The organism is Photobacterium ganghwense (assembly GCF_017329545.1).
In the GTDB taxonomy this organism is placed as follows: domain Bacteria; phylum Pseudomonadota; class Gammaproteobacteria; order Enterobacterales; family Vibrionaceae; genus Photobacterium; species Photobacterium ganghwense.
Window position 1 is genome coordinate 57672 of record NZ_CP071325.1, and the last position, 57671, is coordinate 115342.

The window sequence follows — 57671 nt, forward strand, 5'->3', positions numbered from 1 at the left end:
CGCAAAGCTTGCGCAGCAAGCGCCCGTACATCATTGTGGCGGCGTTTGTGGTGGGCATGTTGCTGACTCCGCCAGACATCATTTCGCAGACGCTGCTGGCCATCCCGATGTGCTTGCTGTTTGAAGTGGGTCTGTTCTTCTCGCGGTTTTACGTGAGAAGTGAAGATGAAGTGTCGTCTGAGGACTAACCGCGCAATTCGGGCTGAGCCTTTTCTGTGAGCATAAAAAAAACCGGCCTTAATGGCCGGTTTTTTTATTGATGGTCAGTGCGAAACGTCAGTGAAAAATAGCATACAGAGAATAGGCTAAAAACACCGCGCCGAACTGACCAAGCTGCATCAGACTTATTGCTTCTGCATGGCAACCATCGAGATGATGTCGCCTTTGCTATTTAAGGTGCTGCGGTACAGGACGCCCTGATCCCAGTTTTTACCAGCCGGTGCATATTCCCATCGGTTGATCTTCGTGTTCTGGCAGGTGTCGTTTTGTAACTCGTCATCGTCACACCAGCGGATCGTCGTGTTCAGCTGAGACAGGGTCGCCTTGCTGTCATTGTTGGCCCCGTTAGTCTTAAACCACCAGTAGTCCATTGCAGCCAGCTCGTCATAGGTGGCGAATTCGTCAAGCGTTTCTGTTTCGCATTTCCCAACGAACTCTTCACCTTTCACGGTGACACCTTTATCGTCGAAGGTAAACGTTGAGATCACTTTATCGACACAACCCGGGCGGCTGGCAACGGCTTTCCAGGTGCCGCGGAAGTCGACGTAACGCTCGGCATCCGCATTGTCTACCAGGTAGGCAAAGCTGACGGCGGTTTCTTTACGGCCTTTGTGCTCGCCGCTTAGTACTTCTTCGTTGCTGACAACGGTGTAGACACCTGTCACCGCATTGTAGCTGGTGTACATGGTCTCTTTCTGAATATCCGAGCCGTCCTGCTCATCGCTGTCATCGAACTGGGTGATTTCGAAACCTGTCATGGCTGACTCAGTACAGTTCTTGTCGGCCAGGCAAGTGAACAGTCGACCGTGTTTTTTCAGCTCATCCCAGCTGAAGGTTTCATCGGCCAGTGTGGTTTCAGACGGATCCTGCAGCGAATAGCTGAATGCTGAGCCTAGCTGGAACTGGCTGTTCATTTCAACTGGCTTACCGTTACAGGTTGCGTAACCTGCTTCGCTGTCATCTTCGCTGACAAAAACACTGTTGATGCCTTCGGCATCCAGGCAGCTCAGGTAGGCCTGGGCATAGCTATCGCTCAGCGTTGAATCATTGGCGCCTTTCAATACCGTTAGGTGTTGTTCGTCAAGACGCAGCGTCATGGCGCTCAGCCCTTGAGTGGCTTTGAACAGTTCGTCGCCCAGCAGTTGGTCAGCGTGGACGTACAGACGCTCTTGAACGTTGGCATTTTTAGCTGCCAGGGTAACGTCAATCGTGCGTAGGTACTTACCAGAGCCTTTCTGCCAGTCAGCCAGAGTAGTGGTGCTGCCCAGTTCAATATCTTTCAGAGAAGCCTGCAGGTGAGCCAGTGCAGCTGATTCATCGACCCACTGGGTGATTTCCAGTGATTCCTTCAGCGGTTGTGCGGAATCCATGTCGCCCAGGTCAACTTGCTTCAGAGCGGTGAGGGTGGCCTCTGAAGGCGCTTTAATGCTCTCTGGCAGGGTGATGGCACCGTCCTCGGCGTTATCCATGCTTTGCAGCATACGCGCCAGGTTCAGGGCTTTCTGGTAGTTACCGCCAGTTACTTCAAACGGAGAAACGACAGCACGGGCTGAAACGCTGCCCAGACGCAGGCCGTTTTCGCCGCCAAGGTAGAATGTGACGGTATCGCCTTCAGTCAGGGAGAAGGTACCGTCAGCATCGGTCAAACCCCGTTTGCCGCTTGGTTGCGCGACGTAGTACAGGCCTTCAACCGGCGCATCAATGAATTTCCCTTGCGTTAAAGGTTGTTCAGTCTGGCCGGAATTACCATTATTGCCGCCATTGTCAGTGCTTGAGTTACTCGATGAACCACCGCCACAGCCTGAAAGTGTGAGGGCTGCAACCAGAGAGGCGGTCAGCATGGAGTACTTGAATTGCATACTTTGTTCCTTGTAATGCTATGAGTTAAAAGACTTATTAGTTATTTTTTATGTGCCGGCGTGCCACCGACGGGGGGAAGTTATAAGGTTTGTTGAGAGTATTATCAATCTTTAAATGCGTAAAGTGGCTTATCACTATGATGCATTTAACACTTTGCACCTAAAAGCAGAATGGTGTTGGTGGATGAGGGGCGGATATCAAACACAAAAAAAGCCAGCACCGGGGTGCTGGCTTGAGAATGCTGCGGGGAACCGCGGTTAGAAAATCAGGTGTGCTACCAGTGCGATCACTGGCAGAGTCACCAGGGTGCGCAGGATGAAGATCATGAACAGTTCCCACGGCTTCACCGGGATTTTACTGCCGATCAGCAAGGCACCGATTTCTGACATGTAAATCAGCTGAGTAACCGACATGGCGGCAATCACAAAGCGGGTCAGGTCGCTCTCAATGCCTGACGCCAGGATGGACGGCAGGAACATATCAGCAAAACCCACCACGATGGTTTCAGAGGCTGCTGCCGCTTCCGGGATTTGCAGCAGTTCTAGGAACGGAATGAACGGCTTGCCCAGAATGCTGAATACCGGCGTGTTTTCTGCAATGATCAGCGCGGTTGTCCCGATCGCCATGACTACCGGCAGAACCCCAAAAATCATGTCTACGGCGTTTTTCGCCCCTTCGGCCAACACGCTGCGCATGCTGGTGACCTGGCTGGCTTTCTCCAGTGCCTGCTCCAGACCATAACCAATGATGGTTTTCCCTTCCGGCACGGCTTCAATGTCTTCTTTCAGTGTTTCACCGTCGATGTAACGGTCTTTCTTCCAGGACAGCGGCGGCAGGCGTGGGACGATCACTGCAGCAACAAAACCTGCCAGACAAACGGTCAGGTAGAAAGGTACGAACATGTGCTCAAGGTTAACCTGAGCAATGACCACCAGACTGAAAGTGATGGAAACCGCGGTAAAGGTGGTGCCGATCACGGCTGCTTCACGCTCGGTATAAATTTTGCTTTCGTACTGCTTGCTGGTCATCAGGACACCGACACTGCCGTCGCCCAGCCAGGAAGCAAAACAGTTCACCGCAGAACGGCCCGGCAGGTTAAACAGCGGACGCATGATGCGGGTCAGCAGCGTGCCGGCAAATTCCAGCAGACCAAAGTTCAGCAGCAGCGGCAGCAGCAGCCCGGCAAACAGAAATACTGAGAACAGGACCGGCAGCAGATCGTTCAGTACCAGACCGCCGGTATTGGCGTGATGGATCATTTCCGGACCCACACCGAAGTAGGTCATCAGGACGAAGATCGCCCCCAGTTGCTGCACGGCGAACCATGGCAGGCTCGGATTGAACAGGGCGCTGAGGAAGCTGTTTTCCACTACGGCTTTAGGTTTCAGCAGCTTGGTGGCTACTGTCGCCACAGCAGTAAGAGTGATAACAAAAGTGACGATAGTGGTCAGCATTCCCTCGAACAGGGCCTGTACCGATTTGGCCAGTACGGCGATCGGGATCGTCAGGGTGTCCTGGTAGTTAATCGGTGCCATGAAGAGAAAGACACCCAGTAGAGACGGCAGAAGGAACATCGTCCAGGTAGCCTTCTTGACCGGTTGTGTTATGACTTGATCCTGCATCTTTGACCTTTAAGTAATTGTTTTCTGTAAAAAGCAATTAAGTGCTTCAGTGTCATTGGAATAAGTATTCACTGATTATCCATAATCAGAAGTTCGAAGATTACAGTTTTTTGCTAAAAAATGAAATACTTTACGGTATTTTTTGTGTTTTTATTCATATTATATCGAGGGGTAGGGAATATTTAGTGAAGTGTGTTGTTGCGAGGTGATCAGCTAAGTGCCCGAAAACACTGGCTCTAACGGCCATAGAGCCAGTGGTGTTAAAGAATAAATACTCAATGTTAAGAGATAGTTAACGCATTTTTGGTCGTTGCGTGGTGGGTCGTCACGCTGTAGGTTTTTGCCTTAATATCCGAAAGGAAATGCCAGGTGGTGTTAATTGCGTCGTGACGGATGTCCAGGCGCATGAAGCCGCGCTGCTTCAGGTTGGTCCATTGCAGAGCCGTCACCAGGTTCGGCAACATGAGCTCCATCTGGTTAATGACGGCATCGTCCAGCCCGAGGTAGGTTTCCATCCCCGGCGAGCTGACCGAGTGCGTGGCAAACTCTACCCCGACCGTGTCACCGCTGTGGTTTTTCAGCTCGCTGCACCAGGCGTTATGGGTGTCACCCGCCAGGCAGACAAGCTGCTTGCCCAGCTGCTGCGCCACACTGTAGAGCCATTCCCGTTCCATATAGAAGCCGTCCCATGCATCGAGGTTGTAAGGCAGCAACAGGGGATCGGACGCCGGATCCGTCAGGTAAGCCTGAATGGCCTGATTGAGCGCCTGCATCGCCGCCGGTTTGCTATCTGCCGGAGCCTGATACATGGCCAGCAGGGCCGTCATCACGGTGCTCGGCAGCTCCATTTTCGCCATCAGGATCTGCTGACCAAGCAGGCTCCATTTGCCACTGTGACTGGCCATCTGGTTTAGCAGCCACTGTTTCTGGTCAGTGCCCAGCAACTGACGATCGGCCGCTCTGGCCTGCATCAGCAACCCGGTGATGGCGTCCGGGGTGAACGATTCAAGGGCAAAGTAATCCAACGGCTGATCGCGGGCAACCACGCGGGTATCGAGCATGTAGAGATCCAGCAGGTCACCGAAGCGGAAGTCACGGTAGATAATCACGCTGGAGGCCGGGTTTTCGCGCACCGGCATCCATTCGAGCCAGGCAGCGGCAGCGGCTGCGCGGCGTTCAGCAAACACGCCTTCGTCCAGCTGGTGGTTTTCGGCACCGTCGCGCCAGGTATCGTTGGCAATCTCATGATCGTCCCAGACCGCAATCATCGGCAGCGCAGCATGCATGGCCTGCAGATCCGGATCGCTGCGGTATTGGGCGTAGCGAGCGCGGTAGTCATTCATGGTCAGGCATTCCGTGCCGCCGCTCGGCAGCCGTCCCAGGGCTTCGGCATCTTCGGTTGCATAGCCACCGGTACCGTATTCGTAGATGTAATCGCCGAGGTGGAGCACGGCATCCAGAGGGGCTTGCTGGTGCTGGTTCAGGATTTCGCGGTAGGCGTGGAAGTACCCGGCCGGGTAGTTGGCGCAGGAGACGACCGCCAGTGCTGCTTGCTCCAGGTGTCCGGTGGCCAGGGTTTTGGTCTCACCGACCGGGCTGACGGTATCCTGGCTGCGGAACCGGTAGAAGTAGTGGGTCGCCGGGGCGAGCTGGTCAGCATCGATCTTGACCGTGAAGTCGCGTGACATGTCGGTGAGGGTTTCTCCGGCGCGGATAATCTGGCTGAACCCACGGTCGGTGGCCACTTCCCACTGTACGGTCAGTTGGCGGGCATCGGTGGTTAAGCGGGTCCAGAGAATCACCGCTTCTGCGGTCGGGTCGCCACTGGCAACGCCGTGGTTGAAGGCGATGGAGGCGGTGCTGCCATCGGGAGTGTCATCGCTGCCACAACCGATCAGGGTTGTGGCCACCGCTCCGGACGACAGAGTTTTGATAAAGCCTCGGCGCGACAAAGACATAGCATTTCCTTTTACTGAATGTTCGGGCTGATAAAAATGGAGTAATTATTCTGGTCAAACCAGTGCGGGGAGACTCACACGCCGAGATGACACTTTCGTGTCAGGCGGGTGATCATTCGTTGACGCGGGAGAAGATGGTAGGGAAACGGGCAAGTGGCACAATGCCGTCGGCCACCCCCTGACCCAACACAGAAAGGCCTGGTAAAAAAAGGCCAGCCTGAGTGGCTGGCCTGAAAGCTTAGCGGTGATTGTGTGCAATCACGCGGTTAGCGCATAGTAACAAACTCTTCGGAGCCGGTCGGGTGGATAGCCACGACGCTGTCGAAGTCGGCTTTGGTTGCGCCCATTTTCATTGCCACGCCGAAGCCCTGAATCATCTCGTCTACGGTGTAGCCGATACCGTGCAGGCCAACGACTTTCTCGTCAGCGCCCGCGCACACCAGTTTCATTTTGCATGGCTGGCGGTTGGTGGTCACTGCGGTGTACATCGCTGTGAAGGTCGAGGTGTACACCTTCACGTTGTCTTCGCCGTATTGCGCGATGGCTTCTGGCTCGGTCAGGCCGATAGTGCCGATTGGCGGGTGGCTGAAGACGACGGTCGGCACCAGCTTGTAATCCATCTTCGCGTCAGGCTTGTTGTTGAACAGGCGCTCAGACAGCTGGCGGCCCGCTTTCACGGCGACCGGCGTCAGTTCGATGCCGCCTTCCATGATGTCGCCGACACAGTAGATGCCGTCAACGTTGGTGCGCTGGTACTCATCAACCTTGATGTAGCCGCGTTCGTTGGTGGCGACACCGGTCGCTGCCAGGTTAATCGCATCGGTCGCCGGGTGACGGCCAATCGCCCAGATCAGCAGATCGGTGTTATGGGACTCGCCGTTTTCAAAATGCAGGGTCAGGCTGCCGTCGGCTTCCTTTACCACTTCTTTCGGTACGGAATGGGTGTGCAGCGTCGGGCCTTCTTTGTCCATCACTTCCACCAGGGTGTCGATGATCATCGGGTCAAAGCTGCGCAGCGGCGATTCTTTACGGACGAACAGGTGGGTGTCGGTGCCCAGTGCGTGCAGTACGCCGGCAATTTCAACCGCGATGTAACCGGCGCCGATCACGGCGGTACGTTTTGGCTGGGCGTCCAGCTCGAAGAAACCGTTGGAGTCGATACCGTACTCGGCACCTGGAATGTTCGGAATGGTCGGACGGCCGCCCACGGCGATCAGGATGTGATCTGCGGTGTAGTGTTCGCCGTTCACTTCGATGGTTTTGCTGTCGACGAACGTGGCGAAGCCGTTGATCACTTCAATCTGGTTTTTGCCCAGCACGTTGTCGTAGGCGGTGTGGATACGGCCGATGTAAGCTTCGCGGCTTTCTACCAGTTTGCTCCAGTCGAAGTTTTTCACGTCGACGTCAAAGCCGTAGTCTTTTGCGTACAGGTGCATGGCTTCGGCAATTTGGGCACCGTGCCACATTACTTTTTTCGGCACACAGCCGACGTTAACACAGGTACCACCGAGGGCTTTGGCTTCAACCAGTGCGACTTTGGCACCATACATTGCTGCACGGTTTGCTGAGGCAATACCGCCGCTGCCGCCGCCGATACAAATGTAATCAAAATGCTTTGCCATGACTTTCTCCGCTAGGACTTTACGATTTATTAGCTCGACAGTGTAATAAAGAAAGCAGGGAGATACGAGAGGCGGGAAGGGAGAATGTCGGGACGGAACTGGCAAGACACATGGCCGCCCGGTGACAGGCAGCCATGGAGGAAGGTATTACTCTGGGACAATCCAGTCCACTTTGTAGAAGCCGTGCGTCGGGGCAATGGCCTCCTGCAGCCACGGCAGGATCGCTTGCATCTGTGATTCCAGCTTCCACGGCGGGTTAATCACGATCATTCCGGAGGCAGTCATGCCGCGCTCGTCGGTATCCGGCTCTACTCCCAGCTCGATTTGCAGGATTTTGCGGATGCCGAGATTTTCCAGCCCTTGGAGCATCTTGTCGATGTTCTCGCGGTACACCACCGGATACCAGATCGCGTACGTACCGGTTGCCCAGCGCTTGTAGCTCTCCTGAATCGCTTTCACCACGTCCATGTACTCGTGCTTGAGCTCATAGGGTGGATCGATCAGCACCACGCCACGACGCTCTTTCGGCGGCAGGCTAGCCTTCAGGCGGGCAAACGCATCTTCTTTGTAGATACGGACCTGGCGATCGCCGCGGAATTCCTGCAGTAGCAGCGGGAAGTCGCTCGGGTGCAGCTCGGTCAGCACCATGCGGTCCTGCTCACGCAGCTGAGCGCGGGCCACTTTCGGCGAGCCCGGGTAGTAGCGCAAGGTGTCGCCGTCGTTCAGGGCTTTGATCGCGTCGATGTAGCTGGCGATGTCGGCCGGGATGTCGTCACGCTGCCAGATGCGGGCAATGCCTTGCTTGTATTCGCCGGTTTTCTCGCTGCGCTCGTCCTGCAGATCGTAACGGCCCACGCCAGAGTGGGTATCGTGGTAAACGAACGGCTTATCCTTTTGCTTCAGGGCATCCAGGATCAGGCTTTGAACAATGTGTTTCACCACATCAGCGTGGTTGCCGGCGTGGAAACTGTGGCGGTAGCTCAGCATGGCTGGGATCTCGACAGAAAAAAGTGATGAATAAGGCCCGTATTATGGCGATTTGCCAGCGAATAGCCAGTATCCGCCGCAGACTTTCACGGCTGTGATGTTAAATTCAGGTTAAAATGATAGAATTGGTCGGATGACTGACGTGACCAAGGGATTGAATTTACACGTCGGAAGACGCATCTATTACAGGACAATCGATTGAAGGAAATGCGTATGTCTAACCCATTACTTACGATGACGGATTTGCCTCCGTTTTCACTCATTAAACCTGAACATGTTAAACCGGCCGTTGAGCAGGCGATTGCCGACTGCCGGGCGGCAGTGGAAACCGTGCTGGCAAACGACGCAGCCCCGAGCTGGGACATCATTTGTGCGCCGCTGGCGGAGTCTGATGACCGTCTGAGCCGTATCTGGTCGCCAATCGGCCACCTCAATGGGGTACAGAACAGTAATGAACTGCGTGAGGCATATGAAAGCTGTCTGCCGCTGCTGTCTGACTACAGCACTTGGCTGGGCCAACACAAAGGGTTGTATGAAGCCTATAAGGCCATCAAAGCAGACGAGAGCTTTGACAGCCTGAGCCCGGCGCAGCAGAAATCAATCACCGACGCGCTGCGTGAGTTTGAACTGTCCGGTATCGGCCTGCCGGCCAAAGAGCAGCACCGTTTCGGCGAGATCAGCAAACGTCTGTCTGAGCTGGCTTCGACCTTCAGCAACAATGTGCTGGATGCCACCATGGGCTGGAGCAAGCTGATCACCGATGAGGCCGAGCTGGCCGGATTGCCGGAATCGGCACTGCAGGCTGCCCAGGCGGCTGCCCAAGCCAAAGAGCAAGACGGCTACCTGTTCACCCTCGACATTCCGTCTTACCTGCCGGTGATGACCTACTGCGAAAACCGTGCCCTGCGTCAGGAAATGTACGAGGTGTTTGTGACCCGTGCGTCTGATCGCGGCCCGAATGCCGGTAAGTGGGACAACAGCGAAATCATTGCGGAGAAGCTGAAGCTGAGCCATGAAATCGCGCGTCTGCTGGGCTTTAACACGTACAGCGAAAAATCGCTGGCGACCAAAATGGCGGAAACCACTGAGCAGGTGCTGGGCTTCCTGAACGATCTGGCGAGCCGTGCCAAGCCGCAGGGCGAGCGCGAAGTGGCAGAGCTGCGCGAGTTTGCCAAGACCGAGTTCGGGGCTGACGAGCTTGAGCCGTGGGACTTTGGTTTCTACGCAGAAAAACTGAAGCAGCACCGCTACAGCATTTCTGATGAGCAACTGCGCCCGTACTTCCCGGAGCACAAAGTGGTGTCAGGTCTGTTTGAAGTCCTTAAGCGTGTGTTCGGGATGGACGTCAAAGAGCGTGAAGGTGTGGATACCTGGCACGAGTCGGTCAAGTTTTACGACATCTTTGACAGTAAGGGTGATCTGCGCGGCAGCTTCTACCTGGATCTGTATGCCCGTGAAAACAAACGCGGCGGCGCCTGGATGGATGAATGTATTGTCCGTCGTACCCGCGCTGACGGCAGCCTGCAGCATCCGGTCGCTTACCTGACCTGTAACTTCAACAAACCGGTCGGCGGCAAGCCGGCGCTGTTTACCCACGATGAAGTGGTGACTCTGTTCCACGAAACCGGTCACGGCATCCACCACATGCTGACACAGGTTGATGTCCCGGCAGTCTCCGGCATCAACGGGGTGCCATGGGATGCGGTAGAGCTGCCAAGCCAGTTCCTGGAAAACTGGTGCTGGGAAGAAGAGGCACTGGCCTTCATTTCCGGTCACTACGAAACCGGCGAGCCGCTGCCAAAAGAAATGCTGGAAAAAATGCTGGCAGCCAAGAACTTCCAGTCGGCGATGGGCCTGCTACGTCAGTTGGAATTCGGCCTGTTCGATTTCACGCTGTACACGGAGTACGACCCGGAAATCGGCGCCAAAGTGCAGGACACCCTACACAGCATCAAATCGCGTGTGTCGGTGGTGCCGAGTCCGGAATGGGGCCGTTTCCCGCACAGCTTCAGCCATATCTTCGCCGGGGGCTACAGTGCCGGTTACTACAGCTACCTGTGGGCCGAAGTGCTGTCTGCCGATGCGTACTCGCGCTTTGAGGAGGAAGGTATTTTCAACGCCGACACCGGTGCCAGCTTCCTGGATTGCATTCTGGAGCGTGGCGGCAGTGAAGAGCCGATGGCGTTGTTCAAGCGTTTCCGTGGCCGCGAGCCGCAGATTGATGCGCTGCTGCGTCATTCCGGCATCACCGGGTAAGTACGGGTTGGCCTGGCCATGATCACTTGGCCGGGTTTACCGGGTTCTGCGGTGAAATCGCCGGGCCATAACCGCCACACCGGCAACAGCTAATAAAAAAGCACCCAAAGAGGGTGCTTTTTTTGTGTCTCTTTTTTGCCCGGAAGCAGGGGTTAGTCGCTGGCAATAATGGTCAGCGGCCAGCCCATGTCGCTCTGACGGTTGGCTTCCTGCTGCAGCTCCGTATCGGTCAGCGGGTTGGCTGCCAGCCAGTGGGCCGGCAGGGTCAGCGTCAGCTTGTTGTCCTCGGCGCTGAGTGCAAAAGGCGGCTGGTGGTCAGTATCCCGGCGATGGCACAGAATCACCGCCAGACGCAGCAGACGCAACAGACGGGTTGCCGTCGGGGCAGACACGGCATGTTGCTCCGGCAGGCTGGTCAGTTGCTCGCGGAAGCGGCGCAGCAGCTCGGCGATCAGGTGCTTCTGGGCACGGGTAAAGCCCGGTAAATCACTGTGGTGGATCAGGTACGCCGCGTGTTCGCCACTCTGCTTGAATTCAATCATGGTGCCGATTTCATGCAGCGCGGCACCGGCGTTGAGTAGGTAGTAAGCCTGCGGCTCAACCTGCCAGATCGGGTCACAGGCTGTCAGCAGCGACAGCGCGGTTTGCGCCACGTTGTCGGCATGCTCGGTATCCAGTTGGAACCGAACCTGCAGGCTGCACAGGGTCCGTTCCCGCACATCATGGTGATGACGCATCTGGCTCATCATGTCGTACACCATGCCTTCACGCAGTGCGCCGCCGGCCAGGGTCATCGACTCGATACCCAGGGACTCGAAAATGGCGATCAGGATCGACAGCCCGCTCGGGAACACCAGAGCGCGCTCCAGGGTCAGGCCCTCAATATCCAGATCTTCCAGTCGCTCGTACTGCATCGCCTGGCGCTGCAAGCGCTTGAGCTTTTGCAGGGTGATGATTTCGTCCATCCCCTGCGCCAGCATGATTTCCTGCAGAGCCTGCACGGTGCCGCTGGCCCCGACACAGGTTTCCCAGCCCAGTTCCTGGTACGGCTCGATGATCGGCGCAATGGCACCTTTCGCTGCCGCAATGGCAGCATCGAAGTTGGCGGCCGTCAGAGCACGGTCTTTGAAGTAGCGCTCCAGCCAAGTCACACAGCCGATTTTCAGGCTGGTCAGGGCGTTGTTGTCAAAGCCCTCGCCGATGATGACTTCTGTGCTGGCGCCGCCGATATCGACAACCAGGCGTTTGCCGCTGCCACCGGAGGTGTGGGCGACTCCCTGATAGATGATGCGGGCTTCTTCTTCACCGGGAATGATGTTCACCGGGTAACCTAGAATGTGTTCTGCCCTGGAAAGAAACGTGTCGGAGTTTACGGCAGTACGCAAGGCGGCAGTGCCGACAATGCGGATATTGCCGGCAGGAATATCCTGCAGGCGTTCAGCAAACAGGCTGAGGCAGTCCCACCCCCGTTGCATGGCGTCTTCACTGAGCTCGTTATTGCTGTTCAGACCCGCGGCCAGGCGGACTTTGCGCTTAATTTTTGCCAGAGTCTGCACGGTGCCGGCCACTTCCCGGACAATCCACATATGGAAGCTGTTGGATCCGAGGTCGATAGCGGCATATAGGGGAGATACTGTTCTTTCCATGGGCATATCAATCAATTACTGCTGTTTGGCAGCCGGTGCACGGCGTCGGTTACGTTGGCGCGGTTGTCCCTGACGGGATGAACTGCCGCGACGGCCGCTGTTCTGGCGAGGCTGACGCTGAATAGCCAGTGGGGCCGGCAGGTCGTCCAGCAGGGCATCTGCATTGTACTTCGACAGCGGGATCGCATGTTCGATGTACGTTTCAATCGCCGGCAGGTTAATCGCGTACTCTTCACAGGCGAAGCTGATCGAATGACCGCTGGCACCGGCACGACCGGTACGGCCGATACGGTGTACGTAATCTTCGGCATCGTCAGGCAAGTCGTAGTTAAAGACGTGCGTTACCTGTGGGATGTGCAGGCCACGTGCCGCCACATCGGTAGCAACCAGGATATCCACTTCACCTTGGGTGAATTGCTCCAGAATACGGACGCGTTTTTTCTGCGGTACATCACCGGTCAGCAGGCCGACGCGATGGTTATCCGCCGCCAGGTGTGCCCAGATATCTTCACAGCGGTGCTTAGTGTTCGCAAACACGATAGCGCGATCCGGCCATTCTTCCTCGATCAGCGTCTGCAGCAGGCGCATCTTGTCTTTATTTGACGGGTAGAACAGTTCTTCCTGGATGCGGTGACCGGTTTTCTGCTCCGGCTCAACAATCACACTTTCCGGGTTGTTCATGTGCTCGAACGCCAACTCTTTCACTCGGTATGAAAGGGTCGCGGAGAACAGCATGTTCAGACGCTCCTGCGGCACCGGCATGCGGCGGAACAGGAAACGGATATCTTTGATAAAGCCCAGATCGAACATACGGTCCGCTTCATCCAGCACCACAGCCTGGATAGAACGCAGATCGATCACGCGCTGCTTGTAAAAGTCGATGATACGACCACAAGTACCGATCAGGATATCGACACCTTCTTCCAGGATTTTCTGCTGCTTCTCGTAAGCTTCACCCCCGTAGGCCAGACCAGCGGTCAGCCCGGTGCTTTCGATTAACGGCTTGGCATCATTGTAAATTTGGATGGCCAGCTCGCGTGTAGGTGCCATAATGATGGCACGGGGGTGGTTCTGTTTGCGGTCCTCTTTTGCTGGTGTCAGCAATAGGTGGTTAAAAGTCGCAGTCAGGAAAGCCAGGGTTTTCCCTGTGCCTGTTTGAGCCTGACCAGCAATGTCACGGCCGGAGAGCACTACCGGCAATGCCAGCGCCTGGATAGGCGTACAATGATGAAAGCCTTTGGCCTCCAATCCTTGTAATACCCGAGGTTCTAACCCCAGGTCGGCAAATTTTTGCTCTGTGATGTGAGTCGTCTTCATTCGTATAGAATATCAGCTTAGGGTTGCAATACGAAACGGATTCCATTCAAATAGAGCACCGATTTGCTGGTTAAAATCAAATCAGCTAAGAAAATCAACCATTGGAGTGGAAGATGAGCGACAAGATTGTGCAGCTGACAGACGCGAGTTTCGAAAGCGATGTGATTAAGGCTGCTGGCCCGGTACTAGTCGATTTTTGGGCTGAATGGTGTGGTCCTTGTAAAATGATTGCCCCAATCCTTGATGAAATCGCCGACGAGTACGAAGGTAAGCTGACGATTGGTAAACTAAACATCGACCAGAATGCAGCCACCCCGCCAAAGTTTGGTATCCGTGGTATCCCGACACTGCTGCTGTTCAAAGACGGTAGCGTTGCGGCCACTAAAGTGGGTGCACTTTCTAAGAGCCAGCTGAAAGAGTTCCTGGACGCGAACCTGTAAGCCGCTCTTATCTCGAACCATGCACAACAATTTCTCAGTTGTGCATGGTTTGGCAACCGTCTATGCTAGACGGATGAGGTCTTTAGTGCTAACTTATTGCACGTTAATTTTAATATCGTTCATTCCTTGACCAGCCTCATTGGTCGACTTTATCTCATTAACATAGAACCCCAATTTTGACTGACAAGAAACCCACCACTATGAATCTTACTGAATTGAAGAACCAACCTATTTCCCAGTTGGTTGCGCTTGGCGAAAGCTTAGGACTGGAAAATCTGGCGCGTTTGAGAAAACAGGACATCATCTTCGCGATTCTCAAACAGCACGCAAAAAGTGGTGAGGACATTTTTGGCGATGGTGTTCTAGAAATTCTTCAAGATGGCTTCGGCTTCCTCCGCTCTGCAGACAGTTCTTACCTCGCCGGCCCAGACGACATTTACGTTTCTCCAAGTCAAATCCGCCGTTTCAACCTTCGCACTGGTGACACCATTTCAGGCAAAATCCGTCCGCCGAAAGACGGTGAGCGTTACTTTGCCCTGCTGAAGGTAAACGAAGTTAACTACGACAAGCCGGACAACGCCCGTAACAAGATCCTGTTTGAAAACCTGACGCCGCTGCACGCGAACGAGCGCATGCGTATGGAGCGTGGTAACGGTTCTACTGAAGATATCACGGCCCGTGTACTGGATCTGGCTTCGCCAATCGGTAAAGGTCAGCGTGGCCTGATCGTGGCACCGCCGAAAGCCGGTAAAACCATGCTGCTGCAGAACATTGCTCAGAGCATTGCGTACAACCACCCAGAGTGTGAGTTGATGGTGCTGCTGATCGACGAACGTCCGGAAGAAGTGACCGAGATGCAGCGTCTGGTGAAAGGCGAAGTAGTTGCCTCGACGTTTGATGAGCCAGCGTCTCGTCACGTTCAGGTTGCTGAGATGGTGATCGAGAAGGCCAAGCGTCTGGTTGAGCACAAAAAAGACGTGGTGATCCTGCTGGATTCCATTACTCGTCTGGCGCGTGCTTACAACACCGTGATCCCATCATCCGGTAAAGTACTGACTGGTGGTGTGGATGCTAACGCCCTGCACCGTCCGAAGCGTTTCTTCGGTGCGGCCCGTAACGTGGAAGAGGGCGGCAGCCTGACTATCATCGCGACGGCACTGGTTGATACCGGTTCGAAGATGGACGAAGTGATTTACGAAGAATTCAAAGGTACAGGTAACATGGAACTGCACCTGTCTCGTAAGATTGCAGAGAAGCGTGTCTTCCCGGCGATTGACTTCAACCGTTCAGGTACCCGTCGTGAAGAGCTGCTGGCGAAGCCGGACGAGCTACAGAAGATGTGGATCCTGCGTAAGATTGTTCACCCGATGAGTGAAACCGACAGCATGGAATTCCTGATTGATAAGCTGTCGATGACCAAGACGAACGACGAGTTCTTTGACGCTATGCGTCGCCAGTAATTCGCGGCTCGAGTCACAGTTTGAGAAACGCCACCCTGTGTGGCGTTTTTTATTACCTTGAGTTTACGGCATAATGTTTTTGAGCATTGTTCAATTGTAGGCTTCAGGCTGGTTTCCAGCTTGGAAACTCCATATACTGTGCGTGTTATCAATATCTAGCTCGTTCGCCAGGAAGGCGGAGGGTTTTTACAATGTTTCCTGAACACCAAGGAGGTGGCATGCGACTAGGACGGTGCATGTTGATAGGATTACTGGCCGCAGTGATGGCAACCACTGCTGCCGCGCAGGAAGTGACGGAGCAGGAAGTTCGTCAGGTTCTTGATTCCCCGCAGGTTCAGCATCAGGTCTCGGTGCTGGCCAAGCTTTATGACGCCAGTGATTTTACAACGCTGGAGTCTCAACTACAGGCATTCTCCGGGCTGGAGCAGGAAGCGGTGCGTACCGGGCTGGTGACGTATGCCGTCGAATCCGGTGCTCTCGATCAGGCCAAGGCCGACTGGCTTCAGCGCCAGGCGGAGCGGACGCCTGCCTACCAGGTGGTGGAGCAGGGTGACGGCTATCTGGTGACCCAGAGTGCGTTCCATTATGGCGCCAAGGCGAAAAGTCTGGTGCGCAAGTGGCAGCACATTCAGCTGGCCGCGGCCATGGTGAAGCAGGCTGAAGCCGGTGAACTGGTCCTGTCTGAATGGATGGCCGGCGAGTTGGCGTCGCAGACCGTACGCCGCGATATTTTCCTGGAACAACTTCCCAATCTGTCAGCGCAGGCTGTCGCCAAACTGGCCGCGCAGTTTACCAGTGACAGTAAGCTGTTGTGGCTGCCGGATAATGCGGTGATCGCCGCGCTGGCGGCGGCTTCCCGTGATAACAGTGTCTACCACCTGCTGTGGCGCCGCCGCAGCGATCAGTTTAGCCTGGCGGAGCTGAATCGCCTGGCGGAGCTGGCTCCGGCCACACACGCAATAGAGCAGCTTAAGGCTGCCACCATCAATCCGTCACTCAAGCGTCAGGCTTACCGAGCGCTGATTACACAGCACCCCATTCCGGTGTCCGCCCGCGACTTTCTGGCTGCCAAGCTGGATGAAGTGGAAGACGGCGAGCTGGTGGCGATCGAACTCGCCCGCATGGGGTATCTGGACTGGCTGCGCCAGCTGGCCGAAGTCAGCCGCAGCAAAGTGATGCAGAATAACTTCCGGGCGGCGATGGCGCAGCAGCCCTGATTGCGTCAATGACTTGAATTATCGCTGATTTGGCGTTAACAACTCGTTATAATGAGTGAAAATGATTTGCGGTACCCGGCGGCTGGCGACAGTGCCGGGTACCTTTCTATTTTCAATCTTGGGTAACAGTTAACTGATGAAATTCAAGGATCTGCGCGAGTTTATTGCTTACCTGGAGCAAGTAGGCCAGTTAAAGCGTATCAAGCAGCCCGTCGACCCGGATCAGGAAATCACAGAAATCTGTGATCGCACCCTGCGTGCCGGAGGCCCGGCTCTCTTGTTTGAAAACCCGATCGGCTATGACATTCCGGTGCTGGCTAACCTGTTTGGTACACCGGAGCGGGTCGCAATGGGTATGGGGCGTCAGGATGTGCACGAGCTGCGAGAAGTCGGCAAGCTGCTGGCATACCTGAAAGAGCCTGAGCCGCCGCGTGGTTTCCGCGATGCGATCGACAAGCTGCCGGTGTTCAGACAGGTACTGAACATGCCAGCCAAGCGGCTGCGTAAAGCGCCGTGTCAGGATATCGTGTGGCAGGGAGAGCAGGTTGACCTGGATAAAATTCCGGTCATGAGCTGCTGGCCGGGCGATGTCGCGCCGCTGCTCACTTGGGGCCTGACCATTACCCGCGGCCCGAACAAAAAACGCCAGAATCTCGGCATCTACCGTCAGCAAAAGCTGGGCAAGAACAAGGTCATTATGCGCTGGCTGGCGCACCGAGGCGGTGCGTTGGATCTGCGTGACTGGATGGAAACCCATCCGGGGCAGCCATTCCCGGTGTCGGTTGCGTTCGGGGCAGACCCGGCAACCATTCTGGGCGCGGTCACGCCAGTTCCCGACACGCTGTCTGAGTATGCGTTTGCCGGCTTGCTGCGTGGCAGCAAGACCGAAGTCGTGAAAAGTATCAGTAACGATCTGGAAGTGCCAGCCAGTGCGGAAATCGTGCTGGAAGGCTACATTGATCCGAACGAGTTCGCGGACGAAGGCCCGTACGGTGACCACACCGGTTACTACAATGAGGTTGAACGCCACCATGTGTTCACCGTCACGCACGTGACCATGCGACAGGACCCTATCTATCACAGCACCTACACCGGCCGCCCGCCGGATGAACCGGCTGTGCTGGGGGTCGCGCTCAATGAAGTCTTTGTTCCTATCCTTAAGAAGCAGTTCCCGGAAATTGAAGATTTCTACCTGCCGCCGGAAGGGTGTTCTTACCGGATGGCCGTGGTAACCATGAAGAAACAGTATCCTGGTCATGCCAAACGCGTCATGATGGGGGTCTGGTCGTTCCTGCGCCAGTTTATGTACACCAAGTTCGTGATTGTCTGTGACGATGACGTCAATGCCCGCGACTGGAACAGCGTGATCCGGGCCATGACGACCCGAATGGAACCGCTGCGTGATACGGTGATGATTGATAATACGCCGATTGACTCGCTGGACTTTGCTTCGCCAGTGGTCGGGCTGGGGTCGAAAATGGGGCTGGATGCCACGGTGAAGTGGGATGCAGAAGTGGCCACGCAACCGACTGCGGCCTGCACCCTGACACCACAGTTTGATGGTGATACGCTGGTCCGGGCGGTGCGGGAGCAGTTCCCGGAAATCGTAGACTGCTATCTGCCGCCGGAAGCCGACGCAGGCGGAATGGCGATTGTGACCATGCAGAAAACCGAGCCCGGCCAGGCGCGCCGCGTGATGGCGGGGATCTGGTCACTGCTGGACGCGCAGGCCAATACCAAGTTCATTATTGTCTGCGATGACGATGTGAATGCGCGCGACTGGAATGATGTGATTTGGGCGGTGACCACCCGAATGGATCCGAGCCGGGATACCTGGCTGGTTGAGAAGTCGCCAGCAGCAGAGGGAGCAGGCTCTCGCATGGGATTGGACGCCACCAACAAGCTGGAGGGGGAAACCGACCGCGAGTGGGGCACCCCGATTACCAAGAATACGGCGGTAGTTGCCCGGGTTGATGCCATCTGGGATGCGCTCGGTATTCTGAACTAACGTTATACGACGACCCGGCCAGAGAGGCCGGGAATGAGAGAAATCATGTACCAAGTACGCCTGTTGCCTCATGAGATGACCTTTACGGCCGAACACGGCCAGACCGTTCTCGAGGCAGCGCTCAACGCAGGTATTGCTTTCCCCAATCGCTGCCAGGTCGGCGCATGTGCCATGTGTATGTGCCGTAAACTGGCCGGTGAGATTCGTTACCAGCTCGAACCGATGCTCACAGAGAAAGAGCAGGCAGAGGGCTGGATTTTTGCCTGTCAGGCGATGGCGGAAAGCGACTTGGTGCTCGATCTGGATTAGAGGAAGAAAATGTCCATCAAATGTGAAGTAAAGTCAGTGGAATCACTGGCCTGTTATACCTACCGTATCTTGTTGCGCCCGGCGCAGCCTGTGGCTTTCAAGGCGGGTCAGTACCTGCTTGCAGTGATGGGCGAGAAGGACAAGCGTCCGTTTTCTATCGCTAACAGTCCATGCCGTGAAAACGAATTGGAACTGCACATCGGTGCGGCCGAGCACAACCCTTACGCGTTGGAAGTCGTGGAGCACATGAAAGCGGCATTGGCCTCTGGTGACAGCATTGAGATCGAAGCGCCACACGGCGAAGCTTGGTTGCGTGAAGACAGCGAGAAGCCACTGTTGCTGATCGCCGGGGGAACCGGTTTCTCATACGTGCGCAGTATTCTGGAGCGCCTGCTGAGCCGTGGTACCAAACAACCGATCTTTCTGTACTGGGGCGGCCGTGATGAGTGCCAGCTGTATGCCGATGCCGAGTTGCAGGCACTGGCGGGGCAGCACGCGAACCTGACCTATGTACCGGTTGTGGAAACGGCACCGGCAGGCTGGAGCGGCAAAGTGGGCAACGTGCTGGAAGCCGTGAGCACCGATTTTGTCAGCCTGGCAGCCTATGACATCTACATTTGTGGACGTTTTGAAATGGCCGGCGCAGCCCGTGAGCTGTTCACGGCCGAAAGAGGCGCGGAGCGCGAGCGGATGTTTGCTGATGCGTACTCTTTTATCTAAGTGCGCCACTTCTGAGCGGAACGAAAAACGGGGCTGAGTGCCCCGTTTTTTGTGGTTGTCGGTCAGGCTCGGGCCCGCTCAACTTGGCGTTTGACCCAAGTCTCATTGAACCACAGTGACGCCATAATAATGATGCCGCCAATGATCAGGCGCGGGTAATCGACGTCGCGGTTCCAGATCACGATGTTGACGATCAGACCCGCCGGTACCAGAGCATTGTTCATGATCGCCAGCGCCCCGGCGTTGACCAGTGTCGCGCCTTTGTTCCAGATGAAATAGCCCAGACCGGAAGCGATGGTGCCCAGATACAGCAGGATGCCCCACTGGGTGCTCGTGGTCGGCAGTTTCTCGGTATTGCCAAACAGCAGGAACATTGGCAGCGCGACACAGACCGCCCCCAGGTAGAACAAACCAAAGACGGTATGCTGCGGCAGATCGGCACGTTCTTGCTCCATGATCCGCTTGTAACCAATCTGGCCGATGGCAAAACAGAGGTTGGCCCCCTGGACAATCAGGAAGCCGAGCACAAAGTCTTCGTTAATCCCTTCAAACTTGATCACTGCGGCACCCAGCACCGCAATGGCCGCTGTCAGCAGGTACCAGGCCGAAAAACGGCGGTGCAGCAGATCGTAGATCAGGGTGACGTAGATTGGGGTAAAAATGGTAAACAGCAGTACCTCAGGAACGCTGAGATACAGGAAGGACTGGTAGTAGAAGCAGTACATCAGGCCCAGCTGAAAGGCACCGACGACCATCAGCTTGATGGCCAGCGCCCGGTGCAGGTGGCGGGTACGCAAAAACGGCAGAAACACCAGAGCAGCCAGTACCACCCGGGTCAGTACCGAGAACCAGGCATCCACCTGGCCCGCCAGGTATACCCCGATCAGGCTGAACGAAAACGCCCAGAGCAGGGTGACAGCAGAAAGATATCCCATAATAAAAGTGTTGAGGTCCAGAATTAAGAGAGCGCCAGTGTAGCGAAAAATCGCCAGGGGAAATACAGGCAGCGGGTAGGGATAAAGCAGGTCAGAGCTTTCACAAACAAAACGGCCCGGTGATCGCACCGGGCCGGAAACACGTACTTCTGACTGAGCTTATTTGAGCGGAATCATCAGCATATCCACCGGAGAACGGTTGATCAGCTGCTTAGCTGAGCTGAGGATTTTGCTCCAGAAGTCCTGATGGTGACCGCAGACGACCAGTTCGATGTGCAGGTCATCGATGGCGTGGCAGATTTCATCACTTAGATCGCCGCTGCCGACCAGAGTATGAGCGACCGGGTAGTTGGCTTTTGCGGCCAGCGCCTGAAGCTGTTTCTGGGCATCGTCAGCCATGCGGTGCTGGGCTTCTGACAGGTTGATATCAATCAGGCCGGTGTACAGCTCGGCGTAGTTAACGTCAATGTGAATGAGTGACAGTTTTGCCTCCAGAGCTTCGGCCAGTTTGGCGGCCTTAGTGACAAGAACGGCACTGTCTTCAGATAAGTCAATGGCTACCAGAATATGTTTGTAAGCCATAGCATGCACTCCTTAACCTTGGGGTTTTATCTCATGCTAGCACTGCCCGCGGGGAAAAAATATTACCCGGATCGCAACTTGGCAAAGTGTTAAAATTGTTTCATATTGAGTGGCGAGTTTGTTGAATTTCATGTACTTTTTGAAACGCAACGTCGGATTTTACGTCGTAATGTCCATAATCGTCGCTAATCGCCTGTTGAGTTGCATTCTCAGTGTTGCATTGTGACAATGGGAGACAAGCGATTTCATACCAGTTGACGAGATTGGTATACACTAGAATAGAAGGAGTAACGCGATGTTAGCTCAAGCGATGGTTGAAAAACTCAACGAGCAGATTAATCTGGAGTTCTTTTCTTCCAACCTGTACCTGCAAATGAGTGCATGGTGCGAAGATAAAGGCTTTGAGGGTGCCGCAGAGTTTCTGCGTGCTCATGCTCGAGAAGAAATGGAGCACATGCAGCGTCTGTTTACGTATGTCAGCGAAACAGGCTCAATGCCTATCCTGGGGGCAATTGATGCGCCAAATCACGAGTACTCATCGTTAGGAGATGTGTTCCGTCAGACTTACGAGCACGAGCGCTATATCACAGAACAAATCAACAAGCTTGCTCATGTTGCGTTTACTACCCAGGACTATTCAACTTTTAACTTCTTGCAGTGGTATGTTGCAGAACAGCACGAAGAAGAAAAACTGTTCAAAGGTGTCCTGGATAAGATTGAACTGGTCGGCGAAGACGGCAAGGCACTGTTCTTTATTGATAAAGATCTGTCCGCAATGGCCAAAGCTGAATCGGCTTCGATCATGGATACACAGGCTGGCTAACAGGCCGGGGGCGCGCCTTTATTGTGCGCCCCAACCACAGGTCAGCCGCTGAGTCACATTGTTCGGGGGTTGTTATGATCAGTGGTGATGCACTTATTCTCGCTCTTTTTCTGGTCGCGGTCGTCAATGTTTCCCGGTACATCAGTACCTTGCGCACCCTGTTGGCGGTGATGCGCGAGTGCGACCCACTTCTCTATCAGCAGGTTGACGGGCGGGGCTTTTTCTCCTCGCAGGGCAACGTGTCCAAGCAAATCAGGCTGTTTCACTATATTCGCAGTCACCAATACCAGAACCACCACGACCCCATTTTTATGGAAAAGTGCGTTAAGGTCCGGAAACTGTTCATTCTGGCCAGTACCTACCTGATGCTGTTTTTCATCTCCATTTTTGTCGTGGCGTTTATGGGACTCTAGTTTTCTGGTGATAATCCTCTCACTTATGCCGTTAGAAGCTGTTTTATGTTGCTAACTCAAAGGGTTGGCGGTAGTTTGTCGCCCTTTAATCAGTAATGCGAAACAGGATTCATGAACCGAGTATATGCGTGGTGGCATGCCCTCGAGCGGGGAAGCAGCCAAGACTGGATGACCAATGTTGGCCTCTTACTGTTACTGAGTGCTTGCCTCTGGGCGGCATGGCTGCTGGTGACCCGCCATTTATTACGGGCTGCCGGAAAAACCCGGCTGGTGTGGGATGATGCGCTGATCCATGCCGTGCGCCGACCGGTGAGCTGGCTGATTTGGCTCTGGCCGGCAGCATTTTCCCTCGGGGTCATGATTGATAACCTGACCGACTACCCGACCGCTTTTCTCTCGGTGGTGCGGCATCTGATGCTGGTCTGGACCTTCATCTGGGTGCTGCTGCGCCTGATCACCAATGCGGAAGATGCCATCAGTGCCAACGCCAAAGATGCCACGACCATCAATGCGATCTCGAAAATTCTACGTCTGACGGTGCTGGTGGTGGGTGGCCTGGTCATGATGCAGAACCTGGGCCTGAGCTTGTCTGGGGTGCTGACTTTTGGCGGAGTGGGCGGTCTGATTGTCGGGATGGCAGCCAAGGATCTGCTGGCCAACTTTTTCGGCGCCATCATGATTTACTTCGATCAGCCGTTTAAACTGGGCGACTGGATCCGTAGCCCGGACCGCCAGATTGAAGGCACGGTCGAAAAAATCGGCTTTCGCATGACGGTGATCCGGACTTTCGACCAGCGCCCGCTGTACGTGCCGAATGCCGTTTTCAGCTCCATTGTGGTGGAAAACCCTTCCCGTATGCTCAACCGCCGGATTAAACAGAAGATCAGCCTGCGCTACCGGGATGTCGATCGCATTCAGTCGGTGGTGGACAGTATCAAAGCCATGTTGGTGGCGCACCCGGATATCGAAACCACGCATCGCACCCTGATTGTGAATCTGGATCACTACGGCGCCTCCTCGCTGGATATTCTGATTTACACTTTTACCAAAACGACAAACTGGGTGGCGTATCAGGAAATTCAGCAGGATGTCATGCTTAAGGTGGCGGCGATTGTGCAGCAGCATGGTGCTGAATTTGCCTTCCCGACCTCGACGCTTCACCTGGCCCAATCACCGGAGCGCCGGCTGGAAAGTGTCAGGATGGAGCAGGCAGCGGGATAATCCATTGCTATTCCCCCTGCCAGACAGGTAAAATTTGCGCTCCTGGTGGGGGGAGCCTGCCAGTTGCCATTACAGGGATGCCGGCCATCAGGCTGCGGCGTCCCTTTTTTATGGTGTAAGGCAGGCTGCGGGCAAGCAGCCACAGGTAGCGTAACGAATAAGCGACAGCGGTGAAGTCATGGCAGAAAAGTTTGATGTGGTAATTATTGGGGCAGGGGCTGCCGGGCTGATGTGTGCCGCCGAAGCCGGTAAGCGCGGGCGCTCGGTACTGGTGGTGGATCACGGTAAAAAGCCGGGGCGAAAAATCCTGATCTCCGGAGGTGGACGCTGCAACTTTACCAATTACGACGTGGCGGCGAACAACTATGTCTGTCGCAATCCCCACTTTGTGAAATCGGCGTTGTCGCAATACACCCAGTGGGATTTCATCGCCATGGTGGCCAAACATGATATCGCCTATGAAGAACGCGATCATGGCCAGTTGTTCTGCGAAGACTCGGCCAAAGACATTGTGAAGATGCTGCTGGCGGAATGCGACCTGCCGACAGTACAGCAGCGTTACCAGATAGATGTGCACCATATCGAGAAAACGGAGACCGGCTTTCGCCTGATGCTGAATACCGAAGCGGTAGAGTGCCAGTCACTGGTGATCGCCACTGGCGGTCTGTCGATGCCTAAGCTGGGTGCTACACCGTTTGGCTACCAGGTGGCAGAGCAGTTCGGCCTGAACATGGTGCCGACCACTGCCGGCCTGGTGCCGTTTACCCTGCATAAAGAAGACAAAGAAGCCTTTGCCGAACTGTCCGGCATCGCTGTTCCGGTGGTCGTGGAGGCCGAAAACGGCACCACGTTCCGTGAAAACCTGCTGTTTACCCACCGTGGTTTATCCGGGCCGGTGATCCTGCAGATATCGTCTTACTGGCTGCCGGGCCAGAAGGTCACGATCGACCTGCTGCCGGATTTGGACGTGGCTGAGACCCTGACCGCCATGCGTGACAAGCACCCGAACCAGAGCCTGAAAAACTCGCTGTCCCGTCTGTTGCCCAAACGCCTGATTGAAGCTTTGATTGAGCGAGGAGATCTGACGGATAAGCCGCTGAAACAGCTGAACTCGAAGGAGCTGGCGGCGCTGGTGAGCTATTTCCATCAGTGGGCGATCGCACCGAACGGCACCGAAGGGTACCGCACCGCCGAGGTGACGCTGGGCGGGGTCGACACTGACGGGCTGTCTTCCAAAACCATGGAAGCCAAGCAGGTGCCGGGGCTGTATTTTGTCGGTGAGGTGATGGATGTGTCCGGCTGGCTGGGCGGTTATAACTTCCAGTGGGCCTGGAGTTCCGGTTTTGTTGCCGGGCAGCACGTTTAACCATTCAGCACATTTCACTAATGACTTCCGATGGGTGGAGTAACACCGCTAGATTAAGTGTGGTTTGCCCCTCATGATCTGTGCCATTAAGAACCTGAGTGCCTCAGACTGGACGTCCCCGAAAGTGCAAAAACTCTTATAGAGTGGACGTCGCCTAGAACTTTAGTTGCCTAGAGTTTTAGTTGCTTAGAGTGCGTTGCCTGGGATTCAAGCCGCTGATGCCGCCACATGGCACAGCGGCTTTTTTACATCATGTGTTTAGTTGACATTATGTGCCTAGGCGCATTCGGCGAAGGCTGCTCACCGGGCTGTCGGGCTGAAATTCAGCAAAAATCAGAGAGATTTAGATTTCTTTCCTCAGGATTTAGATATAAATCCCTATAATTCATCCGGCTTTTTCGGGCAACCTGGCCCTTATGAACTGGAGTATGTCTACTGATGAAAAAACGCGTTTACCAGGCTGTCGCCTTATCCATTCTGGCGACCACACTGACTGGCTGTATTGGCCAGATGGGTACCTCGCAGCTGGTGACCAAAGCTAACCTGAGTGCGGTGGATAACCGTTATGGCCGTGCGGGTCTGTTTGTTCTGCTGAGCCCGGTATACGGGATTGCCGCAACCGCGGACCTGTTTATCTTCAACACAGTGGAATTCTGGACCGGCAAAAACCCGATTACCGGTAAATCCCCGGCGGTGGCGGATACCCCGGTGAATGCGATTTTCAAGGTCAATAGTCAGCTGGATTCTTCTCTTACCACGGTGCCACTGGCCAGCGTGCAGAACAGCGATATTGAAGCGGCGCAGTTCCGTCAGCTTGACGATCATACGCTGGAAATGCACGTCGCTTACCGCAATGGTGAGCAAGCGACGTTGCGTGGTGAGCGTAATGGCGAGAAGGTCGACTTCTACCTGGATGATGCCTTTATCACCGCCGTCGGCATTGACGAGCTGGCGCAGTACGCGCGCAATCAGGCCTGAGTCCACCTTGATTGGCAGGCTGACGCCTGCCGGGATAATCAGCCCTAACTGAACCTGACAAAACCGGGAGCCGCTGTGCTCCCGGTTTTTTGTATCGGCGGACAGGAACGACGGACAGAGCCAGATAGGCGCAGCTGACACGCGTTGTGGTGATCCGTGCCGTTCAGGTCTCTGTGGGACGTAATCCCTGCCACAGCAACTGGAATGCCCAGTGCTGATAGTCGGGATCGGTGGCCAGCTCAGGTTGATCGACAAACAGCCGGGCAGTCGACAGAAAGTGGTGATGGCAGAAGTTGAGCAGCAATGGCAACGGCACCGGTGCCAGCATACCCTGCTGTTGGGCGTCGGTGAGCAGTTCGGCCAGAAACGGCATGGTTTCGAGCATCAGGGCATGGTGGCGGGCCATCGAATAGGCCGGGTCATGGCTGAGCTGCTGCATCAGGCAGAGCTGGCGCGGGTGCAACTTGGCCCAGTTCAGAGAGCGCTGCCAGCACTGCTGCAGTTGGTCGGCTGCCGTGCCTGTCAGCGGGGTGGCTGTGAGAGCCTGCGCCAGGTTGGTTTTGGCATCGAGGTACAGCTGATCCACTAGGGCTTGCTTGGTGGCAAAGTGATGGAATAGGGTGCCGTTGGCGACCCCGGCGGCTTTGGCAATGCTGGCAGTGCTGGTGGCCTGAATGCCCTGAGCGACAAACAAGCTCAGGGCGGTATCCAGCAGGTTCGCCAGACGCCGGGGGCGGGCCGGTGACGATACGTGGTTCATCCCTTCCTCCTCGCTAGCGCAGGAAAAAGGCGAGCAGCAGTTTTTGCCACCAGCGGCCATAGGGTGGTTTGATCAGCCCGGTGGTGTGGAACTTGCCTTGGGTCAGCACCGTTTTAGCTTTCGACAGGGTCAGGAACCCTTCCTGACCGTGGTAATGCCCCATACCGGATGGCCCGATCCCGCCAAATGGCGCATCGTCTGCAGCCACATGCAAAATGGTTTCGTTAATGGCCATGCCACCGGAGTGGGTGTGCCGGCTGACAGTTTGCTGGGTGGTCGGATCCAGACTCATCAGGTACAGCGCCAGTGGTCGGGGGCGCTGGCGGATATAGTCGAGGGCCTGGTCGATATCCTCGTAGGGGATGACCGGCAGCAGCGGGCCGAAGATCTCTTCCTGCATCAGCGTGGCGCTCTCAGGCACTTTGGTCAGCAGGTGAGGGATCAGGCGATGGCGGCTGTCATCTCTGGCCTGTGCGTGGCAGGCGTGCACTTCGGCACCCAGCGCGGCGGCTTCGTCCAGCCAGTGGCACAGGCGCTGATACTGGCGCTCGTTCACAACGGAGGCGAAATGCGGGTTGGTGGTCCCTCCCGGGTAACGACGGTTGAATTCGGCGGTAAAGGCGTCGATAAACGCGTCTTCCTGGCCGCGCGGCAGCAACACATAGTCCGGGGCGACACAAATTTGCCCGGCGTTCATGCATTTGCCGAACAGCAGGCGTTCGACTGCCAACGCCATGGGCATATCCGGCGCGATCAGTACCGGCGATTTGCCACCCAGTTCGAGGGTGACCGGGGTCAAATTGGCCGCTGCGGCCTGCATTACGTGGTGCCCGACCGTGGTGGAGCCGGTAAACAGCAGGTGGTCGAACGGCAGGCGGGTGAAGTGCGCCGCGGCATCGGCTTCTCCTTCAAACACCGCAACCTGATCCGGGGCAAAAACACCTGCCAGCAAGGTGCGCAGGACCCGGTTGGTGGCCGGGGTAAACTCGCTCAGCTTGATCATGGCCCGGTTACCGGCGGCGATGGCGGTGATGAGCGGGCCCAGGCTCAGCATCACGGGGAAGTTCCACGGCACCACAATGCCGACCACCCCGAGTGGCTGGTACTGCACCTCGACATTGGCCGGAGCCAGCAACAGCCCGGCATGACGTCGCGAGGGTTTCATCCAGCGCTTGAGGTGCTTGACGGTGTAATTAATTTGGTTGATGCACGGCAGGATGTCGGCTACCAGAGTGTCCTGCGGATGGCGCTGGCCGTAGTCGGTATTCAGGGCATCGCACAATGCGTGGCGGTGCTGCTTGATGGCATTTTTCAGGACCCGCAATTGTGCCCTGCGTTGCGCCAGCTCAGGCATCGGGTTGGCGTGGTATGCCGCCTGTTGTGTTGCCAGGGTGGTGTCCATTTCCCGGCAAAGGGCCGGTTGCAGGTGCAGGGTTTCTGCCGCGGTCATGTCGTCGCCTCCGTCTGAATACTTAAAAACCGACTAATCAGTCGGTTTTTAAGTATAGAAGAAGCGGTCAGGATTTGTTGTGAGCGGGCGGCTTTTTCTGATGGCCGCTCTGTTCGGCGTGGAAAATGTCGATAAAGGTCGCGAAATATTCCTGCAACCGGTCGGCATCCGGGGCAAATCCCAGTTCTTGCAGCACGGCAATACCAGCTTCGCAGGTACACAAGTTACCGGGCTGCTGATTACGACGCAGCGCATAGGCTGAGTCAGCCTGAGGGACCAGTGCCAGGCGAGGCAGGGCCGCCAGCCACGGGCTGCGGCGCACCATCTTGCGGGCTTCCTGCCAGGTTGCATCGAGAATAATGATCAGCGGGGTTTTGCCGGGCTGGGCCTGAAAAGGGGAAGCCGGGGTGGTGTCATCACCGGGAAATAGCAGCCATGGCTGGTAGCGTGGATCGGCTATCTGCTCGAGCAGAGCTTGCGGCGGATTTACCCGGTCCCAGATCAAACGCTGGCAATCGGGCAGTGTACGTGTCATCAGTTGGCCGGTATTGGTGGTTTTGCCCAGTTCATTAGGGTGGGTCAGCAGCACAAACGGTACGGTGCAGCCCAGGGTTGGTTCAGCATGGCAAATGCAGTTAAAACGCAGTCCGCAGCGGGGACAGGCAGTCGGGTGGGTCATCAGCGAGGTCTTCCGGGCTTTCAGGTGTGCCGAGTGTGGCACACCTGAGAGCGGAAGCAAAGGTGGTGTCAGTGTGCAGGGTTATTGCGGTGCGGGCTGCTTACGCAGAGTCAGGCCGCTGTCACCGAGGAAGTAGGTTTCCCCATTGATGGTCTCCTCGTTTGCGGAAAGTTGTTCGCCGTCGCGTACAAATACCCGCTCGCTGATCAGGCGGCGGCCCTGGTACTGGGCCATGGTGACCTTCACTTTGCCTTCACCGGCCTGCTGCCAGAAGCCGCGCTCCTGCAGGCCCGGCTCACCGCTCGGGTAAGTGTAACGGGTGACGGCCGAATGGTCCGGCTTCAGCTCCAGTGTGGTGGTCAGGGTCGGTTTCTCTCCCAGATACGTGGTGCCCTGATAAGTGCCGCTCCAGGTGAGGGTCACATCGCGGGCACCGAGGGTCGCACACCCCTGATACTTGCGGCCTTTCCAGCTCAGGGTGGACTGCCAGCCATACAGGCTGTCGCTCATGGTGTCATTGCACTGGGCCTGATTCATGGTCAGTTTGCTGTCGGTGCCCTGATAAACCTGATGTCCAGAACGGATATCCCGGCTGGTGATCGCTTGCTGCTCGGTGGCCTGTCCCGGTTGGGTCAGGCTGATGCGATCGGCCTGAACCTCGGCCATCCAGAACGGCTCGTTGCCAAAGGCGCGGGTGGTCTGCGGCCGTTGCTGGCAGCCGTCTGCCACTTCGGCGGACAGCAGGTTGAGTTGTTTCACCACAAATCGGGCATCAAAATCGGCTTCCCGGCCTTCATCGGCTGCCGGCTCCAGATAACCAATAAACTCACCATACAGCGGCGGCTGGCCATAACGGGAGGCCAGGGCGTCAGCGGCCGGCAGGTTTTTGTCCGGCAGGGTCAGCCAGTACTGCTGCTGGCTGTTACATGGCTGGATATAGCGATTGTCCGCACTCAGCACCACTTGCCCCCGTAGCATGAAGGCCTGCACCTGCGCCGGAGTCTGTACCTCGGTGTCCGGTGTGGTGTCGGCTGGCTCTTCAGGCTTGTCCGGGCTACCGGCACAACCGGCCAGCAGGGCGGTCAGCAGAAGTGATGGGGCAAAGGCATTGGCTGGACGTATCATCGGGTTCCCTCGTTGTGATAGGCTGGGCGTGAGTCAATTTACAAAAAAAGAGTATCAGGATGGCGTATTGGTTATTTAAGACAGAGCCGGACACTTTTTCCATAGACACCCTGAAACAACAGAAAGTTTCCTGCTGGGAAGGGGTACGTAATTACCAGGCCCGAAATATGATGCGCGATGAGATAAAAGTCGGCGATCAGGTCTTTATCTATCACTCATCGTGCAAGGATGTCGGGGTGGTCGGTATCGCGACGGTGATCCGGGAAGCGTATCCGGACCATTTCCAGTTTGACCCTGAAAGTCCGTACTTTGATCCTAAGTCAGCGCCCGAAAACCCGCGTTGGGTGATGGTCGATATTGAATACCAGCGTCACCTGCGGCTGGTGTCACTCAAGCGGATGAAAGCCAATCCGGCCCTGGCGGAACTGCCTTTGGTACAGCGCGGCAGCCGCCTGAGCATTATGCCGGTGACGGATGTCCAGTGGCACGAAATCTTGCAGATGACCGGGCAGTTTTAAGACGCGCGCCTGGTTTTTGGGGATGCGTCAGCGTCTGCCTTGGTTTCAATCTCAGGTTTACTTGCATCCTCGGGCTGAGGTGCGAATCCCAGGGACAAAAAAGCTGCCTCTCAGTGGGCAGCTTTGTTCATGGTCGTTATGCATTAGCAGGTCAGCAAGGCTGGTTGAGTAACACCAGCGCATGACTGACCTGAGTTCGCCAGCGAAGACCTATTTGATCAGCAGTTCAGCCAGATAGTGGGCTACGGCCTCGTCATCACAGGCTCCGATGATGTCATGCTCCGGCAGGGCACGCTTCACTTTCTCATGCGCGGTGCCCATGATCAGCCCTTTACCGGCCATACTCAGCATTTCAATGTCGTTCATGCCGTCACCAAACGCGATGCAGTCTGCCAGCGTGTGGCCCTTTTCTTTGGCGACCGCTTCCAGCGCGTGACCTTTTGACACTTTAGCATCCATGATTTCCAGACACCAAGGGGTCGAAAACGCCACGTTTACGCGCTCGCCAAACAGGTCATTGAAGGTGTTTTCCCACTCGACCAGTTTGTCGTGATCGCGATCGTCACGGGTGAAGAAGATCTTTGCCAGCCCCTGGAGCGGTGGGTTATCGACATCAAACAGCTTGTAGCTGAAGGTGTCGTGGAATTTCTTCAATTCCTCGTCTTCGACGTTCAGCAGCCAGTCATCGTTGCGGTACAGGTGGATTTTCAGCGCCGGATCCTGTTTCGCCAGAGCGATGATGTCGCTGGCCACGTCTTCGGCCACGTCTTGTTTGAAGATAACCTCACCCTGGCAGTTGTGCACCCGGGCGCCGTTGGAGGTGATCATGTATGCCGGAATGCCCAGCTGCTCACGCATCCCGGCAACATCGATGTGGTGGCGGCCGGTGGCAAAGATGAAATCCTTCCCGAGCTGGTGCAGCTGGTTCAGGGTGGCTTTGGTAAATGGCGCAATCTTGTGATCCGGGGTCAGCAGGGTGCCGTCGAGATCAGAAGCAATAATCTTGTACATGAAACCTCTCGTGGTCAAAACCGCGGGCCAAAACCTCAGGTTTTGGGGAAACTGGTTGGATTTTAAACCAGTTCGCCCCAGAGAAAAGAGGTTAATTTATGCCGGGGAGATTTCCGCTTTCCGAAAATGGCTGATCGCAGCGGCCAGCACCGGCTGGCGGTACTTGTCAGATTCAAACAACAGCTCATGGCGGGCACCGTGGATCACTTTCAGTTCGCAGTCCCGGCTGGCACGGTGCATGGCCTCGCAAAAGCGGCCGTGGGCACGGTTATCAATGATGGTGTCATCGCTGGCCTGCAGCAGCAGAACCGGGGCGGTGATATTGCCGGCCTCGAACATGCAGCGTTTGGCTGCTGCCATCCCCTGCCAGACCCAGCGCGCACTCGGCCCGCCCAGGCGCAGTTCCTGCCTGTGTTCATAAAGGTCCCGGAACCATTGGTAACGTACTTCACTCTGGCACAGCGCGTTATCAGCAAAAGGTTTCGGATAGTAAGGCAGCTGTCCCGGCGCGTAGTCCGGCTGGCGTTTGATGTGCTCGACCATACGCGCCAGCGGTGAGGCGATCGGGCGCATCCAGTTTTTGAGGTGAATGCCGTGCATCGGCGCGCTCAGCACCGCGCTATCGACCACGTCGGGGTGCCGGGCAAGATACAGGCTGGCAATGGTGCCGCCCATGGAATGGGCCAGCATGAAATGTTGCTGATAGCCACGCGGCAGGATGACCTGCTGGATGAAGGTGTCGAGATCGGCGACATAGTCGTCAAAGTGTTCGACGTGACCCAGTTGGGTGTCTTCCGTCAGGCGATCGGACACGCCCTGGCCTCGGTGATCGAGGGCAAACACATCGTAGCCCTGACGGACCAGATCGTAGAACACTTCCTGATATTTCCAGTAGCTTTCTACCCGGCCGTTGACCACGATGATCGCTTTGTCGGCGTTGTGCCCGGTCAGGGCGGCCCAGCCGATATTCAGCTCGGCAGCACCCTGAAACATGCCTTCCTGGCGTTGCTGCCACAACTCGGCAACAGGTCCGGCCATCGTGGCCGCAAAATGGGATTCCTGGGAAAAATCGAAATACAACGGTGGCTTGCTTGTCATGTGCCTTCTCGTTTGTCCGCAATTGACTCCAGTATAACGGATTGTCCGACCAGCCTGTACTTGGTATCAGTTGCTTCCTGCCCGCATCACCTGTTAATTTGTAGTACTTTTCATCCATTCCTGCGCGGCGGCCGCTAAGGCCGGAGTGCCCATATTTGTCAGGAGTCTTAACGTGAGTGTCGATATCTGGTTGGCCTACCTCGCAACGGCCATAGTGTTCAGTCTGGCCCCGGGTTCCGGGACGGTCAATTCGATCAGCAACGGGATGGTGTACGGCTGGCGTAAGTCACTGGCCTCGATCCTGGGCCTGCAAATCGGACTCAGCGTGCATATTGCTCTGGTTGGAGTGGGTCTCGGGGCGTTGCTGGCACAGTCGGCGACCGCGTTCACGGCGATTAAATGGGTCGGTGCGGCGTACCTGGTCTGGCTCGGTATTCAGAAGTGGCGGGATCGTAGTTCCATGGCGGTCACTACCGGCCATGAGCATGTGACCAGTGGGCAACTGTGCCGACAGGCGATTTTGGTGAACCTGACCAACCCGAAAACCGTGGTGTTTCTGGTGGCGTTGTTCCCGCAGTTTCTGGTGCCGACTGAGCCACAGGGACCGCAGTTGCTGGTGCTGGGCATAACCACGGTGCTGGTGGATATGGTGGTGATGCTGACATATGTCACCCTGGCCTCGCGCCTGGCTGGTTACATTCGTTCTGACCGGGTGATGGCAACCCTGAACCGGGTGTTCGGCTCGATGTTTATCGGCTGCGGTGCTCTGCTGGCCACCGCCAAAGCTTGAGCAAGGCACGGGTAATAGGGGACTGACTTGAGAGCCGGGGATGGTGGTATACTCCACGGCTTTGTCGATCCAGAGCGTCGGAGGCACGCCCCGCTACCATGTACTCTTATGTTGCCCGTCAGCCTATCTTTAACCGCCAGCAGAAAACGGCTGGCTATGAGCTGTTGTTTCGCGACGGGGAAAGCAATGCATTTCCCGATATTGAAGAGAACAACGCGACCTGCCGCCTGCTGGTGGAAAACTTTCTGTCCGGTCATTCCAGCCTGGCCGCACTGGGCCAGCGTTGTTTTATCAATTTTCCGCAAAAGAGCCTGCTGCGCCTGCAGCCGTTGATGCTGCCGAAAAAGCAGGTGGTGATTGAGGTACTGGAAAGCTGCGAGCCGAATGATCAACTGCTGGAGGCTATTCGCCAGCTCAGCCAACAGGGCTACCTGATCGCCTTGGATGATTTTGACCTGGATCCCCGCTGGCAGCGCTTTTTTCCGTATGTGCATATTCTCAAACTCGATCTGATGAAAATCGGGGTCGAGGCGGCCTGCGCGTACCTTGCCGACCATCGTCACCACAAGCTGATGTTCCTGGCGGAAAAAGTCGAAACCCATGAAGAGTTCATGCAGACCTATGAAGCCGGTTTCCATTTCTTTCAGGGCTACTATTTCAGTCGGCCGGAGCTGGTGAAACAGCGCCTGATCAAACCTGAGCGAATGGTGACCCTGCGGCTGTTGCAGGAAGTGTGTCGCCCGCAGATTGATGTCGATCGGGTGGAGCAGATTGTCGCCTCGGATGTGTCCCTGTCTTATTTGCTGCTGCGCTTTGTCAACACTGCCGAGCGACGTACCACCGTGCCGATCAATGGGTTTCGGCAGGCGTTGATCTATCTGGGCGAAGAGCGACTTAAGGTGTTTGTGAGCGTGGTGGCGACCGCGCGGGCTGCCCGGCACAAACCCAGTGAGTTGTATGCGTTATCGCTGCAACGGGCGAAGATGTGTGAGCTGCTGGCCGCCGAGGGTGAGGGGCCGATTGATAGCCGGATCGCCTTTATGACCGGGCTGCTTTCCCTGCTGGACGGGCTGCTGGATCAGCCGCTGGCAACACTGCTGCAACAGTTACCGCTGGAAGCTGCGGTGACAACCGCGTTGCTGGCACGACAGGGGAAGTTGGGGATATTGCTGGAACTGGTCACGGCGTATGAGCGTGCCGACTGGGACAGCGTCCGGCATGCCAGCCAGACTCTGGCTCTGAGTGCCGAGCGGATCGGGGACAGTTATCAGCAGGCGGTGAGCTGGGCGGAAAGTTATCTCGCGGCTCTGCCGGGCTAAGTGTTTGCCGCCACTGTCGCCGAGCGAGGGCAGATAAAGTCATGGTGCTAAACAGCAATAAGCCGGGCAATGCCCGGCTTATTTCATCATGGTGTATCAGTCGCTACCCAGTAGCGGCCTGTTAGCCACCGATGTTGTAGTAGGTGGCAGCACCCGGGCCTACCGGGATACCCAGAATGAATACCCACACGTAGAACATCAGGCTCCAACCCACGATGAATACCATCGAGTATGGCAGCATGGTCGCGATCAGCGTACCCAGACCCAGATTCTTCTGGTAACGGGTCGCGACGGCCAGGATCATCCCGAAGTAGCTCATCATCGGTGTGATGATGTTCGTCACTGAGTCACCGATACGGTATGCCGCCTGAATGGTTTCCGGCGCGTAGCCAACCAGCATCAGCATCGGGACAAAAATCGGCGCTGTTACCGCCCACTGTGCAGACGCTGAACCAATCATCAGGTTGATAAAGCCACACATCAGGATGAAGGCGAAGAACAGCATCGGGCCTGTCAGACCGATTGATTGCAGCATATCTGCACCGGCAACCGCAAACACCTGGCCGAAGTTCGTCCACTTAAAGAAGGCAACGAACTGCGCGGCAAAGAACACCAGCACAATGTACATGCCCATGGTGGACATCGACTTGGACATTGCATTGATCACATCGCGGTCACTGTTCATGGTGCCCACGACTTTACCGTACACGAAACCCGGAATGGCGAAGAACACGAAGATAAACGCCACAATACCTTTCAGGAACGGTGAACCTGAAATCAGACCGGTTTCCGGGTTACGCAGGATACCGTCTGCCGGCACGATGGTCAGAGCCAGCAGCGCAGATACTACCAGGGCAGCCAGACCCGCGGCTTTCAGAGCTTTCTTCTCCAGCGCGGTCAGTTTACCCATTTTGTCCTGGTCCAGATCATCACTGGCGTCTTCCGGGTTGTATTTGCCCAGCTTCGGCTCAACGATTTTCTCTGTCACGAACGCACCCATGATAGTGATGGCGAACGTTGACGCGAACATGAAGTACCAGTTCACCTCAGGACCGACCGTGTAGGTCGGGTCGATCATTTGTGCTGCGGTTTCAGTAATGCCTGACAGCAGCGGGTCAACGGTACCCAGCAGCAGGTTGGCACTGTAACCACCTGACACACCGGCAAAAGCCGCCGCCAGACCAGCCAGCGGATGACGGCCCAGAGAATGGAACAGCATGGCTGCCAGTGGAATCAATACCACATAGCCCAGCTCAGACGCGGTATTGGAAATAATACCAGCGAAGACCACCACCAGTGTCACCATGCGGCGTGATGCACCCATCACCAGGCCACGCATTGCGGCAGACAGCAGACCGGAATATTCAGCAATCGCGACACCCAGCATCGCAACCAGCACGGTGCCCAGCGGGGCAAAGCCGGTAAAGTTAGCGACCAGGTTGGCGACGATTTTCTGCAGGCCTTCAGCGTTAAGCAGGCTCACGACATGAATGACGCCATCCGCGGCACGTCCTGGCGCCCCTTCCGGGCGAGGATCGGCAACCGACATTTCAAAATAACCGGCGATACCGGAAGCAACCAGAATTGCGACACAAAATAGAGCGAAAAGGGTAATAGGGTGTGGCAACAGGTTACCCAGCCACTCGACGGTGTCGAGGAAACGAGTAAACCACGTTTTTTTAGGTTTTTGCATTTGATGTGAAGCAGACGTGTGCATCACTACCTCCATTTATCATTGAACCCATCAATGGGTATACCTCTCTCACGGGTCGGGGAGGTTACGCTATTGTTAATGCAACAAACAAGAAATAATTGTGTCCAAATGTGTCAGTTGCTGTTTTTTTGTCTATATAAAGTTAAATTTTTGATATTTTATCCTTATTTTATAAATTCAGTTTGCCTTCGCAATGTCCAGCCCCTATGAATTCGGTTGTTTATTGGCCGGATGTTAACCTTTTTCAAGTCCCTAACATTTCAGTGCCTTAGAGACAGTGGTACTTTATGGGTGTGTCATAGTTCACATCTTTCAACATTTTTTCATACTGAACAGTTTTCATTTAACGCCCTGCTAACATATTTCCGGCTGTTTTCCCGGCAAGATAGAGAGCAAAGGCACATCGGTAGGAAAAAACCACGTGGTCGGCGGCAGGAATTTGCGCTCAGGTGCTGGGATATCGACAGCGGTGATTGACTGGGGTGTGACTGCTATAGTCAAAACACATGGCCGCAATAACTGGTCGTGACCATTGCGGTGACGAGGAGGAGTGGGTGAGGGAAAAAATTCGGTTTTTTGATGTATTGCGCTGCGTTGCCGCACTCGCCGTGGTGGCGATTCATGTTCTGGGGCCTTATCGCGAGCAACTGGGAGAGATTGCCGACAGCGCGTGGATGACCGCCATCACCGTCAACAGTTTCAGTCGCTGGGCTGTGCCCGTCTTTATTATGATTACTGGCGCGCTGATGCTCAGTGATACCCGACCATTTGAGCTCTCTTATTATGTGCGGCGACGGCTGGGCAAGGTCCTGCTGCCGTTTCTGGTCTGGTCGGTCTTTTACGCGCTATTGTCTGGGCTGACGTTCGATGGGTATGACAGTGTTGTTGCATGGGATACCCTCAAAGCGCTGCCGGTTCATGAAACTTACTACCATCTGGGCTTCTTCTATTACTTTATTCCGCTGTATTTTGTGGTGCCCTTTTTCCGCTACCTGGTCCAGCATAATGACCGCCTGGCCGTGATTGCGATGACCAGTCTGTGGCTGGGTATTACTGCGTTGTTTTTGTTTAAGATTGACGGGCCGTGGAGCCAGGAGCTGGTGCTTTACAGCGGGTATTTGCTGCTGGGGTACTGCCTGTTTCAGTACCGTTGGCCGCCGGTAGGATGGTTAGTGGTGCTGGGGTGCGTTGCTCTGGTGCTCACGGCTTACATGGTGATCAGCCACAGTTTTGCCAATGGGGAATATACGGTGGGGCGTTGGCTGTCGTATAAAACCCTCAACACGGCGTTGATTGCTGCCATGGTGTTTGCCTTGGGACGGCTGGTTGCGGAGCGGATGAGTGAAGGCTGGCTGGATCGGATAGCGTTTATGAGCCGGTACAGTCTCGGTATCTATTTGTTGCATCCGATCTTTCTGTGGCCGGTCAGGGCGTATGACTGGTACTTTTTCCCGCCGGTGATCATGATTCCCCTGCTGACACTGATCATCACTGCACTGGCGCTGGCGGCGAGCTGGTTGCTGGCCCGCAGTCCGAAAACGGCTTGGCTGGTCCCTTAGGGGACAGCCAGGGCAGGGCATCCCATCATGGCATGGCGGTAAAAACCGAATCAGGGACTCAGTCGCGCTGTAACGTAAAATGCAGAAAAGTCAGCCCTTTATAGGTCATGGTACCGCGGTCTCCGGGATTGAGGGCATGATAGTAATGCACGCCAACCATGAATTCCCGCTTGGGGCCGCCTTGGGTCGGCTGAACGTAAATCCAGTATTCTTCCTGCTCGTCTCCGGGCTGGGCACCAATGATCGGCACACTCTGCTTATCCAGTACGGTGACTTCAATGCTGCGCTCCGGGGCGTGGGCGCCGAGCGTATGGCGGCGGTACGACAAAATGAAATAGCCGACGGCGATGATCAGCAGGGCAATTAGGCCCACAATGACCGAAACAGGCATCCAGAATCTCCATGATAGCGGTGGGATATCCTGCATTATTCCCGATGTTGTCGTAGGCGAGTATGGCATGGCGGGCAAAGCGTGATCCGCGCCGAAATGTTCATGGCATCAGGCTGTTGGGGAAGGTGTTTGGAAACCTGTGATCCCAAGCTCGCGGGGGAAGAAAACGCGCCCGCCAGGCTTTGTTTTACCGCCAACTCGCGGTAAGTTAAAGCCAGACAGTAAGAGGAAGTGTCTCATATGGCAAATATAGAGTTAGTAGTGACGCGCTCACGGCGAATCGAGCGGTTGCTGCGTGAGCATTATCATGCGGAAGGGAAAGGGCTGCATCAGCTGATTAACAGCTGTGAAGAACGCTTGCCGCATGAAATTGTGCCCAAGCTGCGCTTTATTGCCTCGGTTCGCAATAAGACCGTACATGAAGATGGTTATCAGCTGGATGATAAAAAAGGATTTATCGCGGCGTGCAAGGCGTGTGAAAAAGAGTTGACGCCTCGCAGCGGGCGCTTTGTCTGGAGCGTTGCAGTGTTACTGGTGTTAGGGGTGACGGCGCTGGCGTTGTGGTTCTATTCATTGCATTGGCATCATATTGATTTGACGCCGTGATGGTTGATGATCGGCTTGCGTGATGAGGCAAGCTTGTACAGCGACAGAGCAAGGCTCTGCCTCCGGTTCAAATAAAAAAAGGTGCCTTCAGGCACCTTTTTTTATGAAAATTTTCTGCTTAATAAATCACAGGCAGCGTCATTAAACCGACAACCACTGCGATCATCATAAGGCCTTGTTTTTGAGAAGAGGTGAACATGGTAAGGCTCCTTTTTGCTGCTAAGTGAATTTGTATGACTTAGATTAACATCCATTTTATCGATTTCACAAGTGAAATTGTCATATTGTTGTCATAAAAATAATTTATGTAGCCAGGCTTTGGTCTTTATTTGCTAACAAAACGGTGTGTTTTAAGGTGTTTAAAAAACAAACCAAGTGAGGGTGGTGTTTTTAAACTAATATAAGCAATTGATTTTAATTGGGTTGTTGTTTGTTTTTTACCGTATGCTGACAGGTTGAATGGGCTTTTTATTAAAAACGTCAGGATATGGCAGCTAGGTTTGTCAGGGCTGGGTTAGCGATCTTAATTTTAAGCTTTGTGAGAAAAGTTGAAGCTGGAAAGGTAGACGCTGTATGTATTCTCGCATCTTTGCCAGTAAATTATGCTGGCTAATGGCAACAGGGGAGAGTTTGTCAGGTTAACGTTAGCTGAGCGTGCCTGAGAGACTTTTCTTTGGAGGTTTTTTCTTAACAATATGAAAATAATAGAAATTATATTTGATTTTGATGTGTATGGACACTGTTCAAAAGTCCATTTCTCGGTGATGAAAAATCGTTAACACGTCGCGAATTGTTGCAAACAACAGGCAAACGTTTGCTAATTCAGCTTGTTATCAAATGGCAAGAAAATGAAAAAAGATGTCCAGTAAGAAGTGTGATAAATATGATTCGGAGCTAGTTATTGACCCTCGCCGCTAGACAATCCCCTTTCAGCTCCTAAACTGTGCCATGCCGTTGACAGGCCCGATGATTTAAAAACATACAACTATAATGACGGTGACTTTATGTGGGTGTGGTTAGCCATTGCTCTTTCAGCGCTTGCGCACATTACTGCTTCATATTACGGCCCTCGCTGGCAGTTTTATTTGTTTAAGCCCTTCACTATTTGCTTGCTTGGCGTTGTAGCTTGGCAATCCGGCGACGGCAGTTTCTACCATGGTGCGATCATGGCCGGACTGATGCTGTCGCTGGTCGGGGATATCTTCCTGATGTTGCCCAAAGATCGCTTTGTGCCCGGTTTGCTCAGTTTTCTTCTGGCGCACTGTGTTTACGCGGCTGGCTTCTGGAGCCAGCTCGATGGCGGTATGGTGTGGTGGTTGCCCGCGATGCTGGCGGCTGCGGGTGTGATCGTGTTTCTGCTTTTACTGCCATCACTGGGTACCTTGATTGTGCCGGTTGCCGTCTATATCGCGGTGATTGTGATGATGAGCTGGGCGGCCGGGGAATACTGGCTGACAACGCGCAGTTTGCCGGCGATGCTGGCTTTGCTGGGGGCGTTGATCTTCATCTTTTCCGACATCTGCCTGGCCATCAACCGTTTTCGCGGCGAGTTCCGTTCGGCGACAACCATGGTGATGACCAGCTATTTTCTGGCGCAGTCGCTGTTTGTCGCGACCTTGATGGTCTGATCCTGCCTTCTCATCATCTATCCTCTTCTTAGCATCCTTTTCTTAGCAGCCTTGCCCGCTGGATGAGTTCATTCGGTGGGCAGGGCTGGTTGAATCAACGCGTCAGCTTGACCGGTCTGCTCTCGGTAGAGAGGAGGAAACGATGGACGACATCTGGTGTGAAGTGTACCGCGCGGCCAATGTCCTGGAGGCTCACAGCCTGAAAGGGATGCTGGAAAGTTCGCGTATTCCGGTCCGGTTGCAGGGCGAAAGCCTGAGCGCCGCGGCCGGAGAGCTGCCGGCCGATGTGCTGGAAGTGGGCATTTGGGTGCCGCAGTCATGCCTGATCCCGGCTGCCCGTTTATTGTCTGCCTACGAACAGGCCGAGCAGCCCGGTTGGTGCTGCCCCAGGTGCGGCGAGCAAAACGGGGCTCAGTTCGAACTCTGCTGGCAGTGCGGGCACGACAGAGATGCCTGAGACGGATAAATCAAAAACATTCATTTAAAATGCAATTAATTGTTGTGGGTCAAACAGCCCTTGCTCACCCGGTTTTACAATCAGGCCAGTTCTTACTTTCGGGAGAGTTCCATGACCACCATTCATGCCCATGAAGTCCTGCATCTGTTGCTGGATACCGAGACACCTTACACCGAGGAAACCCTGGCTCAGACCGTGCGGAACAAATACGGTGCTGACGTGCGCTTTTACACCTGTAGCCAGCAGGATCTGACGCTGGATGCCTTACTGGCATTCTTGCTGGAACGCCGTAAGGTTCTGCGTGACGGGGAGTTTTTGACGGCCAACCGCGAGCGCATGTGCAATCACTGATCAGATAATTTTGTGAGTGAGGTGGCAAATTTATCGCCACCTTATTGTTCGTTTGTTATACTCTCCGTCCATCGTTCAGCTTTCTGGCTGATCGTTCTGCGTTCTCTTTATTTCTTTCATTAAACACGCTGTCTGAGGTCTGCTCTGTGGAAATTATTTCTGCGGCGGTGATGCTGTTTCTGATCATGGATCCGCTCGGTAACTTGCCGGTGATGTTGTCGATTTTGCGACACATCGACCCGAAAAGACGACGCTTCATCCTGATCCGTGAATTGCTAATTGCTCTGTTTATTTTGCTGCTGTTCCTGTTCGGGGGACAGAAGATGCTGAACTTTCTTCACGTCTCTACCGAGACGGTCAGTATCTCTGGCGGGATAATTCTGTTTTTGATCGCGATTCGGATGATCTTCCCGCAACCGGGTGGGGTCACCGGGCTGGCGGCGGGCGAAGAGCCGTTTATTGTGCCGATGGCAATTCCGATGATTGCCGGACCGTCGGTCCTGGCGTCGCTGCTGTTGCTGTCGAACCAGGAGCCGGGCCGAACCTTTGACTGGGTCATTGCCGTATTACTGGCCTGGGGAGCCTCGTTTATCATTCTGATGTTCTACGAGGTATTCAACCGGGTGCTGGGCGAGCGGGGGCTAAAAGCGGTCGAGCGCCTGATGGGCTTACTGCTGATTATGATTTCGACCCAGATGTTCCTGAACGGGATCCGCGAGTTTTTCACACTGTAAGCTCGTCTGAGCCGCGTACCGGACGGACAAAAAAAGCGAGGCGGCGGCCTCGCTTTTTTTATGCTTTTCGCCGTGTCAGATCACACGGAGCTCGCGCGTGCATGGTCACGAGGCGCTGACAAGCGGTAATCACATCATGTGCTTGCGGCGGATATCCAGCAGCGCAAAGATACCGAAGATGAGGATCGACCATTTTTCCCAGCGCGACATCGAGATTTTATCGCCGAACGCCCCGAGGAAAATCAGCATCTGCAGGCCATGCATCATCAGCAGGAAGCCAGTCATAATATAGAGGGCCATCGCGGCCACACCCGGGAACGGGTAAAAAATGTTCACCAGCAAAACCAGCCAGACGAAACCAATGGCAGCCTTTGCCAGTAAAATCAGTGCTTTCATGCTTCCTCTCTCACAAATAAACGGTAACAGACCTGACCGGCCGTTTTTTCTCGGTGCAAATGCCAGTTTGTCGGAGTCGGCAGTTCACCCAGCTCTTTTTCTGCTTCAATATAAATCATGGCGTGGGGAGCCAGCCATTGTTGTTGCTCGAGCAGCGAAATGACGTCGCTCAGGAGATCTTTGCGAAATGGTGGGTCGATAAAGACCACATCGTACGGCGTTCCCGGCTGCTTGAGGTGGGTCAGGCTGTCGGTCTGCACCACTTTGGCATTGTCGGCGCCCAGTGACTGGCGGTTTTTCTCCAGTTGTTCGGCGGCTTTTTTATCCAGCTCCAGCATGGTGACCAGTTCGGCCCCGCGGGACAGGGCCTCGAAACTCAGGCTGCCGCTGCCGGTGAACAGATCCAGACAGCGGGCATCCGGGATATCCGGTGCCAGCCAGTTAAACACCGTTTCTTTGACACGATCGGTCGTCGGGCGCAGCCCCTCAACATTATGCACGGGGAGTTTCCGGCCCCGCCAGCGTCCGCTGATGATCCGCACGAAGCCATCGCGGCGGGAAGTGGGCGACTTTTGCCCTGATTGTTGTCTGCGTCTCGTCATAGATTTCTTCGACCGTTGAGAAAATGTTAGTATACCCAAACCCTTTCGCTGTGTGCGCGCAAACGAGCGCCCGCGAACAGGGACAGGGTGAATCAGACCCTGATACGTAGGCCGCAAATTGTACCAATCAAGCGCTAGGATTTGCCAATGGCAGAAAAGAAGAAACGCGGATTATTTTCGTGGCTGGGTTTTGGCTCTGAAGAGCAGACCGAGCAAACAGCACAGCAACAGGAACACCCGTCACACGACGAGGCAGCAAAACAGGCACCTGAAGATTCAGTCGAAGCGAAGATTGTCGCTGAACCTGAGAGCGGGACAACAAACGCGGACGCTGACAACGCGGTAGCGCACGACCATCCGGCCGAGCCGGACGCCGAAGCGGAGAAGCCACGGGAAGCCGCGGCGGCTGAGGCCGTTGCCGAACAACCGAAGCCGGAGCCGGAAATCGAAGCGGTCGCTGAGCCAGAGGCGGCAGAGTACGCCCCGAAAGCCAGCCCCGATGCCAACGCAGCGCTTGCCGCAGAAGCCGACACCACGGTCGAGGCTGAGTTGCAGGGCGAGCCAGTTGCTGAGACGGCTGCTGAGACTGCGGCCGAGCCGGCTCCAGTGGTACTGGAACAGGAGAAGCCAAAGAGTGAAGGCTTTTTTGCCCGCCTGATGCGCGGCCTGAAGAAAACCAAAACCAATTTCGGTTCGGGGTTCTTTGGCCTATTCCGCGGTAAAAAGATTGATGACGACCTGTTTGAAGAGCTCGAAGAGCAGCTGCTGGTCGCGGATGTCGGCATGGACACCACGCTCAAAATTATCGAAAACCTGACCGACAAAGCTGATCGCAAAGATCTGAAAGACGGTGAGGCGCTGTACGGCCTGCTGAAAGAAGAGCTGGCCGACATGCTGACCAAGGTTGAGCAGCCGCTGGTGATTGATACCACCAAAAAGCCGTATGTCATCTTGATGGTCGGCGTGAACGGGGTCGGTAAAACCACGACCATCGGTAAACTGGCCAAGCAGTTCCAGAGCCAGGGCAAGTCAGTGATGTTGGCGGCGGGCGATACGTTCCGTGCCGCGGCAGTGGAGCAGCTGCAGGTTTGGGGTGAGCGAAACAATGTGCCGGTGGTGGCCCAGCATACCGGGGCTGACAGTGCCTCGGTCATCTATGACGCCATCGAATCGGCCCGCGCCAAGCAGGTGGATGTGGTGATTGCCGACACGGCAGGCCGTCTGCAGAACAAAGGCAACCTGATGGAAGAGCTGCGCAAGATTGTCCGGGTGATGAAGAAAGTCGATCCGCACGCGCCGCACGAAATCATGCTGACCGTGGATGCCGGTACCGGCCAGAATGCGATCAGTCAGGCGAAGCTGTTCAGTGAAGTGGCACCGGTCACCGGGATTACCCTGACCAAGCTGGACGGAACTGCCAAGGGCGGGGTGATTTTCGCCATTGCCGACCAGTTCAATATTCCAATCCGCTACATTGGTATCGGGGAAGGGATTGAGGATCTGCGTCCGTTTGCCGCAGACGAATTTATTGAAGCGCTATTTAGTGACGAGGAATAAATTGTGATCCGGTTTCAGCAGGTAAGTAAAGCTTATCGGGGCGGACGTCAGGCCCTGCAAAAGGTCGATTTTCATCTACAGCCCGCAGAGATGGCGTTTTTGACCGGGCATTCCGGTGCAGGTAAGAGTACCCTGCTGAAACTGATTTGCGCCATTGAACGGCCGAGTGATGGCAAAATTATGTTTAACGGGCACGACATTACGCGGCTCGATAACAAGCAAATCCCGTTTTTGCGCCGCAATATCGGGATCATTTTCCAGGATCACAAACTGCTGATGGACCGCAGTATTTACGACAATGTCGCGATGCCGCTGCGGGTAGAGCAGGTCAGTGAAAATGATATCAAGCGTCGGGTTTCTGCCGCGCTGGATAAAGTCGGCTTGCTGGACAAGGCACGCTGTCTGCCGGTTCAGCTCTCCGGGGGGGAGCAACAGCGGGTGGGCATCGCCCGGGCGATTGTGAACAAACCGCTGATGCTGCTGGCCGATGAGCCAACCGGTAACCTTGATGCTGCGTTGTCACAGCAAATCATGAACTTGTTTGAAGAATTCAACCGGGTCGGCGTGACGGTACTGATGGCAACCCACGATACTTCGCTGCTGTCGACCCGCAACTATCGCCGCCTGGATTTGTATCAGGGACAGCTGAGGGAGATTCCGTATGGCGCGTAATACCACCGGTTTTTTTGCTGTCCACAAGCAGCAATGTAAGCAGGCACTTACTGATATGATGCGTCGCCCGTTGGGGAACTTCCTGACCCTGGCTGTGTTGGCTTTCGCCTTGACGCTGCCAACCACGTTTTACCTGTTCGCCAAGAATCTGGTATTGGTGGGTCAGGCATGGCAAAACCCGACGCAGCTCACCCTGTATCTGTCGCCGGCCAGCAAAGGCACAGCGGCGGAAAATTTGCGGGATGAACTGGCAAAGTGGCCGGAAATCGCTTCCGTAGACTATATTTCTCCCCAGCAAGGGATGGAAGAGTTTCGCCAGCAGGCTGGCTTTGAACAGGCACTGAGTCTGCTCGATGATAACCCACTACCTGGGGTACTGGTGGTGGAGCCGGGGGCGCAGTGGCAACAGCCAGAACAGGCGACGCAGCTGGCTTCCCGTCTGCGGTCGCAGGCCATGATCGATGAAGTGCGACTGGACAGTGACTGGTTACAGCGGCTGGTGGCTATCAAGCAGTTAGTGGTGACTCTGGCGATGGTGATCTCCGGTCTGATGTTGATGGCTGTGTTCCTGATTGTCGGCAACACGCTGCGGCTGCAGGTGCTGAACCAGCGCGATGAAGTGCAAGTCATGAAACTGGTTGGGGCGACCGACAGCTTTATTTTACGGCCGTTTCTCTATACCGGGGTCTGGTACGGAGTGATTGGCGGCGCGGTAGCGTGCCTGCTGACATTGGTGATTACCCTGCTGCTGGATTCGGCGGTCACCTCGCTCGCGGGGCTATACGACAGTCGCTTTCGTCTGGTCGGCCTGGGCTGGGATGAAAGTCTGATTCTGCTGATGCTGGCAGCGTTCCTTGGCCTGCTGGCTGCCCGCTTGTCGGCCGCGCGGCACCTGAAAGAAATTGAACCTGTCTGACATTTTTCGGTCTATAAACTGGGTTAATTGGGCTGCTGACTTGCAATAGTGATCAATTTCTGGGCATTATTGCGTGTTAAAGCTATTTCTCATTGGTAACACACGAGGTTTATTGGATGACACAAGAGATGACATCAATGGCTCTGGTTTCTGCAGATAGTCTGGAAAGTTACGTCCAGAGCGTCAACAGCTATCCAATGCTGACGGCTGAGCAGGAGCGTGAGTTAGCTGAGCGTCTTCACTTTGATGGTGACCTTAACGCCGCGAAGGCGTTAGTTATGTCGCATCTGCGTTTTGTTGTTCATATTGCGCGTGGCTACTCAGGCTATGGCCTGCCAATGGCGGATCTGGTTCAGGAAGGCAACGTCGGCCTGATGAAGGCTGTAAAACGTTTCAACCCGGAAGTGGGTGTGCGTCTGGTGTCGTTTGCCGTGCACTGGATCAAAGCGGAAATCCACGAATATGTGCTGCGTAACTGGCGTATTGTTAAAGTCGCCACCACCAAGGCGCAGCGCAAGCTGTTCTTCAACCTGCGCAAGGCGAAAAAGCGCCTGGGCTGGTTCAATAATGAAGAAGTGAACATGGTTGCTGAGCAGCTGGGGGTTGACGCCAGCGAAGTTCGTGAGATGGAATCCCGCCTTGCCGCTCAGGATGCAGCGTTTGAAATGCCAACCGAAGATGACGATCGCGATACGGCCTACAGTGCGCCGGTTTACTACCTGGAAGACAAGTCTTCAGATCTGGCTCGCAGCTTTGAAGACAACAACTGGGAAGCGCATGCGAACAATCGTCTGTCGACGGCCCTGGCGAGCCTGGATGAGCGCAGCCAGCACATTGTCCGTGCCCGTTGGCTGGATGATAACAAAGCGACTCTGCAGGAACTGGCTGAGCATTACGGCGTTTCTGCCGAGCGGATCCGCCAGCTGGAAAAAAATGCGATGCGGAAACTGAAAGAAGCCGTGGGCGAATTTGCCTGAGGATCCGCAAAAAACTATCCACAAAATGTGAGTCACAAAAACCAGCCTCAGGCTGGTTTTTTTATGCCTGAAATCTGGAAGATAGGTCACAGAAAGCTTCCAGGCAGGAATAATTTTCACAAAGTTACCCACAGCTTTTGAGCGGATCCGATCTACATATAGTGGATCCTTTTTTGCCAAAACACATTATCAACGCTATTCACAGTCTTTTCCACAGCTGGTGGTAAAGTGTACGATAGCCGGGTGGGCGAAGTGAATGGGGTATCCTCAACCCTTGTGATTGCTGGGGTGGAGCACGGCGGATGCTCCGTAATTACCCTTATTTTTTCGATGGGGTTGTGAGTAACTTGGTGAGGTACAATAGCCGCAGCCGGGTGAGGGGGATGGCGGGATCCCAAACCGGACGATCATCACACTAATTGCGTGACGCGAAGATCCTGCCATCTGATCGTCAATGATAGAGAGACAGTGAACCTTATGGATCAGTTTGAACATATTTCAGTCGAGCAGGCTTTCGAGCTTCTGAATCAGTCTGACAGCAATGCCGTTCTGGTGGATATTCGTGATCCGCAGTCTTTTGCCCTGGCCCATCCGGAGGGCGCATTTCACCTGACAAATGATACAATGGTTGAGTTTATGAACCAGGTGGATGTTGAGCAGCCGGTGATTGTGATGTGCTACCACGGGATCAGTAGCCAGGGCGCTGCTCAGTACCTGATCCACCAGGGTTTTGACTGTGTGTACAGCCTCGACGGCGGTTTTGAAGCGTGGCGTCGCCAGTCATATCCGTGTGTGCAGACTGCGTAACGGCGTCATCCGGCCGGCGTAGTATCTGCCCGCGCCGGGGCTTGAACCGGCGCGCCAACTTTGGAGAGTGAGATGCATCGCTTAGCCGGAATCAACAATCCCCGCCAGGCTCAGGCCTTTATTGATTATATGGCCTCCCGCGGTATTACCCTGCTGCTGGCCCCCGAGCCGGAAGGGCAGTTTGCCATCTGGCTGGAAGACAGCCAGCATTTGGTTGAGGCAGAGGCCGAGCTGAATCTGTTTCTGGCCAATCCTTATGATAAAAAATACCTCGGTGCCTCCTGGGATGTTGCCGAAACGCGGACCGCGCGGTTTGATTACCGCAGTCCCAGCCTGGTAAAGCTGATCAAATCTCAGGCAGGGCCCTTTACGCTGACGGTGATGGTCGCTTCTATCGGGATTTATATTCTGTGGCTGCTGGGGATGCAGGCACCGCTGTTTTCGCTGATGCATTTCCCGCTGATGCAGGGCGATGAGTGGCAGGTATGGCGCTTTTTCTCCCATGCCCTGATTCATTTTTCCATCCTGCACATTGTGTTTAACTGCCTGTGGTGGTGGATTCTCGGCGGCCAGCTGGAACTGCACAGCGGCAGCAGTAAGCTGATTCAGATTTTCCTGATTTCGGCCTTGGTTTCCGGTTTTGCCCAGTTCTGGTTTCATGGTCCGAATTTCGGCGGGCTGTCCGGGGTGGTGTATGCCCTGATGGGTTACCTGTGGTGGCTGGGCTGGCTGGCACCGGAGCGGGGATTATCGATGCCGCGCTCTTACGTCACTTTCATGCTGGTGTGGCTGGTGCTGGGCTTTGCCGATATGTTCGGCATGTCCATTGCCAATATGGCTCACCTGTTCGGCTTGTTCAGTGGCTGTGCGTTGGCCCTGTTTGATGCCAAGCTGGGGCGCTCGCACGCGCAGTAGCCCCGGATTTTTGCCCCGTCCCAACTAAGGTGAACACCGTCGGTGTTCACCTTTTTTGTTGAAAGCGCAATCAGTGTCATAAAGCGAGAAGAAAATGCTCGTTTTGGTCGGATGTCACGAAGAATAAACCCTCGTATTTGATTTCATTCACATTTTACAACCTTCATTAGAGCAATAATTTGCCTGATTTGAGCGTTATTGAGTATTTTCGCTCACCTTTGTACTCGTTTGTACCCATACCATCGCTAAAACAAGACAATAAGGATCAACTTATGTTTGGGATTTTTAAACCGGCTTTGCATCAGGCGCGATTGCCTGACGCTCAGGTCGACCCCGTATACAAACGCATGCGCTGGCAGCTGTTTGCCGGGATTTTCATTGGTTACGCCGGCTATTACCTTGTCCGCAAAAATTTCAGCCTGGCCATGCCGTACCTGATTGAAGAATATGGCTACAGCCGTGGTGACCTGGGTGTTGCTCTGGCGGCGGTATCTATTGCTTACGGTCTGTCAAAATTCCTGATGGGTAACGTTTCTGACCGTTCGAATCCGCGTTACTTCCTGGCGGCGGGTTTGACGATGTCAGCCATTGTCATGCTGTGCTTTGGCTTTATGCCTTGGGCGACCGGCAGTATCGCGGCGATGTTTATCCTGTTGTTCCTTAACGGTTGGTTCCAGGGGATGGGTTGGCCGGCCTGTGGGCGGACGATGGTGCACTGGTGGTCGCGCAAAGAGCGGGGCGAAATCGTATCGGTCTGGAACGTGGCTCACAACGTGGGTGGTGGCCTGATCGGTCCGATGTTCCTGCTGGGCCTGTGGGCGTTCAACGATGACTGGAGATCGGCGTTTTACGTACCGGCCTTTTTCGCCTTGCTGGTGGCGGCTTTCTCACTGTTGGTAATGCGTGATACGCCGCAATCATGTGGTCTGCCGGCGATCGAAGAGTACAAGAATGATTATCCGGACTCGTACGACGTTTCTCACGAAAAAGAGATGACGGCCAAAGAGATCTTCTTCAAATACGTCTTCAATAACAAACTGCTGTGGTTCATCGCAGTGGCAAACGCCTTCGTTTACCTGATCCGCTACGGCGTGCTGGACTGGGCACCGGTCTACCTCAACGAAGTGAAGCACTTCACCGTGGATAAGTCTTCTTGGGCTTACTTCCTGTATGAGTGGGCGGGTATCCCGGGTACGCTGCTGTGTGGCTGGATGTCGGATAAATTCTTCAAAGGCCGTCGTGCCCCTGCCGGTATCCTGTTCATGGCGCTGGTGACCGTTGCGGTACTGGTGTACTGGTTCAACCCGGCGGGTAACCCGGCGGTTGATATGGCAGCGCTGGTGGCAATCGGCTTCCTGATTTACGGTCCGGTTATGCTGATTGGTCTGTACGCTCTAGAACTGGCTCCGAAGAAAGCGGCAGGTACAGCAGCAGGTCTGACTGGTCTGTTCGGTTATCTGGGTGGAGCCGTCGCGGCGAACGCGATTCTGGGCTACACCGTAGACCACTTCGGCTGGGATGGCGGCTTCATCGTACTGACCGCTTCTTGTGGCCTGTCTATTTTCTTCCTGACCTTGGCGCTGATTGGCGAAAGCCGTCTGCACCGTGAGCGTCTGGCAGAGCAAAACGCGTGATTGCGATCGCCATCATTGGCATCTTGATGGCACCCTAGGTAATATGGCAAGGCTCCGCAGTCGCGGGGCCTTGTTTTTTTCCACGCTGAACAGCATAGCGCCCGACCGGAGTGAGATTCTGTTTGGTAAAAGGAGCCGCGTCAGCAGTGAAGCAAAGCAAACGTCATCAGGAAATCATCGATCTTGTGAAAAACCAGGGCTACGTCAGTACCGACGACCTGGTTGAGAGATTCAGTGTCAGCCCACAGACTATCCGTCGGGATCTGAACGAGCTGGCTGCCGAAAATAAAATCCGTCGTCACCACGGTGGCGCCACCATCCCTTCCAGTTCGGTGAACACCTCCTACAGCACACGTAAAGTGATGCAGTTGAATGAAAAAGACAATATCGCTCAGGCGATGGTCCAGCATATTCCGGACGGAGCGACCCTGTTTATTGATATCGGAACCACGCCGGAAGCGGTGGCACGGGCCTTGTTGAACCACAATGATCTGCGGGTTGTGACCAACAACCTGAACGTGGCCAGCATCCTGACCGGTAAAGATGACTTCCGGGTCATTCTGGCCGGCGGTGAAGTCCGTAACCGCGATGGCGGGATTGTCGGCGAAGCCACACTGGATTTCATTTCCCAGTTCCGTCTTGATTTCGGCATCCTGGGGATCAGCGGCATCGACTTTGACGGTTCGCTGCTTGATTTTGATTACCACGAAGTGCGCGTTAAGCAGGCGATCATTGAGAACAGCCGCTGCGTCATGCTGGGGGCGGACCACACGAAATTTGGCCGCAACGCCATGGTTAACCTGGGCGATATCAGTCAGGTTGATATGCTGTTTACCGATCAGCCGCCACCGGCAGATCTGGCGAAACGGTTAGAAGAGCATGAAATTCATGTCGAAGTCGTGAGCTGATTTTTTCGCTGACTGCGCAAAGGAAAACGGGCTGCCCATTGGCAGCCCGTTTTTTTTCGTAAAAATGCCGTCATGATCATGAATCTGTCATTTATCGAAAACAACAATGATGATCTCGGTCAAACGATCCGCTATTATGTTCGTTATCGAACATTAACGCGCGAATTTGAACTTTTCAGTATTCGGATTGCTCTCCCTAGAGGTGGTGACATGGCAGCAACAACAGAAGTAATGGACCTGATCGTCGTGGGTGGCGGCATTAACGGGGCCGGTATCGCCGCAGATGCGGCAGGACGTGGCCTGAATGTCGGGTTGTATGAAGCGCAGGATTTTGCGTCGGCAACCTCGTCTGCCAGTTCAAAGCTGATCCACGGCGGCCTGCGCTACCTGGAGCATTACGAGTTTCGTCTGGTCGGCGAAGCACTGGCCGAGCGTGAAGTGCTGCTGCGAAAAATTCCGCACATTGCCCGTCCGATGCGCTTTCGCCTGCCACACCGCCCGCATCTGCGCCCGGCGTGGATGATTCGTGCCGGCCTGTTTCTGTATGACCATCTGGGCAAACGTACCACGCTGCCGGCCAGCTGCGGCCTGAAGTTCGGTGCCGAATCTGTTCTGGTACCGGAAATTACTAAAGGCTTTGAGTATTCTGACTGCTGGGTGGACGATGCGCGTCTGGTAATCCTCAATGCGATGGAAGTGGCTGAGCGCGGCGGGGAAGTCCGTAACCGCTGTAAAGTCGAAAAAGCCGTGCGTGAAGACAATATCTGGCGGGTGACCATTCGTGATCAGGTGAGTGGCGATACGTTCGAACGTTGTGCCCGCGCCTTGGTAAACGCTGCAGGCCCTTGGGTGAAAACCTTCTATGATCAGAGCCTGGAAGCGCGTTCACCACGTAATATCCGCCTGATTAAGGGATCGCACATTGTGGTTCCGCGCGTGCATCAGCAGGAGCAGGCTTACATCCTGCAAAACGAAGATAACCGGATTGTGTTTGTGATCCCTTATCTGGACCGTTTCTCTATCATCGGCACCACCGATGTAGAGTACAACGGCGATCCGCGAGAGGTGGCCATTGATGACAACGAAATCGGCTATCTGCTGAACGTGTATAACAACCACTTCAAACACAAGCTGAATCGTGACGACGTGGTCTGGACCTACAGCGGCGTCCGTCCGTTGTGTGATGATGAATCTGACTCTCCGCAGGCGATCACCCGCGACTATACGCTGGAGTTGGAGCAAGAAGGGAACGAAGCGCCGCTGCTGTCTATTTTCGGTGGCAAGCTGACGACGTACCGTAAGCTGGCAGAGTCGGCGATGGTGAAACTGGCACCGTTCTTCCCGCAAATGGGTCAGCCCTGGACGGCATCAGCCTGCCTGCCGGGTGGCGAAGCCGGGTTTGACGGCGTGGCACGGGCTCAGGCTCTGCGTCAGCAGTACCCATGGTTGTCGGCACTGGCGGCAACCCGTCTGGTGACCAATTATGGTACCCGCGTGGTTCATATCTTTGAGGGCGTAAGCAGCGAAGCCGAGATGGGACAGCATTTTGGTGAAGGATTCTACGCCCGTGAGCTGGACTACCTGATGCGCAGTGAATTCGTCCAGCACGCTGAAGATGCCCTGTGGCGACGCAGCAAGCTGGGCCTGTACCTCAGCAGCGAGCAGCAACAGGCTGTGGCGGATTACATCGCCAGCCATGCGGCAGCCAAAGCGGCCTAACCGCGGTTGATATCAGGACGGATGGGCTCAGAGCCAGATTCGTCCCCGAGTAAAAAAGGCGCCTCAGGCGCCTTTTTGTTTGTCGTCATTGGTCTTTGAATCAGCGATCAGCTGCCGATTCCACTGGCCGACATTACTGGTACAGGTACTTGGTAAACAGTAGTTCCGTCAACAGTTTCTTGTTGGTTTCCATGATCAGCAGCTCATTGACGCGGTTCAGGCATGCTTGGCGAATTGCCTCTCGTCCGGCCAGCGATTTGATTTTGGCCTCCGGCTGCTGGCCGATAATGCTGATAATGGCATCGCGAATCAGCGGGGCGTGATGCTCCACTTCTTTAATATTGGCCGGATCGGCCACCATCAAATCCACCTGCAAGCGCAGATAGCCAATCTTTTTTCCCTGGGTGACGTAATTGGTCGTAATGTCCGGTTCCAGGGTGTAATAGGAATATTGCGGGGTAATCTCAGCCGCTTCCTCAGCGAAGGCCGAGGGCATAAACAGCGGGGAAGTCAGCAGGAGCAGGCATCCGGCGCAAAGGGTTTTTAGTTTTGATGACATGGCGTTATCGCTATTTTCAGGCGTTGGTTTGGGATCTTTCGATCGTAACGATATTCGTACCGGTTACAGCTTGCTACAATAGTGTTTCTTCATGGTAATCAATTAACCTGGAACTACCAAGCCCCGCACGGGAAGATTGGCTGGTTTTTATTGGAAAAATGTCGCAATTCAAGCAGTTGTATAAACCCTTACTGGCCAGCGCCCGGTGGCTGGCACCGGCAGACGCCAACATTGAGGGCACTGAGTTTGGGCATTGGCTGCTGGAGCCGGACTCATTGTCGCGGCGTTTCGAGCGCCATTGTGAGCAGTTTACGGTGTCGCTGGTGGAGCAGGCACCGATCGGTCGTGAACAGTTAACCCCCGACGAGTGTGCGCTGGTTGGCGATAAGGCTTGCCTGGTACGTAAGGTTGTCCTTAAAGGGGACGGTGTTCCGTGGGTGTTTGCCCGTACCTTGATCCCGGAATCCACTTTGACCGGGCAAGAGCAAGATTTAGCGCAGTTGGGTGAAATGCCACTCGGTTTTCGGGTGTTCACCGATCAAAGCGCCCGCAGAGATGCCCTGGAAGTGGCAAATGTGGGGACGGAGGCTGAGCCTATCTGGGCTCGTCGTTCTCGACTCTGGATCAACGATAAACCGCTATTGGTCGCGGAGCTGTTTTTGCAGGAAGCACCGATTTATAAGGAGACCGTACCGTGGAAATGACCAAAGCCAGAGCCTATTGGCAGTTGGCGCGTTTTGACCGTCCGATTGGTAGCCTATTGCTGCTGTGGCCGACGCTCTGGGCCCTGTTTCTGGCCGCTGACGGCATGCCGAATTTGCATGTGACGCTGGTGTTTGTGCTGGGCGTGATTTTTATGCGCGCGGCCGGTTGTGTCATTAACGATTATGCCGATCGTAATTTTGATGGTCATGTCAAACGCACGGCGCAACGCCCGTTGCCGTCCGGCGCGCTGTCGGAGCGCGAGGCGCTGGGGCTGTTTGGTCTGCTGGTGCTGGTTTCTTTTCTGCTGGTGCTGACCATGAATTCCCTGACCATTATGTTGTCGGTGGTGGGGCTGTTGCTGGCGGCGGCTTATCCGTTTATGAAGCGCTATACCCATTTGCCGCAGCTGGTGCTGGGAATGGCGTTCGGCTGGTCAATTCCGATGGCGTATGCGGCGCAGTCTGGTGAATTGACACCGCTGGCCTGGGTGCTGTTTGTCGCCAATATTCTCTGGACGATTGCGTACGATACCCAGTATGCGATGGTTGACCGGGATGACGATCTGAACATTGGGATCAAGTCGACGGCGATCCTGTTTGGCCGGTTCGACAAAATGATTATCGGTGTGCTGCAGCTAGGCACTTTGCTGCTGTTGATCGCGGTGGGTGTCATGCAGAACCTGTCGCAGAGCTATTACTGGTTCCTGCTGCTGGCCTCGGCCCTGTTTGTGTACCAGCAAATGCTGATCCGTGAGCGTGAGCGTGAACCGTGTTTCAAAGCGTTCCTGAACAACAACTATGTCGGCATGCTCATCTGGCTCGGCATCGTGATCAGTGTCTGCCTGTAACGCAGCGGCTATAACAACACATCAGTAAGCGCCTTCGGGCGCTTTTTTTGTCTGCGGCAAATGCAGCCAGCCTGGGCGGTTAAAAACGGTCGGGTGAGGAGTGCTCTTTTTCTGTGCCACCGGTCGTAACGGGCACGCTGAAAAAACCAACGCTTGTGGTATCCGCAAGCTTTAGGGCAGCCATAGGCCAATTGCCCGTAAACCTGTGCATGGGATCTCTTCGGGAGATAATCGACCTGTTTACATACATCAGTATGTACACTTAACCAATTGAAATTAAATGTGAATTAGAGAACGTGATCAGCTCGGCAAGCTTTTGGGATATGGGAGCCTAAAAGCTGTACAGTCGTTCAGTTCAGCTGAGTAGATGATTCGGTGTGCGGACGATGAGATCGGTATGGCGATGGCTCAAGTTAAATGAAGGCCATATGGCAGGGGCTTGAATAAACAAAGGCTGCCGAAGCAGCCCTTTCATTTTAATGTGACGTTCTACGTATAGGTCTGGATGGCGCGATGTCCGGTACCGAACATCGCGGTCATTGGCTTAGAGTGTCAGCAGGTTCAGGCACCAGGAGCGGCTTCTTCGATGTCGATACGCTCTTCGCGGTTCATCACGGCCTGAATGGTCAGCTTCACTTCCGGTGACACCAGATTGGTCAGCAGACCGGCGAGCTGGTCAACCGGCTGACTTACCACATGGCAGTCTTCGTTGAGGTAGCCTTCCGCACGCAGGGTTTTAACCAGGGTCGAGAATACCCCTTTGTCGAAAAATTCCGGTGCATTGATACCGTGCAGACGGCTCAGGCGCTGTGCCATCATCTGACTTTGTTGTTCCAGATCGCTCTTCATCAGTTCCGGCTCTGAATTCAGCAGCGTCAGGGCGATGGCATAGCGCTGCAGGGTTTCAGAGATGGTACGGGCCAGCAGATGCAGCGGGCCGATCCGGCTGTTATTGAGGGTAATGACCTCACCGTCACGCAGGATCAGGCGCTGGCGAGCCAGCTCATCCAGCAGTGATTCCACCACGGTTGCCAGCTCTTCCTGCTGATAGCGCAGGAACAATTCGGCTTTCAGGAACGGATACAGTTGCTCAACCTGAGCCAGAATCTCGCGGGTGGTCAGGCGCCCGTGATAAATCACGATATTGGCGATCAGCGACGGCATCGCAAACAGGTGAATGATATTGTTGCGGTAATAGGTCATCAGGATCGCCTGCGGGCGGTCCAGAGACACCATTTCACCCAGGCTGTCGCGTTCGACCACGAATTTGTCCATTTCCATGGCGTGTTTCACCATGGCCTTGGCATCTTCATCCGGAACGGTGAACTGCTCGGAATACGGCACATTGCGCAGCAACTGCAGGTAGCAGTCGATCTGCTGCTCCAGATCTTCGCGGCTCAGGGCGCGCTGACGGGAAGCTAGCAGAGCTACGCCGCAAAGGGTCAGGGCATTGGTGGCTGCCGCATCGTTGATGTGCGTCATCATCTTCACCGCCAGATCGTTCACCACCGGGTTCAGCCATTGCGGGCGCTGTGGTTCAATCGGATCGATACTCTTGTGCCAGTCCGGGACGTGCTCGTTCAGGTAGTGGTTCAGCGGAATCGGCTCACCAAAGTTCACGTAGCCCTGGCCCAGATTACGCAGTTTACGCAGCGTACGCAGAACCTGGCCGACGTTTTCTTTCTCTTTGCGCTTGCCACGTAGCTCTTTGGCGTAAGTGGCCACTTCCATGACGTGTTCATAACCGATGTAGACCGGCACCAGTGTGACTGGGCGATTGAGACCGCGCAGCATGGCCTGAATGGTCATTGACAACATACCGGTTTTGGCCGGCAGCAGTCGGCCAGTTCGGGAACGACCGCCTTCGCTGAAGTATTCAACCGAGTACCCTTTGGCAAACAGCTCAGCCAGATACTCACGGAAGACCGTGGAGTACAGGCGATTTCCCTTGAAGCTGCGGCGGATGAAAAATGCGCCGCCGCGACGGAAAATCGGGCCTGCCGGGAAGAAATTCAGGTTAATCCCGGCGGCAATGTGCGGTGGTACCAGGCCTTCCTGATACAGCACGTAAGACAGCAGCAGGTAGTCCATGTGGCTGCGGTGACACGGTACATAAACGATCTCATGGCCGTCCTGCGCCAGTTTACGTACTTGCTTGGCATTGTGGACGTTCAGGCCCTGGTAGAGGCGGTTCCACAGCCAGCCGAGGAAACGGTCGCCGCGTTTGATCAGGGAATAAGAGAAATCCGCCGCAATCTCTTCCATCATGTCGATGGCTTCCTTGCGCACTTTCTCAATTGGTACATCC

Annotated in this window: 54 protein-coding genes (2 of these 54 cut by a window edge); 33 read left to right on the top strand and 21 right to left on the bottom strand. The window is 55.0% G+C overall.

From position 1 onward, the window contains the following. On the top strand, positions 1–188 hold the 3' end of the coding sequence (tatC, locus tag FH974_RS00275) for a Sec-independent protein translocase subunit TatC (RefSeq protein WP_047887310.1). The gene continues 559 nt to the left of window position 1, outside the view; 188 of the gene's 747 nt are visible here — the last part of the coding sequence; its start codon lies beyond the left edge, outside the window; it ends in the stop codon at positions 186–188. 156 nt (positions 189–344) lie between these two features. Here the strand turns inward: tatC and FH974_RS26155 are convergent, their stop codons facing one another. The 5 genes from FH974_RS26155 to FH974_RS00300 form a co-directional block, all read right to left on the bottom strand. After that, positions 345–2078, bottom strand: coding sequence for a hypothetical protein (locus FH974_RS26155; RefSeq protein ID WP_242551841.1), 1734 nt, complete (start codon positions 2076–2078; stop codon positions 345–347). 258 nt (positions 2079–2336) lie between these two features. After that, complete coding sequence (locus FH974_RS00285) at positions 2337–3701, bottom strand: YjiH family protein (RefSeq protein WP_047887308.1); 1365 nt, start codon at positions 3699–3701, stop codon at positions 2337–2339. A 281-nt stretch (positions 3702–3982) separates the two neighbouring features. After that, entirely contained in the window at positions 3983–5659 is a 1677-nt protein-coding gene (locus FH974_RS00290; RefSeq protein ID WP_207103420.1) for an alkaline phosphatase D family protein, read from the bottom strand. Between the two features lie 266 nt (positions 5660–5925). Next, on the bottom strand, positions 5926–7281 hold the full coding sequence (gorA, locus tag FH974_RS00295; protein ID WP_047887306.1) for a glutathione-disulfide reductase: 1356 nt from the start codon (positions 7279–7281) through the stop codon (positions 5926–5928). A 147-nt stretch (positions 7282–7428) separates the two neighbouring features. Beyond that, entirely contained in the window at positions 7429–8268 is an 840-nt protein-coding gene (locus FH974_RS00300; protein WP_047887305.1) for a 23S rRNA (adenine(2030)-N(6))-methyltransferase RlmJ, read from the bottom strand. Between the two features lie 213 nt (positions 8269–8481). On the opposite strand from FH974_RS00300, the gene prlC reads away from it, so the two are divergent. Continuing rightward, complete coding sequence (gene prlC, locus FH974_RS00305) at positions 8482–10524, top strand: oligopeptidase A (RefSeq protein ID WP_047887304.1); 2043 nt, start codon at positions 8482–8484, stop codon at positions 10522–10524. Positions 10525–10676: 152 nt separating this feature from the next. Here prlC and gppA read toward each other — a convergent pair whose 3' ends face one another. Both gppA and rhlB read right to left on the bottom strand, forming a co-directional pair. Continuing rightward, the gene (gene gppA, locus FH974_RS00310) at positions 10677–12170 is read right to left on the bottom strand and encodes a guanosine-5'-triphosphate,3'-diphosphate diphosphatase (RefSeq protein ID WP_047887303.1); all 1494 of its coding nucleotides are present in this window, start codon (positions 12168–12170) and stop codon (positions 10677–10679) included. A gap of 15 nt (positions 12171–12185) precedes the next feature. Next, positions 12186–13487 carry an ATP-dependent RNA helicase RhlB gene (gene rhlB, locus FH974_RS00315; RefSeq protein WP_047887302.1) on the bottom strand — a complete coding sequence of 434 codons (1302 nt, stop codon included), beginning with the start codon at positions 13485–13487 and terminating at the stop codon, positions 12186–12188. A 113-nt stretch (positions 13488–13600) separates the two neighbouring features. On the opposite strand from rhlB, the gene trxA reads away from it, so the two are divergent. From trxA to fre, 6 genes are all read left to right on the top strand, one after another. Then, positions 13601–13927: a thioredoxin TrxA gene (gene trxA, locus FH974_RS00320; protein WP_047887301.1), complete on the top strand. Its 327-nt coding sequence runs from the start codon at positions 13601–13603 to the stop codon at positions 13925–13927. A 200-nt stretch (positions 13928–14127) separates the two neighbouring features. Then, the gene (gene rho, locus FH974_RS00325; protein ID WP_047887300.1) at positions 14128–15387 is read left to right on the top strand and encodes a transcription termination factor Rho; all 1260 of its coding nucleotides are present in this window, start codon (positions 14128–14130) and stop codon (positions 15385–15387) included. A 236-nt stretch (positions 15388–15623) separates the two neighbouring features. Continuing rightward, positions 15624–16604 (top strand): hypothetical protein, encoded by a 981-nt coding sequence (locus FH974_RS00330; protein ID WP_047887299.1) that lies wholly within the window; start codon positions 15624–15626, stop codon positions 16602–16604. 136 nt (positions 16605–16740) lie between these two features. Continuing rightward, positions 16741–18612 carry a 4-hydroxy-3-polyprenylbenzoate decarboxylase gene (gene ubiD, locus FH974_RS00335; RefSeq protein ID WP_047887298.1) on the top strand — a complete coding sequence of 624 codons (1872 nt, stop codon included), beginning with the start codon at positions 16741–16743 and terminating at the stop codon, positions 18610–18612. A gap of 42 nt (positions 18613–18654) precedes the next feature. Further along, a complete protein-coding gene (locus FH974_RS00340) occupies positions 18655–18921 on the top strand; it encodes a 2Fe-2S iron-sulfur cluster-binding protein (protein ID WP_207103666.1) in 267 nt (88 codons plus the stop codon). A 9-nt stretch (positions 18922–18930) separates the two neighbouring features. After that, positions 18931–19641, top strand: a complete 711-nt coding sequence (gene fre / locus FH974_RS00345) for an NAD(P)H-flavin reductase (protein WP_047887296.1) — start codon at positions 18931–18933, stop codon at positions 19639–19641. A 62-nt stretch (positions 19642–19703) separates the two neighbouring features. On the opposite strand, the gene FH974_RS00350 is transcribed toward fre, so the two are convergent. Both FH974_RS00350 and FH974_RS00355 read right to left on the bottom strand, forming a co-directional pair. Next, complete coding sequence (locus FH974_RS00350; protein ID WP_047887334.1) at positions 19704–20576, bottom strand: carboxylate/amino acid/amine transporter; 873 nt, start codon at positions 20574–20576, stop codon at positions 19704–19706. Between the two features lie 159 nt (positions 20577–20735). Next, positions 20736–21158, bottom strand: a complete 423-nt coding sequence (locus FH974_RS00355) for a universal stress protein (protein ID WP_047887295.1) — start codon at positions 21156–21158, stop codon at positions 20736–20738. A 295-nt stretch (positions 21159–21453) separates the two neighbouring features. Between FH974_RS00355 and ftnA the strand changes: the two genes are divergently transcribed. From ftnA to FH974_RS00380, 5 genes are all read left to right on the top strand, one after another. Then, positions 21454–21981, top strand: coding sequence for a non-heme ferritin (ftnA, locus tag FH974_RS00360; protein WP_047887294.1), 528 nt, complete (start codon positions 21454–21456; stop codon positions 21979–21981). Between the two features lie 74 nt (positions 21982–22055). After that, positions 22056–22394 carry a universal stress protein UspB gene (gene uspB / locus FH974_RS00365; protein WP_047887293.1) on the top strand — a complete coding sequence of 113 codons (339 nt, stop codon included), beginning with the start codon at positions 22056–22058 and terminating at the stop codon, positions 22392–22394. Between the two features lie 111 nt (positions 22395–22505). Then, the gene (locus tag FH974_RS00370) at positions 22506–23615 is read left to right on the top strand and encodes a mechanosensitive ion channel family protein (RefSeq protein WP_047887292.1); all 1110 of its coding nucleotides are present in this window, start codon (positions 22506–22508) and stop codon (positions 23613–23615) included. Between the two features lie 178 nt (positions 23616–23793). Continuing rightward, entirely contained in the window at positions 23794–24981 is a 1188-nt protein-coding gene (locus FH974_RS00375; protein ID WP_047887291.1) for a BaiN/RdsA family NAD(P)/FAD-dependent oxidoreductase, read from the top strand. Between the two features lie 438 nt (positions 24982–25419). Then, on the top strand, positions 25420–25959 hold the full coding sequence (locus FH974_RS00380; protein WP_047887290.1) for a DUF3332 domain-containing protein: 540 nt from the start codon (positions 25420–25422) through the stop codon (positions 25957–25959). A gap of 163 nt (positions 25960–26122) precedes the next feature. Here the strand turns inward: FH974_RS00380 and FH974_RS00385 are convergent, their stop codons facing one another. The 4 genes from FH974_RS00385 to FH974_RS00400 all read right to left on the bottom strand — a co-directional run bounded on the left by FH974_RS00385 (position 26123) and on the right by FH974_RS00400 (position 29973). After that, a complete protein-coding gene (locus tag FH974_RS00385; RefSeq protein WP_047887289.1) occupies positions 26123–26719 on the bottom strand; it encodes a TetR/AcrR family transcriptional regulator in 597 nt (198 codons plus the stop codon). Positions 26720–26732: 13 nt separating this feature from the next. Beyond that, the gene (locus FH974_RS00390) at positions 26733–28169 is read right to left on the bottom strand and encodes a coniferyl aldehyde dehydrogenase (protein WP_047887288.1); all 1437 of its coding nucleotides are present in this window, start codon (positions 28167–28169) and stop codon (positions 26733–26735) included. A 67-nt stretch (positions 28170–28236) separates the two neighbouring features. Further along, the gene (locus tag FH974_RS00395; RefSeq protein ID WP_047887287.1) at positions 28237–28848 is read right to left on the bottom strand and encodes a tRNA-uridine aminocarboxypropyltransferase; all 612 of its coding nucleotides are present in this window, start codon (positions 28846–28848) and stop codon (positions 28237–28239) included. A gap of 81 nt (positions 28849–28929) precedes the next feature. Further along, complete coding sequence (locus FH974_RS00400) at positions 28930–29973, bottom strand: membrane protein (RefSeq protein WP_047887286.1); 1044 nt, start codon at positions 29971–29973, stop codon at positions 28930–28932. A gap of 59 nt (positions 29974–30032) precedes the next feature. On the opposite strand from FH974_RS00400, the gene FH974_RS00405 reads away from it, so the two are divergent. Beyond that, positions 30033–30491, top strand: coding sequence for an EVE domain-containing protein (locus tag FH974_RS00405; RefSeq protein WP_047887285.1), 459 nt, complete (start codon positions 30033–30035; stop codon positions 30489–30491). A 210-nt stretch (positions 30492–30701) separates the two neighbouring features. Here FH974_RS00405 and FH974_RS00410 read toward each other — a convergent pair whose 3' ends face one another. Both FH974_RS00410 and FH974_RS00415 read right to left on the bottom strand, forming a co-directional pair. After that, positions 30702–31502 carry a Cof-type HAD-IIB family hydrolase gene (locus FH974_RS00410; RefSeq protein ID WP_047887284.1) on the bottom strand — a complete coding sequence of 267 codons (801 nt, stop codon included), beginning with the start codon at positions 31500–31502 and terminating at the stop codon, positions 30702–30704. A gap of 96 nt (positions 31503–31598) precedes the next feature. Continuing rightward, positions 31599–32600, bottom strand: coding sequence for an alpha/beta fold hydrolase (locus tag FH974_RS00415; protein ID WP_047887283.1), 1002 nt, complete (start codon positions 32598–32600; stop codon positions 31599–31601). Between the two features lie 172 nt (positions 32601–32772). Between FH974_RS00415 and rhtB the strand changes: the two genes are divergently transcribed. Further along, positions 32773–33390 (top strand): homoserine/homoserine lactone efflux protein, encoded by a 618-nt coding sequence (gene rhtB / locus FH974_RS00420; RefSeq protein WP_047887282.1) that lies wholly within the window; start codon positions 32773–32775, stop codon positions 33388–33390. A 98-nt stretch (positions 33391–33488) separates the two neighbouring features. After that, positions 33489–34709 carry an EAL and HDOD domain-containing protein gene (locus FH974_RS00425; protein WP_047887281.1) on the top strand — a complete coding sequence of 407 codons (1221 nt, stop codon included), beginning with the start codon at positions 33489–33491 and terminating at the stop codon, positions 34707–34709. A 121-nt stretch (positions 34710–34830) separates the two neighbouring features. On the opposite strand, the gene FH974_RS00430 is transcribed toward FH974_RS00425, so the two are convergent. Continuing rightward, the gene (locus FH974_RS00430) at positions 34831–36426 is read right to left on the bottom strand and encodes an AbgT family transporter (RefSeq protein WP_047887280.1); all 1596 of its coding nucleotides are present in this window, start codon (positions 36424–36426) and stop codon (positions 34831–34833) included. Between the two features lie 551 nt (positions 36427–36977). Here FH974_RS00430 and FH974_RS00435 point away from each other — a divergent pair. Next, positions 36978–37982 (top strand): acyltransferase, encoded by a 1005-nt coding sequence (locus FH974_RS00435; protein ID WP_047887279.1) that lies wholly within the window; start codon positions 36978–36980, stop codon positions 37980–37982. 58 nt (positions 37983–38040) lie between these two features. Here FH974_RS00435 and FH974_RS00440 read toward each other — a convergent pair whose 3' ends face one another. Then, positions 38041–38373 (bottom strand): DUF2500 domain-containing protein, encoded by a 333-nt coding sequence (locus FH974_RS00440; protein WP_047887278.1) that lies wholly within the window; start codon positions 38371–38373, stop codon positions 38041–38043. Positions 38374–38613: 240 nt separating this feature from the next. Here FH974_RS00440 and FH974_RS00445 point away from each other — a divergent pair, with 240 nt between their 5' ends. The 5 genes from FH974_RS00445 (at position 38614) to FH974_RS00465 (ending at position 42149) form a co-directional block, all read left to right on the top strand. Continuing rightward, on the top strand, positions 38614–38979 hold the full coding sequence (locus FH974_RS00445; RefSeq protein WP_047887277.1) for a hypothetical protein: 366 nt from the start codon (positions 38614–38616) through the stop codon (positions 38977–38979). A 1004-nt stretch (positions 38980–39983) separates the two neighbouring features. Further along, positions 39984–40607, top strand: coding sequence for a lysoplasmalogenase (locus FH974_RS00450; RefSeq protein WP_047887276.1), 624 nt, complete (start codon positions 39984–39986; stop codon positions 40605–40607). Positions 40608–40749: 142 nt separating this feature from the next. Further along, positions 40750–41064 carry a putative signal transducing protein gene (locus FH974_RS00455; protein WP_047887275.1) on the top strand — a complete coding sequence of 105 codons (315 nt, stop codon included), beginning with the start codon at positions 40750–40752 and terminating at the stop codon, positions 41062–41064. 111 nt (positions 41065–41175) lie between these two features. After that, the gene (locus tag FH974_RS00460) at positions 41176–41415 is read left to right on the top strand and encodes a YecH family metal-binding protein (protein ID WP_047887274.1); all 240 of its coding nucleotides are present in this window, start codon (positions 41176–41178) and stop codon (positions 41413–41415) included. A 146-nt stretch (positions 41416–41561) separates the two neighbouring features. After that, positions 41562–42149 (top strand): YhgN family NAAT transporter, encoded by a 588-nt coding sequence (locus FH974_RS00465; RefSeq protein WP_047887273.1) that lies wholly within the window; start codon positions 41562–41564, stop codon positions 42147–42149. A gap of 129 nt (positions 42150–42278) precedes the next feature. On the opposite strand, the gene FH974_RS00470 is transcribed toward FH974_RS00465, so the two are convergent. Continuing rightward, positions 42279–42545: a DUF1145 domain-containing protein gene (locus tag FH974_RS00470; protein ID WP_047887272.1), complete on the bottom strand. Its 267-nt coding sequence runs from the start codon at positions 42543–42545 to the stop codon at positions 42279–42281. Continuing rightward, complete coding sequence (rsmD, locus tag FH974_RS00475) at positions 42542–43147, bottom strand: 16S rRNA (guanine(966)-N(2))-methyltransferase RsmD (protein ID WP_047887271.1); 606 nt, start codon at positions 43145–43147, stop codon at positions 42542–42544. Before rsmD ends, FH974_RS00470 begins: the two co-directional genes overlap by 4 nt. A 147-nt stretch (positions 43148–43294) precedes the next feature. Between rsmD and ftsY the strand changes: the two genes are divergently transcribed. From ftsY to glpD, 9 genes are all read left to right on the top strand, one after another. Next, positions 43295–44704 carry a signal recognition particle-docking protein FtsY gene (gene ftsY, locus FH974_RS00480; protein ID WP_207103421.1) on the top strand — a complete coding sequence of 470 codons (1410 nt, stop codon included), beginning with the start codon at positions 43295–43297 and terminating at the stop codon, positions 44702–44704. Between the two features lie 3 nt (positions 44705–44707). Beyond that, positions 44708–45376, top strand: coding sequence for a cell division ATP-binding protein FtsE (ftsE, locus tag FH974_RS00485; RefSeq protein ID WP_207103422.1), 669 nt, complete (start codon positions 44708–44710; stop codon positions 45374–45376). Next, positions 45366–46292: a permease-like cell division protein FtsX gene (gene ftsX, locus FH974_RS00490; protein ID WP_047887268.1), complete on the top strand. Its 927-nt coding sequence runs from the start codon at positions 45366–45368 to the stop codon at positions 46290–46292. The genes ftsE and ftsX overlap by 11 nt, the downstream gene beginning before the upstream one ends. Before the next feature lie 116 nt (positions 46293–46408). Further along, complete coding sequence (gene rpoH, locus FH974_RS00495; protein WP_047887267.1) at positions 46409–47269, top strand: RNA polymerase sigma factor RpoH; 861 nt, start codon at positions 46409–46411, stop codon at positions 47267–47269. A gap of 477 nt (positions 47270–47746) precedes the next feature. After that, positions 47747–48076, top strand: coding sequence for a thiosulfate sulfurtransferase GlpE (gene glpE / locus FH974_RS00500; protein WP_047887266.1), 330 nt, complete (start codon positions 47747–47749; stop codon positions 48074–48076). A gap of 72 nt (positions 48077–48148) precedes the next feature. Further along, positions 48149–48991: a rhomboid family intramembrane serine protease GlpG gene (gene glpG, locus FH974_RS00505; RefSeq protein ID WP_047887265.1), complete on the top strand. Its 843-nt coding sequence runs from the start codon at positions 48149–48151 to the stop codon at positions 48989–48991. A 272-nt stretch (positions 48992–49263) separates the two neighbouring features. After that, entirely contained in the window at positions 49264–50625 is a 1362-nt protein-coding gene (gene glpT, locus FH974_RS00510; protein ID WP_047887264.1) for a glycerol-3-phosphate transporter, read from the top strand. 146 nt (positions 50626–50771) lie between these two features. After that, positions 50772–51533 carry a DeoR/GlpR family transcriptional regulator gene (locus FH974_RS00515; RefSeq protein ID WP_047887263.1) on the top strand — a complete coding sequence of 254 codons (762 nt, stop codon included), beginning with the start codon at positions 50772–50774 and terminating at the stop codon, positions 51531–51533. A 210-nt stretch (positions 51534–51743) separates the two neighbouring features. Then, positions 51744–53252 (top strand): glycerol-3-phosphate dehydrogenase, encoded by a 1509-nt coding sequence (glpD, locus tag FH974_RS00520; protein WP_047887333.1) that lies wholly within the window; start codon positions 51744–51746, stop codon positions 53250–53252. A gap of 133 nt (positions 53253–53385) precedes the next feature. On the opposite strand, the gene FH974_RS00525 is transcribed toward glpD, so the two are convergent. Beyond that, positions 53386–53811 (bottom strand): flagellar basal body-associated protein FliL, encoded by a 426-nt coding sequence (locus tag FH974_RS00525; protein WP_053061932.1) that lies wholly within the window; start codon positions 53809–53811, stop codon positions 53386–53388. 158 nt (positions 53812–53969) lie between these two features. Between FH974_RS00525 and FH974_RS00530 the strand changes: the two genes are divergently transcribed. Together FH974_RS00530 and ubiA are read left to right on the top strand one after the other, a co-directional pair. Continuing rightward, entirely contained in the window at positions 53970–54515 is a 546-nt protein-coding gene (locus FH974_RS00530; protein ID WP_047887262.1) for a chorismate--pyruvate lyase family protein, read from the top strand. Beyond that, the gene (gene ubiA, locus FH974_RS00535; protein WP_084712686.1) at positions 54512–55363 is read left to right on the top strand and encodes a 4-hydroxybenzoate octaprenyltransferase; all 852 of its coding nucleotides are present in this window, start codon (positions 54512–54514) and stop codon (positions 55361–55363) included. Before FH974_RS00530 ends, ubiA begins: the two co-directional genes overlap by 4 nt. A gap of 561 nt (positions 55364–55924) precedes the next feature. On the opposite strand, the gene plsB is transcribed toward ubiA, so the two are convergent. Continuing rightward, on the bottom strand, positions 55925–57671 hold the 3' portion of the coding sequence (plsB, locus tag FH974_RS00540) for a glycerol-3-phosphate 1-O-acyltransferase PlsB (RefSeq protein WP_207103423.1). It continues 710 nt past the right edge of the window; the window shows 1747 of its 2457 coding nt (coding positions 711–2457); its start codon lies beyond the right edge, outside the window — the gene reads right to left on this strand; the stop codon is at positions 55925–55927.

Bases quoted from the DNA above. Each gene is read 5' to 3' on its own strand.
- ftsY (WP_207103421.1), top strand. From the start codon at position 43,295: ATGGCAGAAAAGAAGAAACGCGGATTATTTTCGTGGCTGGGTTTTGGC.
- rho (WP_047887300.1), top strand. From the start codon at position 14,128: ATGAATCTTACTGAATTGAAGAACCAACCTATTTCCCAGTTGGTTGCG.
- FH974_RS26155 (WP_242551841.1), bottom strand. From the start codon at position 2,078: ATGCAATTCAAGTACTCCATGCTGACCGCCTCTCTGGTTGCAGCCCTC.
- glpE (WP_047887266.1), top strand. From the start codon at position 47,747: ATGGATCAGTTTGAACATATTTCAGTCGAGCAGGCTTTCGAGCTTCTG.
- glpD (WP_047887333.1), top strand. From the start codon at position 51,744: ATGGCAGCAACAACAGAAGTAATGGACCTGATCGTCGTGGGTGGCGGC.
- FH974_RS00370 (WP_047887292.1), top strand. From the start codon at position 22,506: ATGAACCGAGTATATGCGTGGTGGCATGCCCTCGAGCGGGGAAGCAGC.
- FH974_RS00430 (WP_047887280.1), bottom strand. From the start codon at position 36,426: ATGCACACGTCTGCTTCACATCAAATGCAAAAACCTAAAAAAACGTGG.
- FH974_RS00355 (WP_047887295.1), bottom strand. From the start codon at position 21,158: ATGGCTTACAAACATATTCTGGTAGCCATTGACTTATCTGAAGACAGT.
- FH974_RS00410 (WP_047887284.1), bottom strand. From the start codon at position 31,502: ATGTACAAGATTATTGCTTCTGATCTCGACGGCACCCTGCTGACCCCG.
- fre (WP_047887296.1), top strand. From the start codon at position 18,931: ATGTCCATCAAATGTGAAGTAAAGTCAGTGGAATCACTGGCCTGTTAT.
- ubiA (WP_084712686.1), top strand. From the start codon at position 54,512: ATGACCAAAGCCAGAGCCTATTGGCAGTTGGCGCGTTTTGACCGTCCG.
- FH974_RS00385 (WP_047887289.1), bottom strand. From the start codon at position 26,719: ATGAACCACGTATCGTCACCGGCCCGCCCCCGGCGTCTGGCGAACCTG.
- FH974_RS00380 (WP_047887290.1), top strand. From the start codon at position 25,420: ATGAAAAAACGCGTTTACCAGGCTGTCGCCTTATCCATTCTGGCGACC.
- FH974_RS00395 (WP_047887287.1), bottom strand. From the start codon at position 28,848: ATGACCCACCCGACTGCCTGTCCCCGCTGCGGACTGCGTTTTAACTGC.
- FH974_RS00290 (WP_207103420.1), bottom strand. From the start codon at position 5,659: ATGTCTTTGTCGCGCCGAGGCTTTATCAAAACTCTGTCGTCCGGAGCG.
- FH974_RS00285 (WP_047887308.1), bottom strand. From the start codon at position 3,701: ATGCAGGATCAAGTCATAACACAACCGGTCAAGAAGGCTACCTGGACG.
- rsmD (WP_047887271.1), bottom strand. From the start codon at position 43,147: ATGACGAGACGCAGACAACAATCAGGGCAAAAGTCGCCCACTTCCCGC.
- prlC (WP_047887304.1), top strand. From the start codon at position 8,482: ATGTCTAACCCATTACTTACGATGACGGATTTGCCTCCGTTTTCACTC.
- glpG (WP_047887265.1), top strand. From the start codon at position 48,149: ATGCATCGCTTAGCCGGAATCAACAATCCCCGCCAGGCTCAGGCCTTT.
- FH974_RS00425 (WP_047887281.1), top strand. From the start codon at position 33,489: ATGTACTCTTATGTTGCCCGTCAGCCTATCTTTAACCGCCAGCAGAAA.
- FH974_RS00445 (WP_047887277.1), top strand. From the start codon at position 38,614: ATGGCAAATATAGAGTTAGTAGTGACGCGCTCACGGCGAATCGAGCGG.
- rhlB (WP_047887302.1), bottom strand. From the start codon at position 13,487: ATGAAGACGACTCACATCACAGAGCAAAAATTTGCCGACCTGGGGTTA.
- trxA (WP_047887301.1), top strand. From the start codon at position 13,601: ATGAGCGACAAGATTGTGCAGCTGACAGACGCGAGTTTCGAAAGCGAT.
- FH974_RS00460 (WP_047887274.1), top strand. From the start codon at position 41,176: ATGACCACCATTCATGCCCATGAAGTCCTGCATCTGTTGCTGGATACC.
- FH974_RS00300 (WP_047887305.1), bottom strand. From the start codon at position 8,268: ATGCTGAGCTACCGCCACAGTTTCCACGCCGGCAACCACGCTGATGTG.
- gppA (WP_047887303.1), bottom strand. From the start codon at position 12,170: ATGGAAAGAACAGTATCTCCCCTATATGCCGCTATCGACCTCGGATCC.
- FH974_RS00405 (WP_047887285.1), top strand. From the start codon at position 30,033: ATGGCGTATTGGTTATTTAAGACAGAGCCGGACACTTTTTCCATAGAC.
- FH974_RS00470 (WP_047887272.1), bottom strand. From the start codon at position 42,545: ATGAAAGCACTGATTTTACTGGCAAAGGCTGCCATTGGTTTCGTCTGG.
- ftnA (WP_047887294.1), top strand. From the start codon at position 21,454: ATGTTAGCTCAAGCGATGGTTGAAAAACTCAACGAGCAGATTAATCTG.
- FH974_RS00440 (WP_047887278.1), bottom strand. From the start codon at position 38,373: ATGCCTGTTTCGGTCATTGTGGGCCTAATTGCCCTGCTGATCATCGCC.
- ftsX (WP_047887268.1), top strand. From the start codon at position 45,366: ATGGCGCGTAATACCACCGGTTTTTTTGCTGTCCACAAGCAGCAATGT.
- rpoH (WP_047887267.1), top strand. From the start codon at position 46,409: ATGACACAAGAGATGACATCAATGGCTCTGGTTTCTGCAGATAGTCTG.
- FH974_RS00350 (WP_047887334.1), bottom strand. From the start codon at position 20,576: ATGGGATATCTTTCTGCTGTCACCCTGCTCTGGGCGTTTTCGTTCAGC.
- FH974_RS00455 (WP_047887275.1), top strand. From the start codon at position 40,750: ATGGACGACATCTGGTGTGAAGTGTACCGCGCGGCCAATGTCCTGGAG.
- FH974_RS00525 (WP_053061932.1), bottom strand. From the start codon at position 53,811: ATGTCATCAAAACTAAAAACCCTTTGCGCCGGATGCCTGCTCCTGCTG.
- FH974_RS00415 (WP_047887283.1), bottom strand. From the start codon at position 32,600: ATGACAAGCAAGCCACCGTTGTATTTCGATTTTTCCCAGGAATCCCAT.
- FH974_RS00375 (WP_047887291.1), top strand. From the start codon at position 23,794: ATGGCAGAAAAGTTTGATGTGGTAATTATTGGGGCAGGGGCTGCCGGG.
- ubiD (WP_047887298.1), top strand. From the start codon at position 16,741: ATGAAATTCAAGGATCTGCGCGAGTTTATTGCTTACCTGGAGCAAGTA.
- FH974_RS00390 (WP_047887288.1), bottom strand. From the start codon at position 28,169: ATGACCGCGGCAGAAACCCTGCACCTGCAACCGGCCCTTTGCCGGGAA.
- FH974_RS00450 (WP_047887276.1), top strand. From the start codon at position 39,984: ATGTGGGTGTGGTTAGCCATTGCTCTTTCAGCGCTTGCGCACATTACT.
- gorA (WP_047887306.1), bottom strand. From the start codon at position 7,281: ATGGCAAAGCATTTTGATTACATTTGTATCGGCGGCGGCAGCGGCGGT.
- FH974_RS00330 (WP_047887299.1), top strand. From the start codon at position 15,624: ATGTTGATAGGATTACTGGCCGCAGTGATGGCAACCACTGCTGCCGCG.
- FH974_RS00400 (WP_047887286.1), bottom strand. From the start codon at position 29,973: ATGATACGTCCAGCCAATGCCTTTGCCCCATCACTTCTGCTGACCGCC.
- FH974_RS00530 (WP_047887262.1), top strand. From the start codon at position 53,970: ATGTCGCAATTCAAGCAGTTGTATAAACCCTTACTGGCCAGCGCCCGG.
- uspB (WP_047887293.1), top strand. From the start codon at position 22,056: ATGATCAGTGGTGATGCACTTATTCTCGCTCTTTTTCTGGTCGCGGTC.
- glpT (WP_047887264.1), top strand. From the start codon at position 49,264: ATGTTTGGGATTTTTAAACCGGCTTTGCATCAGGCGCGATTGCCTGAC.